This window comes from Lysobacter sp. H21R4, assembly GCF_015277535.1.
Taxonomy (GTDB): Bacteria; Pseudomonadota; Gammaproteobacteria; order Xanthomonadales; family Xanthomonadaceae; genus Novilysobacter; species Novilysobacter ciconiae.
This window is the reverse complement of record NZ_CP063772.1, coordinates 1,965,470-2,023,140: the sequence shown is the minus strand read 5'-3', so window position 1 is coordinate 2,023,140 and position 57,671 is coordinate 1,965,470. Positions and strand designations below refer to the sequence as shown.

The window sequence follows — 57,671 nt, the reverse complement described above, 5'->3', positions numbered from 1 at the left end:
TGAATGGAGTCGCAAGCACGCCGGCAAGTGGAGCGCGGCGATCGAGGGCATCGGCAAAATCGCGATCGCCTGGCCGATCAAGCCGCACGAACTTCCCGGCTGGGTCGAGCAGCGGCTGCGCTCGCGCGGCGTGCGTGCCGACGCCGATGCCGTGCAACGCCTCGTGGAGCGCATCGACGGCAACCTGCTGGCCGCCGCGCAGGAGATCGACAAGCTGGCGCTGCTCGCCGACGGCGGCAGCCTGGACCTGGCGCGGATGGAGTCGCTGGTCGCTGATGCGGCGCGTTACGACGTGTTCCGCCTGATCGACGCGGCGATGAACGGCCAGCCGCTGCAGGTCTCGCGGATGCTCGCCGGCCTGCGCGCCGAAGGCGAGGCGGTCCCCGCTTTGCTGGGAATGGTCGTGATCGAACTGCAGCGGACCGCCGCGCTGTCGCGGATCAAGGCCCGCGGCGGCAACCTCTCGGCGGAGTTCAAGGCGCAGCGTGTCTGGGATTCCAAGCAGCCGATGTACCAGCGCGCCCTGCAGCGCCATCCGCCGGCGCGCTGGGACGCTTTCGTCTCGCGCATCGGGGCGGTCGACCGGATGGCCAAGGGGCGTGAGCCCGGCGACCCGTGGCTGATGCTGGAGCGGGTCCTGCTGGCGGTCGCCGATCCGGCTGCGGTCCGCTTGCTGGTCCACGTGGATGCCTGAGCACGGCGGAACCCGGCGTTGAATCGGGCCGGCCCGGCTTTGCGGGTGTTCTACGGCGGCACCTTCGACCCCGTCCATTGCGGCCACCTGCACATTGCACGCAACGCGCGTGATCACCTGAGCGCTGCGATCCGCCTGATGCCGGCGGCGGATCCGCCGCATCGCGCCGCGCCGGGGGCCAGCGCGGAGCACCGTGCGCGGATGCTGGACCTGGCCGTGGCGGGTGAGCGAGACCTGCTGGTCGATAGACGCGAGTTGCTGCGTGACACGCCGTCCTATTCGGTCGATACGCTGCGCGGCATACGCGCCGAGTACGGCATGGAGGCGCCGGTCGCCCTGCTGATCGGCGCCGACAGCCTGGCCGGGTTGTCGCAGTGGAAAGAGTGGCGAGCGCTGTTCGACCTGACCCATTTTGTCGTCGCCGCCCGTCCCGGGGTCGACCTCGACCGGCATCTTTCCGCACCTTTGCTGGCCATGCTGGACGGTCGCTGGACGGACGCCGTGGCAGACCTGGAGTCGGCACCGGCCGGTCGTGTGCTGTGCCTGCCCAACCGCCTGCACCCCGGATCGGCCACCGGCATCCGCGAGCGCATCGCCGCCGGCGAACCGTGGCGGGAGCTGGTTCCGGCGCCGGTGGCGGAGTACATCGTTCAGCATCGGCTGTATGTGAAGCGGCCCGGCAGCCCGGCTTCGCTATAATCACTGCCGCACCCAACCCCAGAGCCTGCATGTCCACCGAAGCCCAAGTCATCAAGACCCGTCTCCCGAGCCCGCCGCCCAGCGTCGACGAACTGCTGGACACCGTGCGCAGCGCCATCGCGGAACTGAAGGCCAAGGATCCGGTGGAAATCGACGTGCGCGGCAAGAGCAGCGTCACCGACTACATGGTGGTGGCCTCGGGCACGTCCTCGCGCCACGTGAAGTCGATCGCCGACGAGGTGGTCAAGTTCGCCAAGAAGCTGGACATCATGCCGCTGGGCGTGGAGGGCGAGCGCGAGGCCGAGTGGGTCCTGGTCGACCTGGGCGACGTCGTTGTCCACATCATGCTGCCGCGGGTGCGCGAGTTCTATGCACTTGAGCGCCTGTGGACCGTGGGCGACCAGCCGCCGGCGTCGGTGGACGAATACGGCGAGCCCGGGATCGGTTCCGGCGAGCTGGAAACCGACGCCGAGGATGACCTCTAGTCGAGGCGCCTGTCGCGCAGGCGATCAGGGCCCGAGAATGAAGGCTAGGCTCATCGCCGTCGGCGAGCGCGCCCCGCGCTGGGTCGCCGAGGGCTTCGAGGACTACCGCAAGCGTGTTTCCCACTGGTTGCCACTGGAACTGGTGGAGGTCGAGCCCGGCGTGCGCGGCAAGAACCGCGACATCGCTCGTGCGACCGCCGAGGAAGGCGCCCGCGTGCTCGCTGCGCTGCCGCGCTCGCCGCTGGTGGTGACGCTGGACGGTCGTGGCAAACCCTGGAGTTCGGAGCAACTCGCCCAGCGCCTCGAGCATTGGCGCGGCCAGGGGCGTGACCTGGCGCTGTTGATCGGCGGGCCTGAAGGGCATGCCGATGAGGTGCTGGCCCGGGCCGACGAGTCCTGGTCGCTGGGGCCGATGACCCTGCCGCACATGCTGGTGCGTCTGGTCGCTGCCGAGCAGCTGTACCGCGCCGCGGCGATGTTGGCCAACCACCCCTACCATCGGGCCTGACTGCGGTCCGCCGGCGGCGCCGGCAGCGGCCGCGCAAGGTGGCTGGCGCTCAGGCGCCGCGGGTTATGCTTTCCGCCATTCGCAAACGCGACCGGTCGCCCCTGGAGACCCATGCTTTATCTTGCTTCCCGCTCTCCGCGTCGACGCGAACTGCTGACTCGCCTCGGGCTGGAATTTGCCGTGCTCGAGCTGGACGTGCCCGAACAGCGGCAGGCGGACGAAACCGCGCAGGCCTACGTCTCCCGGGTCGCCCGCGACAAGGCGCTGGCGGGCCTGGCCCGCGTGTCCGGCGAGTCGGATGCGCTGGTCCTTAGTTGCGACACCGAGGTGATTCTGGACGAGGACGTGTTCGGCAAGCCGCGCGACACTGCCGAGGCGGCAGCGATGCTGCGACGGCTGTCGGGCGTGCCGCACACCGTGGTCTCGGCGCTCGCGCTGGTCTCGGCGTCGCGCCACGAAGAGGCCGTGTCGGTTTCCACGGTGCGCTTCGCGCGCTTGCCCGATGCCGTCATCGATGCCTACGTCGACAGCGGCGAGCCGTTCGGCAAGGCCGGCGGCTATGCCATCCAGGGACTTGCCGAGGCATTCGTTGAGCGCCTCGACGGCAGCCATTCCGGCGTCATGGGATTGCCGCTGCACCAGAGCGCGCAACTGCTGGCGACATTCGGTCTCGGCCCGTTGGCCGCCGGCCTGCCCACCTGCGCAACGGAGGCGCCATGAGCGAGGAAATCCTGGTCAACGTCACCCCGCGCGAGACGCGGGTGGCCGTGGTCGAGAACGGCATGTTGCAGGAGCTTCATATCGAGCGTGGCTGGGCCCGCGGCGTGGTCGGCAACGTCTACAAGGGCAAGGTGCAACGGGTGATGCCCGGGATGCAGGCGGCCTTCGTGGAGATCGGGCTGGAGCGCGCGGCATTCCTGCACGCGGCCGATATCGTCCGGCCCTCCGCGCCCGCGCTGACCGGCGAGGAGGGCCCGAACGCGCCACCGCCGCCGACCCGGCCGATCAGCGAATTGCTGCGCGACGGCCAGGAGATCATCGTCCAGGTGGTCAAGGACCCGATCGGTGGCAAGGGCGCCCGGTTGACCACGCTGACCAGCATTCCCTCGCGCTACCTGGTGCTGCTGCCGCACACGCGGGTGATCGGGGTCTCGGCCCGGATCGAGGATGAGGCCGAGCGTGCCCGGCTCAAGGGCATCGTCGGTGGACTCACGGCCGCAGGCGACACCCACGGCTACATCGTGCGCACCAACGCCGAAGGCCAGCCCGAGGAGGCCCTGGCCGACGACGTGGCCTACCTGGCGCGGGTGTGGAGCCTGATCGGCGAGCGTTCCGCCAGCGCCCGCGTGGGCGCGTGCATCTATGAGGACCTGAGCCTGCCGCTGCGCGCGGTGCGCGACCTGATCCGCCGCGACGTGGACAAGGTCAAGGTGGATTCGCGCGAGACCTTCGAGCGGCTGCGCACGTTTGCATCGCAGTTCATGAGCGCCGCCGGCGCGGCCGGGACGACGGAGCTGGCGCAGAAGATCGAGCACTACGCCGGCGAGCGGCCGATCTTCGACCTCTACGGGGTCGAGGACGAGATCCAGCGCGCCCTCGACAAGCAGGTGCCGCTGAAATCCGGGGGCTACCTGGTGATCGACCAGACCGAGGCGATGACCACGGTGGACATCAACACCGGCTCCTTCCTGGGCCAGCGCAACCTGGAGGAGACGGTTTACCGCACCAACCTGGAGGCCGCCCAATCGGTGGCCCGCCAGCTGCGCCTGCGCAACCTGGGCGGGATCATCATCATCGACTTCATCGACATGAACGATGCCGAGCACAAGCGCCAGGTCCTGCGCACGCTGGAGAAGGCGCTGGCCAAGGACCACGCCAAGACCACGGTGTATGACTTCTCGCCGCTGGGGCTGGTGGAGATGACGCGCAAGCGCACCACCGAGAGCCTGCAGCGCCAGCTCACCGAGGCGTGCCACGAGTGCAACGGGCGCGGCACGCTGAAGACGCCGGAGACGGTCACCTACGAGATCTTCCGCGAAATCGTCCGCCAGGTACGCCAGTTCGACGCCGACCGCCTGATGGTGATGGCCTCGCCCAAGGTGGTCGCGCGGATTACCGATGAGGAGTCGACCGCGGTCGCCGAGCTGGAGGAATTCCTCGGCAAGTCGATCCGCTTCCAGGCCGATGACCAGTACGCCCAGGAGCAGTTCGATGTCGTCCTGCTCTGACGCCTCCCGCCTGGACTGAGATGCCGACGCCGCTGCGCCGCCGATTGCGACTGGCCCGCCGGGGCGTGGGCTACACCGTGGGGATCGTGCTGGTGCTGCTGGCGCTGGTGATCGCGGTGGCCAGCCAGTTGCTGCCGCTGGTGGAGCGCCACCCCGACCGCGTCGCCGCCTGGCTGGGCGAGCGGGTCGGGCGTCCAGTGGCATTCGACCGTCTGCAAACCGGCTGGACGCGTCGCGGCCCCTTGCTGCAGTTGCACAACCTGCGCCTGGGCGAGGGCGCGGACGTGTTCGATGTCGGCGATGCCGAGATGCTGCTGTCCATCTACGCCGGGCTGTGGCCGGGCGTGCCGCTGTCGGAGCTGCGCCTGCGCGGCCTGGAACTGGTCCTGGAACGGTCGCCCGACGGCCGCTGGCAGGTGCGCGGACTGCCCGGCCAGCGCGAGGCGGACGGCGATCCGTTCCACTCGCTGGAAGGGCTGGGCGAGCTGCAGGTGAGCGACGGCGCACTGACCGTGCTGGCCCCCGATCTGGGACTGGATCTGAACGTGCCGCGCATCGACCTGCGCCTGCGCGTGCAGGGCGATCGCGTCCGTGCCGGCCTGCGCGCCTGGCCGGAGGAGCTGTCCTCCGCGACTCCCAGGGACAACCGCGATGACGGCCGCCCGGCGCCGGTGGTCGCGATGCTGGACTTCCACCGCCACGACGGGGCCGGCCGTGCGTATGTCGGAATCGACCGCGCCGAGCTGCAGCCGCTGGCCTCGGTGCTTGACCTGCACGGCATCACCCTGCAGACGGGCGACGGCCGCGCCAAGGCATGGGCCGATCTGGAGGACAAGCGCCTGGTCGGGGTCAAGCTGGAGACGACGCTGGAGCGCGTGGTGCTGGCCGGTTCGACGATCGCTCCGGTGCCCGGCGCCGCCGGCCAGATTCCGCTGCAGGTGATCGACCTGCTCGAGAGCCGGTTGATCTGGCGACGCACCGATGGTGGCTGGCAGCTGGACGCGCCGCTGCTGCATCTGCAGACGCAGGGCGAGGACCACCGCTTCGGTCCGCTGACCCTCGCCGCCGGTCGCCAGTACGGCCTCGTCGCCGAGAACATCGATCTGCAGCCGCTGGCGTCGCTGGCCGTGCTCAGCAACCAGCTGCCCGGACCGCTGCGGCATTGGCTGTTGCATGCGCGCCCGCACGGATCGCTGTCGGGGGTGGATCTGCAGGGACGCCGCGACGGCGGCATGCAGGGCGGGGTGCGCATCGACGGCCTGGGCTTTGCGCCGCTGGGCAATGCGCCGGGCATCAACGGGCTGGCAGCGGATGTCCGCGGCGATGCGGACGGCTTCAGCGCCCAGTTGGATCCCTCCGCGGCGATGAGCTTTGACTGGCCGCGCGGCTTCGGCGTGCCCCATGTGGTCCACCTGACGGGCAACGTGGCCGGCTGGCGCGGCCCGGACGGCTGGCAGGCGGGTACGTCCGCGCTGCGCATCCAGGGTCCGGATTTCGGCGCCAATGTCCGCGGCGGGCTGGGCTGGAACGGCGATGGCGGGCGTCCGCGGATCGATCTGGCGGCGACGGTGGACGAGACCCGCCTGCCGGTCGCCAAGGGCTTCTGGGTGCGCCACCTGATGCCCGAGGCGCTGTTGCACTGGCTGGACACCGCGCTGGTCGACGGCATCGTCCGCGACGGCCGCGCGATAGTCTCCGGGGACCTGGACGACTGGCCGTTCGATGACCACACCGGCCGCTTCGAGGCCAGCGCGCACATCACCGACGCCACGGTCGCGTTCCAGCCCGACTGGCCGGCCGCTACCGGGCTCGACCTGCAGGCCAGCTTCATCGGCAACGGCCTGGACATCAGCGGTCACGGCACGCTGGCCGGAATCGCGATCCCCAGCGTGAAGGCCAGCGTCGACCATTACGATCACGGCACGCTGGCCATCGAGGCCAAGGGCAGGAGCGACGTGTCGCGCCTGCTCGGGCTGCTGCGCGCCAGCCCGCTGCAGCAACTCAATCCGGAGACGTTCGCCGCGATCAAGGGCTCAGGTCCCGCGGAGGTCGATTTCGCGATGGCGCTGCCGATGGTCGAGCACGGCGCGCTGGCGATCGACGGCAATGTCCGCCTGGCCGGCGCGCGCCTTGCGGACCCGCGCTGGGGGCTGGCGTTCGAGCAGGTGCGCGGTCCCGTGACCTACACCCAGAACGGTTTCCGCGCAGACCGCCTTGACGTGCAGATGGGCGGTCGCCCGGGCAGGTTGTCACTGCGCTCGGGCAAGGATGCGGTGCGCGACGCGGGCAACGTGCTGGAGGCCGACCTGCAGGCCCAGTTCGGCGCCGATGCGCTGCTGGCGCGGGCACCGGAGCTGGGTTGGCTCGCGCCCTACATGCACGGTCGCTCCTCGTGGACGGTGGGCGTGCTCGTGCCCGCAGCAGGCACCGGCAGCGGCGGTGCGGCGCGCCTGAAGCTGCAGTCCGACCTGGTGGGTACGGCGCTGACGCTGCCTGCGCCGCTGGCCAAGCCGGCAGGGCAGCGGCTGGCGGCTACGGTGGAGACCGCCCTGCCGCTGGAGCAGGGCGAGGTGCAGGTCGTCCTGGGCGATGTGCTGGCCCTGCGCGCGCGCAGCAGCGGTCAACGCACCGGCATCCGCGCCGCGCTGGGGACCGCCACGCTGCCGGCGCCGGCGCCGGCCTCCGGGCTGATCGCCAGCGGTCGCGCGCGCAGTCTGGACGCGATCGGCTGGGTCGGCCTGGCCCGGGCCGGCGCGGGTGATGGAAGCGGCGCAGGCGTGCCATTGGGCCAGATCGACATCCGCACCGATCGGCTGCAGCTGTTTGGCGGGGAGTTCGCTGATGCCCGCGTCCGTGTCTCGCCCGGGGCGGGCGGCGCGCTGCTGGTGCAGGCGGAAGGCCCGCGCCTTCAGGGCCGTCTGCAGGTGCCCGAGTCGTCCACCGCACCGGTCTGGGGCCGGTTTGAACGCGTCCACTGGCGTCTGCCCACGAAGGCGGCAGGCGCACCCAAGCCCGCTCCGCATGTTGCCGCCGCCACCGTGGACGAGGACATCGACCCGGCGCGCATCCCGCCGCTGGCACTGGATATCGACGACCTGCGCCTGGACGACGCGATGCTGGGCCGGGCGTCGCTGCGCACGCGCGCGACCGGCACCGGCCTGCAGATCGAGCATTTCAGTGCGCAGAGGCCCGGCCAGCGGATTGACATCCGCGGCAGCTGGACCGGCCGCGGCAGGGCTGCGCGCACCCGTTTTGAAGTCGACCTGGCAAGCACCGATTTCGGCCGCCTGCTCGCGGGCCTGGGCCACGTCGGGCGACTCGACGGTGGCGAGGGCCGCATGTCGCTGGCCGCCGAATGGCCGGGCGGTCCGATGCAGTTCGAGCTGGTCAAGGTGTCCGGCAACCTGAAGGGCGAGGTGCGCGACGGTCGCCTGCTGGACGTGGAGCCGGGAGCCGGACGCGTGCTGGGCCTGCTCAGCATCGCCGAACTGCCGCGCCGGCTGATGCTCGACTTCCGCGATTTCTTCTCCAAGGGCTTCGCCTTCAACGAGGCCAAGGGCGACATCCGCTTTGCAGGCGGTATGGCGAGCAGCGACGACCTGCGCATCGAAGGCCCGGCGGCGCGGATCAACATCCGCGGCGAAGCCGACCTGCGCGCGGAAACCTTCAATCAGACCATCGAAGTCCTGCCGCGGTCCGGCAACCTGCTGACCGTGGCCGGTGCGCTGGCCGGTGGGCCGGTGGGCGCGGCGATCGGCGCAGCGGCCAACGCGGTGCTGCGCAAACCGCTGGGCCAGATCGGCGCGAAGACCTATCGCGTCAGCGGGCCGTGGAAGGATCCGCACGTGGACGTGGTCAGCCGGGAACCCGAGCGCAACGGCCAGGCGCCGCCGGCCGCGTCTGCGGCAGGGCCGGGCACCGCTTCCTCACCCGCGCCGCCGCCGGAGACGGGCACGCGCCAAAACAGCACGGGCACTCCGGCCCAAGCGCCGGCACGACCTGCCGTGGAGCCGCCGCCTGAGTCACCGGCGCGGCCGCCCGCCGGTTGAAGCGCCCGCAGTCGCCCGCATATCGTCCGGGTGGCTTTGCACCTGCGCGCCGCTGCACCCCCGCCGATTTCTCCCGTGCGCCGCCTTCCCGCCAGGGAGGCCGCCCGTTCCGTCATCACCTCCCCAGAAGATCCCATGACCCAAACCCTGCAACTTGCCGAATCCCGCCTCCTGCTGCCCTCAGGGCTTGATGCCGGGGGACTTGAGCGAACCTTCGGCACGCTGCTCGGGCCGGGTATCGACTTTGGCGACCTGTATTTCCAGCATGCCCGCCGCGAGAGTTGGAGCGTGGAGGACGGCATCGTCAAGGACGGCGCGCACTCCATCGAGCAGGGGGTGGGCGTGCGCGCGATCAGCGGCGAGAAGACCGGTTTCGCCTATTCCGATGAGATCAACGCGCAGGCGCTGATCGCCGCGTCCACCTCGGCGCGGGCGATCGCGCGCGACGGCGGCAGCCTGACCACCCGGCCGCTGGTGCGCGCCAACGCGCAGGCCCTGTACGCGCCGGTGGACCCGGTGGATTCGATGGGCAACGAGGACAAGGTCGAGGCGCTGCGCCGCATCGACAGGCTGCTGCGCGCGGCCGATCCGCGGGTCAAGCAGGTGATCGTCAGCCTCGGCGGCGGCGTGGATACGATCCTGGTGGCCCGCAGCGACGGCATCATGGGCGCCGACGTGCGTCCGCTGGTGCGCTTCAACGTGCAGGTGATTGTCGAGCAGAACGGGCGCCGCGAGTCGGGCTACACCGGTGGCGGCGGGCGTTACGGGTATGCCGAACTGTTCGCTGACGGGAAGCCGGAAGCCTGGGCGCGCGAGGCCCTGCGCCAGGCGCTGGTCAACCTGGAAGCCGTCGACGCACCGGCCGGGGTGATGCCGGTGGTGCTCGGCAACGGCTGGCCCGGCGTGCTGCTGCACGAGGCGGTCGGGCACGGCCTGGAGGGAGATTTCAACCGCAAGGGCACCAGCACCTTCGCCGGCCGCATGGGCCAGCGTGTCGCCGCGCCCGGCGTGACGATCGTTGATGACGGCACCCTGCCGGGGCGCCGCGGCTCGCTCAACATCGATGATGAGGGCGAGCAGACCCAATGCACCACGCTGATCGAGGACGGGGTGCTGGTGGGCTACATGCAGGACAGCCTCAACGCGCGCCTGATGGGCATGGCGCCCACCGGCAACGGTCGCCGCGAATCCTTCGCCCACCTGCCGATGCCGCGCATGACCAATACCTACATGCTCGCCGGCAAGCACGATCCGGAGGAGATGATCCGTTCGGTCAAGCGCGGGCTGTACGCGGTCAACTTTGGCGGCGGCCAGGTCGATATCACCAGCGGCAAGTACGTGTTTTCGGCCACCGAGGCCTACATGATCGAAGACGGGAAGATCACCGCGCCGGTCAAGGGCGCCACGCTGATCGGCAACGGCCCGGAGACCATGCAGAAGGTGCGCATGATCGGCCACGACCTGGCGCTGGATGAGGGTGTCGGCGTATGCGGCAAGGACGGCCAGAGCGTGCCGGTCGGCGTCGGCCAGCCGTCGCTGCTGATCGATGGCATCACCGTGGGTGGCACCCAGGCGTGATGCCGCAGTGCGGCTACGGCTGGCGCTGGTCCGCTGCGTCGTTGTCGAGCGCGCGCTCGTCGATGGTTTCGTCGCCCAGCGCTTCGTCGTCATCGAGCACCTCGTCGCCGGCCTCCAAGCCCGCGCCACCGGCGACCGGCATCTCCGGCAGCAGGATCAGTTCGCGCAGCTGCCGGAACAGCTCGCGCGCGGCGCGCGGCGGCTTGTTGCGCTTGCGCTCCTCCAGCGCATTGCGGACCAGCTGGCGCAGGCCCTGGCGGTCGGCGTCGGGGTACAGGTCCAGCAATTCGGTCAGGGCGGCATCGCTCTCGGCCAGCAGGCGGTCACGCCAGGCCTCGACGCGGTGCATGATCGCGGTTTCGCGCCTTGCGGTATCGCCTTTCTCGTCGAGCGCGTCGCGGATCGCCTCCATCACCGCGTCATCCTCGCGCCGCATCTGCTTGGCCAGGAACGCCAGCTGGCGCTTGTGGGCGATGTGCGAGGTGATCCGGCGTGCCTCGCGGATGTGCGGCAGCAGCTCTTCGGGCACCGGCATCCGGGCCAGCTGCGCCTCGCTGAGCGCGACCAGCTGTTCGGCGATGGCGGCCACTTCCAGCGCCTCGCGCCGCTGCTGGCTGCGGCTCTCGCCACGGAATTCGCCGGTTTCCTCGTCTATGCCGCGCATCGTTGGACCCTACATTTTCCGGTCGCCACGGGTCTGGCCCGCCGCGACCGCATCAAGAACAGACTCCGGGGCGATTGCCCGGAACCACAGCCTGCAAGGATAAGACATTGAACGAGCTGCGCCCGACCCATCCATCCCCCCTTTCCCACAGCGAGGAGCAACTGGACATGCTGGCCGGCCTGTCGCGGCGGCTGCTGGACGCCGCGCGCGCCAGCGGCGCGGACCAGGCGGAGGTGTCGTGCTCGGAGGAGTCCGGGCTGAACGTCAGCGTGCGCATGGGCGAGGTGGAGACGGTCGAGTCGACCCGCGACCGCTCGATTGCGGTCACGGTCTACTTCGATGGTCGCAAGGGCAGCGCGTCCACCGCCGACCTGCGCGAGGAAAGCCTGGCCACGACCGTGGACCAGGCCTGCGCGATCGCGCGCCACACCGAGCGCGACCCGGCCGCCGGGCTGGCCGACGCCGGGCTGATGGCGACCGACCTGCGCGAGTTCGACAGTTGGCATCCCTGGGATATCCAGGCCGATGAGGCGATCGACCTGGCGCTCGCCTGTGAACAGGCGGGCCGCGATGCCGATGCGCGTCTGGAAAACTCCGACGGCGCCTCGGCGAGCAGCGGCAGCACGGTGTCGGTGTACGCCAACTCGCACGGCTTCGTCGGCCGCGAGCGCGGCACCCACCACAGCCTGGGCTGCGCGCTGATCGCCGGCCGTGGCGAGCAGATGCAACGCGACGGCTGGTACGACATCGCGCTGGCCGCGGAAGACCTGGAACCGGCCAGCGCGATCGGTCGCAAGGCCGCCGAGCGGGCGATCTCGCGCCTGGCACCGCGGCAGGTCCCCACCGGCGCCTATCCGGTGCTGTTCTCGGCCGAGGTCGCGCGCGGGCTCATCGGGCACCTGCTGGGCGCCGTATCCGGCGGTGCGCTCTATCGCCGCGCCAGCTTCCTGCTCGACAGCGTGGGCACGCAGATCTTCCCGGAGTGGTTTGCCCTGCATGAGCTGCCGTTCCTGCCGCGCGGCTTCCGCTCGGCCTCGTTCGATGCCGAGGGCGTCGCCACCCGCGAGTCCGCGCTGGTGGAAGGCGGCGTGTTGCAGCGCTACGTGCTGGGCAGCTACTCGGCGCGGCGCCTGGGTCTGCAGACCACCGCCAACGCCGGCGGCGTGCACAACCTGCAGGTCGCCAGCAATGCCGGCGATCTGCCGGCAATGCTGGCCGGGATGGGCACCGGCCTGCTGGTGACCCAGCTGATGGGGCAGGGCGTGAACACCATCACCGGCGATTACTCGCGCGGCGCGGGTGGCTTCTGGATCCAGGACGGCCAGATCCAGTACCCGGTCGATGGCATCACCATCGCCGGCAACCTGAAGGACATGTTCGCCGCCATCGAGGCCGTAGGCAGCGACGTCGACCACCGTTCGCACATCCGCACCGGCTCGATCCTGGTCGGGCGGATGACGGTCGCCGGCGAAGGCTGAGCCGGCTCGATTGACCTGCCTGCGGGCAGGGCACATGCTTTCAAGCATCCATTCAGGGGGTTTGGCATGAACGTTCACGAACACGATCCACTTGGTACACCGCCGCAGGACGAGGGCATCCCCGTCCAGCAGCGTCAATGGGCGATGTTTGCCCACCTTTCCGCGCTCACCGGCATCTTCACCGGTGGTCTGGGCTGCGTGCTCGGCCCGCTGATCATCTGGCTGATCCAGAGGGAAACGATGCCGTTCGTAGACGACCAGGCCAAGGAAGCGCTCAACTTCAACATCACCATCGCCATCGTTACGCTGGCGCTGGTGGCCGTCGGCACGGTGCTGCTGGTGATCCTGATCGGCTTCCTGTTCTACCTTGCCGCCTTCGCGGTGGGCATCTACTGGCTGGTGATGACCATCATCGCCACTATCAAGAGCAACGAAGGCATTGCCTACCGCTATCCGATGACGCTGCGTCTGGTCAGCTGATTCCTGCATCGGCCGGTCGTTACGCCATACCTGCAGGCACGGGCCCGGGAGAGTGATTTCCCGGGCCCGCTTGCGTCTGACACTTCGCCGTCAGCGGCTGACGCGCTGGTCGAGCCGGTCCATGCGCGCGGCCAGCGGCGGATGCGTACGGTACAGCTGCGACATGCGCGCCGGACGGGTGCCCAGGGCGGCCATCTTCTGCAGCACCGCGTAGAACGACAGCGGGTCGAACCCGGCGCGCGCCAGGTACACCCCGGCCGCTTCGTCCGCGCGGTATTCGGCGTCGCGGTCCAGGCTGCTTATCATCACCGCCGCGCCGTGGGTATCGACGTAGTCGCGCGCGAAATCCGCTGCAATGCCGTGTGGCCGGACCTGGGCCATCGCGACGTCCTTGCCAACCTTGGCGATCTCCTGCTTGCGGATCACCTCAAAGTGGTCGCGCTGGACGACGTGGCCGAGTTCGTGGGCGATCATCGCCGCCAGTTCGGCGTCGTCGTCAAGCAGGTCGTACATGCCGCGGGTGACCAGGATGTAGCCGCCGGGAGCGGCGTAGGCGTTGATCTCGCCGTCGTCGATGACCCCGAAGGTCCACGGCAGTTGCGGTCGCGAAGTTTGCGATGCCACCCAGCGGCCGATCAGGTTGATGCGCTTCTGCGCGTCCGGATTGGCCCACAGCGGCGCCGCGCCCAGCACCCTTCCGGCGATGGCCGGCCCGAGCTCGAGCTCCTCGGCCGCCAGTTCCTGTTCGGACTTGCCGACCGCACGATCGGCGACCCGCATCGCGCTGTCGGCGATCGCACCGCCGCCAAGCCGCGAAAGCAGTCCGCGCGCCGACGACAGGGTCGCGCGCTTCTCGGCCTGGGTCGCCTGGCCACCGCTGCCACGCGCGGCCGCCGCATCCGGTCCCCAAGCAATGCGTACCGGCTGCCAGCCCTTGCTGCGCGCGTGCGCCCCCGCGGTCTCTGCGCTGACGCTGTAGGCCTGCAACCTCGACAGTCCGGCAGCGTCGTTGCGGGCGGTCCGCAGCGTGGTCTCGTTGATACCGCGCACGCTTGCTGTCTCCGTGCTCCTGCCCTGGCCGGCGTTGCCACCGAACAGCGCCTGGCTGTTGGCGGTGGGGGTCTCGGTGCCGGCGCTCGCCACCCGCACCTCGTTGATGCGCACGTAACCACTGCCGCCATCGGCCAACTGCAGCCGGTACCACAGGCCGTTCTGGTCGACGATCTTCACCGCTGCATTGCGCTGCAGGACGGCGATCTTGCCGGCCTTGAGGTCCGGTGCGCTGCGCACCTCCACCGAGGGTTTGTGCACGACCGCGGGCATCTCCGCGGTCGCGGCAATGGCGCCGGCGGTGAGGAGCAGCGCGGGCAGGATCGCCACGCCGATGCGTTTGCTGATGGTCTTCATGCGGCTTCTCCATCGGGCGCGGAGCCCGTGTGTACGAACGTGTTGGCGGCCTCCAGCGGCCGCTCGGGGAGTTGATTGAAGTCCTGGCCGAGCAGACTGCGCAGTTTCAGTCGGCGCTCGTCGGGACTGGCGCCGCCGGTTTCCGCCATCGCGAGAGTGATCGCCAGCTGCGCGCGCGCCGCTGGTGCGCGGAGATAGCGCACGAGTTCCGCCTGCAGAGCATCCAGATCCTTGCGGACCCGGTCGCGCAGCATCGCCTCGCTGCTGCCGTTCCACAGCAAGGTGACGATGTCATCCAGCATCGCGGTCATCACGTGCTTGCGCTCCACGATGCCGTCGATCATGACGATCCCGTCCCGGGCATAGACGTGGCGGCGCAGCACGCGCCGGTACTCGCGCCGCCGGACCTTGTAGCTGCGCGCCGACAAGGTCGGATCCGGCAGCAGGCGCAGGCGCACCACCGCCGTCCACGGCGCGGCGGCTGGATCGTGTTCGGCGGTGTAGTCGCTGTTGCCGTCGGCGCGTCCGCGCTGCACGCCCGAGTACATCCGGCACGCACCGAAACACAGGCTGACGAAGCCGACGCTGGCGAAGATGTCGAGGAAGAACCCGAACAACGTCAGCCCGGCAAAAGCGAGCAGCAACAGCAGCGTATTGATCGCCACGAACACCGAATCCACGTCCTTGTGTGGCTGCCCGCGCCAAAAGACCAGCGTGGTCAGCAGGGTCGCCAACGCGGCGAGCACGTATTTCACCCATCCCGGCGGCATCCGGATCGCGCTTCCGGCCACCAGCGCCTCGGTCGCCTCGGCGAGGACCTCCACCCCCGGCATCGCGCGGTTGACCGGGGTGGGCTTGACGTCGTTGATGCCCGCGGCCGTGTACCCCACCAGCGCCACGGTGTCGCTCAGGGACGGCATCGGGTGGGCGTCGGAATGGCAGATCGGCCGCTGCTCGATGATGTCGGCCGCACTGGCGTAGGGCAGCTGCGAGCGGGTCCGCCAGTTGACCCGCAGCAAGGGCTTTCGCGGATGGTGAACCGCTGCGATTGGGTGATCCGCCAGGGCGGCCAGGCGCAAGGGCAGCGCGGGGATGTTCCAGTCGCCCGCGTCCAGGTAGAGCAGCACGTCACGCACCACGCCGTCCTCGGCCCGGGCGACATTGACCAGCGCGCTTTGGCGCGCCATGGCCTCGCCATAGGGCAGCATCAATGCGACCGTCGGCCCGGGGATGGCTGCGGCCCGCGTGCGCGGATATGCCGCAGGTGCCAGGTCGGCGGTCAGCGATGCGCGCGCGTCAAAGTCGCGGTGCAGGCGCGAGGCGGCGAACAGGAACCGGCCGTCGCCCGCCTCGGCCATCTCTTCCAGCAGCAGGTCGCCCTGTGGATCCTGCGCGGAGCGATCGGCGAACAGGACGTCGAAACCGACCCCGCGCACGCCGGCGCGGTCGAGCCCGTCGATCAGGTCGGCGTGGCGTGCGCGGCTCCATGGCCAGCCGCCTTCACCGACGCTGCGGAAGTAGTCGATGGAGCAGTCATCGATCTCGACCACCACCACCCGGCCCGACGGCGTGGGCTCAACGGGGCGCCACTGAAGCACCTGGTCGAAGATTGCATCCTCGGCGGCGTCCAGCGAACGTTCGTGGGTCCAGTCCCACGCCAGCCAGCCAATCGCCGCCATCGCCAGCAGCGGAAAGAACGCGAAACGCAGCCGCAGCGTCAGCCACGCCAACGGCCGACGATAGCCGCGCAGGAAGACGGTCCAGGCGTCCATCGCGCGGACGCCCAGCGTTGCCATGCGTGTGTGTAGCCATGCCAGTACGGCATGGCCGGGGCCATTGCCCATCGCGCTACCTGCTTTGCCGGAACCCGTTGTCCCCTCCACCTACGAGGCTTGGGGACAAAACCGGTCAGAAGCGGCGTTCGACCGCCTGGCGTCCGAGCGCGGCGAGCAGGCGCGCGCGCTCACCAAACGGCTCCAGCGCATCGTCCATGCGCGCGGCGAGCGCCTGCAGGCGGGCTTGCGAGGCCTCCATTCCCAGCAGCGCGGGAAAGGTGGCCTTGTCCTGGGCGGCGTCCTTGCCGGCGGTCTTGCCCAGCGTGTCGCTGTCGCCCTCGACGTCGAGGATGTCGTCGCGGACCTGGAACGCCAGGCCAAGGGCGCCGGCGTAGACATCCAGTCGCGCGAGGTCAGCTTCGCTGGCGTTCGCGCACAGGGCGCCCATGCGCACCGCGGCGCGGATCAGCGCCCCGGTCTTCAGGGCGTGCAGGTGCTCCAGCGCCTCGATGCCGATGTCAGCGCCGTTGCCGGTCGCCGCCAGGTCCAGCGCCTGGCCGCCGCACATCCCGGCGCTGCCGGCCGCGTGGGCGAGGGTGCGCATCAGGGCGACGCGGATGGCATCGGCCACCGGCGCGTCGGCGAGCACGCTGAAGGCGTGGGTCTGCAAGGCATCACCGGCGAGGATCGCGGTGGCCTCGTCAAAGGCGATGTGCACGGTTGGCTGGTTGCGGCGCAGGTCGTCATCGTCCATCGCCGGCAGGTCGTCGTGCACCAGCGAGTAGGCGTGGACCAGTTCGATGGCGACCGCCGGGGCGTCCAGCGCGACCGGATCGGCGCCGCACAGGTCGCCGGCGGCGTAGACCAGCAGCGGTCGCATCCGTTTGCCACCCAGCAGCGCGGCGTGGTGCATGGCCGCGTGCAGGCGGGCGGGGCCGCTGTCGGCGCTCGGCAGTGCGGCGGCGAGGGCGAGGTCGATCCGCTCCCGCCACTGCGCCAGACGCGTCTCAGGCATCGGGCGCGGAAGGATCGGGCAGGGGATGGAATTCCTCGCCGCTGTCGGGATCCTGCGGGTCGCTGAGCAGGCGCACGCGCAGCTCGGCCTGTTCCAGCGCGGTCTGGCAACTGCGGTACAGGCCGACGCCGCGCTCGTAGGCGGCCAGTGATTCTTCCAGGCTCAGGTCGCCCTTTTCCATCTTTTCGACCAGCTGCTCGAGGGCGTCCAGCGAGGTTTCGAAATGGGCAACGGGCGAAGCTTCGGTATCGGGTTTGCGGGGCATCCGTGCAGTGTCGGCCAGCGCGCGCGGAGGGTCAATGCAGGGCGAGCTGCGGGCCCATGAGGGTCAATGATCGGTCGGCAGCCACCGCAGGCGGGCACCGTGCAGGTCCAGCCAGGCGGCGAACTCCGCTGCGTAGGCCAGGTCGGCCACGGCCAGCACCGCGCCGTCGGTGTTCTTCAACAAGGGCAGGCCGTCTCGTTGCCACGGTGGAACACCCAGATCCTGGAGCAGGTGCTTCAGCGAGTGGCTGTGGGTGCGGCCCGGCAGGGTGATCCGCTCGCCTCCGCGCCGGGTCGTGACCAGGCCGGGCGATGGCAGGAGCGGTGCGCCTTCCAAGGACAACTCGCCGTGTGCGAGCGTCAAGGGCTCGCCGCCGTCCCAAGGTGCGGTCCAGCCAAGCGGCACTTCGCCCTGCACCCTGCCTGCGTACAACCCATCGCGCCAGGCGCGGATCACCGCGTCGTTCCACTGGAGGTGCGCCGAGGCATCGGGGCGTGCGTGCAGCAGGTCCGCCTCGATGCGTGCAATGCCGTGCGCCGGCAGTGGGGGCAGTCCGAGCCCGGCGGTCCAGCGTCGAAGCACGCGCGCACGGCGGGCGTCGGGCAGGGTGCGCAGCGCAGCGCGTGAGAGCACTCGCGGGCTTTCACCGATGCTCGCCGCCAGCGCCGCCGCGTCCTCTTCTTCCAGCAGCTGCTGTGCTTCCCCGCACAGGGTGGCGGAACGCGCGAACGCCGGTTCGGCATGCGGCCAGCGTGAGCGCAGCAGCGGCAGCACTTGCTGGCGCAGGAAATTGCGATCGAAACTGCAATCGGTGTTGCTGGGGTCCTCGATCCAGTCGAGGCCGTGCGCGGTCGCATAGGCCAGCAGCGTCTCGCGCGAGGCATCCAGCAGCGGTCGCCACAGCCGTCCCGGTCCAAACTCCCGCCAGCGCCGGATCGACGCGAGGCCGTCCACGCCCGATCCACGCAACGCGCGCAGCAGAAAAGTTTCGGCCTGGTCATCGCGATGGTGGCCCAGCACCAGCACCTCCCCGCGCTCCATCAGACGGGCGAATGCCGCGTGGCGGGCATCGCGCGCCGCGGCCTCGGTGCCCGCTCCATCAGCCCGCACCGCGACCCGGATCGTGTCCAGCGCAATGCCGAGCGAGTGGCATGCCGTCTCGCAGTGGGCGCTCCAACGGTCGGCATCGGCCTGCAGGCCGTGGTGGATGTGCACGGCGCGCAGTCCATGCGCACAAACGGCCGCATCGCTGGCCAGCGCGTGCAGGAGCACGGTGGAATCCAGCCCACCGCTGAAGCCGACCAGCAGCGGCGCGTCAGGGTGGTCGTGGAAGGGCTGGCCGGGGAGATCTCCGGCCGGCCGGGAGCTGGGCGTGTGCATGGGGCAGATGGTGCCACGGCGCAATACTTGCGGCCGGGCCCCCGACGCCGGGCCGTCACGCCGCCCCGTGACGCGTGCGTACCGTCGTGCTTGTTAACGTTGACCGCTTGAATCGCGATCGGAGCACGCCTTGAGCCACCTGTTTGAACCCCTGCAGCAACGATCCGTCGACTTCCGCAACCGTCTGGTGGTCTCTCCCATGTGCCAGTACTCGGCCCGCGATGGCATGCCGGATGACTGGCACCTGGTGCATCTGGGCAGCCGCGCGGCCGGCGGTGCGGGCGCGGTGATCGCCGAGGCCACGGCGATCGCGCCCGAGGGGCGGATTTCGCCGGAGGACACCGGCATCTGGAACGACGCCCAGGGCGACGCCTGGAGCCGAATCGCAGGCTTTATAGAGCAGCAGGGCGCAGTGGCCGGCATCCAGTTGGCCCACGCCGGGCGCAAGGCCAGCACCTACGCGCCGTGGCGGGGGCGCGGAGCCGTCACGCCGTCGGACGGGGGCTGGACACCCGTGGCGCCCACGGCGCTGGCCTTCGATGCCCACTACGCGCAGCCTCAGGCGCTCGACCGTTCCGGTATCGCCCGGATCATCGAGGAGTTCGCGATGGCTGCGCGTCGTTCGTTGGCGGCAGGCTTCCGCCTGCTGGAAGTCCACGCCGCCCACGGCTATCTCCTCCACCAGTTCCTGTCCCCGCTGTCGAACCGGCGCGAGGATGACTACGGCGGCAGTTTCCAGAACCGGATCCGCCTGCTGCTCGAAGTGCTGGACGCCGCGCGCAACGAATGGCCGGCCGATCTCCCCCTGTGGGTGCGCATCTCGGCGACCGACTGGGCCGAAGGCGGCTGGGACATCGAGCAGAGCATCGCGCTGAGCCGGCTGCTGGCCGGGCATGGCGTCGATCTGGTCGATGTCTCATCAGGCGGGCTGGTGCCGGACGTGATGATCCCGGTCGAGCCGGGGTATCAGGTGCCTTTCGCCGCACGCATCCGCCGCGAGGCCGGCATTGCGACCGGCGCGGTCGGTCTGATCACCAATGCGGCGCAGGCCGAAGCGCTGGTCGCCAAGGGGGACGCCGACATGGTCCTGCTGGCCCGCGAGCTGTTGCGCGACCCGTATTTTCCGCAGCGCGCGGCGAAGCAGCTGGGCGCGGAGCTGCCGGTGCCGGTGCAGTACCAGCGCGCCTGGTGACGGCGCAGCGGGGACTCAGGCCGCTTCGTACGCGCCGTAGTTGCGCAGCCGCTCATAGCGCTGCTGCAGCAACTCGTCCACCGGCATCGCCTGCAGCGTGTCCAGCTCGTTGAGCAGGACCGCCTTGAGCCGGGTCGCGATCTGGCGCGGGTTGCGATGCGCACCGCCGGTGGGCTCGCGCACCACCTTGTCGATCAGGCCCAGCCCATGCAGGCGCTTGGCGGTCAGGCCCAGCTGCTCGGCGGCGTCCTTGGCCTTGGCCGGGTCCTTCCACAGGATCGAGGCGCAGCCCTCCGGTGAGATCACCGAGTAGGTGCTGTGCTCGAGCATCACCGTGCAGTCGCCCACGCCGATCGCCAGCGCGCCGCCGGAGCCGCCCTCGCCGATGATCGTGCAGATGATCGGGACCTTCAGCTCGGCCATTTCCAGCAGGTTGCGGGCGATGGCTTCCGACTGGCCGCGTTCTTCGGCCCCGATGCCGGGATACGCGCCCGGGGTATCGATGAATGTCAACACCGGCAGCTGGAAACGCTCGGCCAGCTTCATCAGGCGCAGCGCCTTGCGATAGCCCTCGGGCCGTGGCATGCCGAAGTTGCGTCGCACCTTGCTCTTGGTGTCGCGGCCCTTCTCGTGGCCAATGAGGACCACCGGTCGCCCGCCGATGCGGCCCAGGCCGCCCACGATGGCCGGATCGTCGCTGTAGGCCCGGTCGCCGGCCAGCTCCTGGAACTCGTCGCACATCACCCGGATGTAGTCGTTGGTATGCGGGCGCGCGGGATGCCGGGCCAGCTGCGATACCTGCCACGGCGTGAGGTCGCGGAAGATCTGCGCGGTGCGCTTGCGCAACTTGTCCTGCAGGGTGTGGACTTCGCTGTCGGCATCCACCGCGGACCCGCGGCTGGCCTGGCGCAGCTCCTGGATCTTGGCTTCCAGGTCGGCGATGGGTTGTTCGAAATCGAGGTAGTTCGGGTTCATGGGATGCCTGGGCTCGGGCAGCCGTACTGCCGTGAAGGCGACAGTCTAACCGACCCCTCTGCGCGGACGCCGCAAGCCACAGCGCACGCGGAGGTGTGCACTACCCGTTCAGCCCCAGGGCCGGTCCAGCGCGAGCTTCACCGCGCGCACGCCGGGTTCCGCGCGGAGCAGGCCGGCAAGTTCCGCGTCTACCCGCACCGATCCGGCGGCCGGCAGGTCGACCATGCCGGCGGCAGCGGGCAGCAGGAGATCGAGCCGGACCCTGGCGCCGCCGGGACGATGACGGGCCAGCAGCGCATCCACCCGCTGCCAGGTGCCGGGCACCTGCAGGTCCAGCCGCAGCGACAGCCGTTTGGCGTAATCGGCGCAGACCTGGTTGTAGTCCCAGCAGCGCTCGGCCTTGAGCGCAAAACCGCCGCTGAAGGCGTCCTCGCGCAGGCCGCCCTTGATCACCAGCAGGCGATCGCGGGTCAGCAGCGGCGCGAAGTCGGTGTAGGTCTCGGAGAAGAACGCGACTTCGAGGCGGCCGTTGCCGTCCTCGATCTGCACGAACATCTGGCTGTCGCCCTTCTTGCGCAGCGCGACCACCTGGCCGGCGACGACCGTGTCCAGCTCCGGGCGCCAGCCGCTGCGCGCGCTTTCCGGGCGCGATTCCCAGATCCGCTCCAGCGCGCCCAGGTCGTGGCCGATCAGGTCCAGCAGCTCGTCGCGGTACGGATCAAAGGGGTGCCCGCTGAGGTAGTGGCCCAGGGTCTCGCGTTCGCCGGCCAGCAGCTGCCCCAGCGGGAATTCGTCGGTCTCGCGCAGCTCGATGTGCAGCGCCGGACTGGCGTCGCCGCCGCCGAACAGGCTGACCTGTCCGGCCTCGCGCTCGCGGGCCAGCTGGTCGGTCGCGCGGACCACCTCGGGCAGTTGCAGCATCAGGCTGGCGCGATTCTTTCCCAGCTTGTCCAGGGCGCCGGCGCGGGTCAGCGCTTCCAGCGCGCGGCGGTTGAGCTTGCCGCCTTCCACGCGCTTGCAGAAATCCAGCAGGTCGGCGAAGGGGCCGGCGCGGCGCGCCTGCACGATCGCATCGCACGCGCCGTGACCGACGCCCTTCACCGCGCCTAGGCCGTAGCGGATCGTGCCAACCGGCGACTTGGCATCGGCGCCGGCCGGTGCAGCATCGGTGTCCGGCGCCACCGCCTCGAACATGTACGCAGAGGCGTCCACGTCCGGGGGCAACACCTGCAGGTTCATCGCCCGGCACTCGTCCAGGAAGCCGGTGACCTTCTCGGTGTTGTCCATGTCGGACGACAGCACGGCGGCCATGAACTCGGCCGGGTAGTGCACCTTCAGCCAGGCGGTCTGGTACGCGACCAAGGCATAGGCGGCGGAGTGCGACTTGTTGAAGCCGTACTCGGCGAACTTCTCCATCAGGTCGAAGATCGGGCTGGCGACCTTGGCCGGAATGCCGTTGGCCAGGCAGCCGGCCTCGAACTTGGCCCGCTCCTTGGCCATTTCCTCAGGCTTCTTCTTGCCCATCGCGCGACGCAGCAGGTCGGCGCCGCCGAGCGAATAGCCCGCCATAACCTGGGCGATCTGCATCACCTGTTCCTGGTACACGATCACGCCGTAGGTCGGGCCCAGCACCGGCTCCAGTGACGGATGCGGGTAGCTGACCTCGGCCACGCCGTGCTTGCGGTCGACCCAGTCCTTGTCCATCCCCGAGCCCAGCGGGCCGGGCCGGAACAGCGCCGCCAGCGCGATGATGTCCTCGAAGGTGTCCGGGCGCGCGCGCTTGAGCAGCTCGCGCATGCCGCGCGACTCGAACTGGAACACCGCCACGCCTTCGCCGCGGGCAAACAATTCGTACGTCGCCTTGTCGTCCAGTGGCAGGGTGGTGATGTCCAGCGGTTCCTCGCCGGATCTGGCGCGACGCACGTTGATCGCCTTGACCGCCCAGTCGATGATCGTCAGCGTGCGCAGGCCGAGGAAGTCGAACTTCACCAGACCCACGGATTCCACGTCGTCCTTGTCGAACTGGGTTACGGGGGTCTTGCCGCGTCCCTCGCCATCGTGCTCGGCGAACAGCGGGCAGAAGTCGCTCAGTGGCGAGGGCGCGATCACCACGCCGCCGGCATGGCGACCGGCGTTGCGGGTCAGGTTCTCCAGGCTCAGCGCGAGGTCGAGCAGGTCGCGGACATCGTCCTCGGAGTGGTAGCGCGCGATGAGATCGCCCGATGCCAGCTCGGGATTCTTCTTCGCCGCCTCCGACTCGCCCAGCGCATCGCGCAGGCTCACGCCCAGGGTCATCGGGATCAGCTTGGCGATGCCGTCGACGAAACCATAGGGATGGCCCAGCACGCGCCCGCAGTCGCGCACCACCGCCTTGGCGGCCATGGTGCCGTAGGTGATGATCTGGCTGACCCGGTCGCGGCCGTACTTGCGCGCGACGTAGTCGATCACCTCGTCGCGGCGGTCCATGCAGAAGTCGATGTCGAAGTCGGGCATCGACACGCGTTCGGGGTTCAGGAAGCGCTCGAACAACAGGTCGTAGGGCAGCGGATCCAGGTCGGTGATGCCCAACGCCCAGGCCACCAGTGAACCGGCACCCGAACCGCGCCCCGGCCCGACCGGGATGCCCTGTTCCTTGCCCCAGTTGATGAAGTCCGCAACGATCAGGAAGTAGCCGGGGAAACCCATCGACAGGATGACGCCCAGCTCGGTGTCGAGGCGGTCCTCGTAGTCCTGCCGGGTCATGTCGTTTGCGAGCCGGCCCTCGACCTGCAGCACCTTCTGCAGCCGCGCGTCCAGCCCGTCGTGCGCCTGGCTTCGCAGCCAGGACTCGATGGTGTGGTCGTCGGGCACCGGGAACGCGGGCAGGTAGTAGGTGCCCAGCTGCATCTCGACGTTGCAGCGGGTCGCCAGCGCCAGCGCGTTGTCGATCGCATCCGGGACATCGGCGAACAGCTCGGCCATGTCGTCCGAGGACTTCAGGTACTGCTCGGCGCTGTACTCCTTCGGCCGCTTGGGGTCGTCGAGCACGCGGCCGGTGGAGATGCAGACGCGGGCTTCGTGGGCATCGAAGCCGTCGCGGTCAAGGAAGCGCACATCGTTGCTGGCGATCAGCGGCAGGCCGCGCTTGGCGGAGGCGTGGATTGCGAATTCGTTGAACACCGGGTCGTCGGCGCGCCCGGTCCGGGTCAGTTCCAGGTGCAGGCGGTCATCGAAGATGCCCTGCCAGTCCGCCAGCCACGCCTCGGCCAATTCCGGTCGCTGCGAGGTTGCCATGCGCCCGGCGAGGCTCTGTCGACCGGCCAGCGCGAACAGGCCCTCGTTGTCCTCGCGCAGCCATTCCGGCCGCAGCGCGACGCTGTCGGTTCGGTGGCCCTCCATCCACATCCGGCTGAGCAGGCGCGACAGGGTCAGGTAACCGGTGTGGTCGCGGCACAGCAGGGTCAGGCGCGAGCTGGCCTCGTTGCCATCAGCCAGGCCGACGTCCGCGCCCAGGATCGGCTTGACCCCGGCCTGTTCCGCGGCGCGGTAGAACTTCACCGCGGCAAACAGGTTGTTGACGTCGGTCAGGGCGACCGCGGGCTGGCCAAGCATCACGCAGCGTTTGACCAGCTCGTTGACCCGGATGGTGGAGTCGACGAGCGAGAATTCGCTGTGAAGGTGCAGGTGGGTGAAGCGAGCTGGCATTCGTGCCGTGGACCGACCGGCTGGGGCAACGCCCAGAGTATCAGCCACCGTCGGCCCGGCAAGGCCTTGACAAGCGGGCACCGGCAGCGGCGCGCGTCTGCGCGTCGCGGGTTGTCGGTCCGCGACGCGCCTGCGTTCAGTTCACCCGGAACCGCCCGGCCTCGTCCGCGGCCAGGTAACTGCTGCGACCGGTCCTGCGGCAATGCTCGATCCAGAGAAATTCGGCGAGTCGTGCATCGTCGAACTGGTCGCGGGTGAAACCGAAATAGCGTCGGTCCTCACCGCGCAACCGCGCCTCGATGCGGCGCAGGCGGCAGAAGTCGAGGTAGTCGCGCACCTCGTCGGCCAGGGTCGGCCAAGCGGCCTCCACGACCACAGCGCCATCCAGCCAACCCACCACCGGCAGGTTGTGCGGAATCAGCGGCTCCTTGCCGTGCAGGTAATCCAGTACGGCCGCGGCGGCAATCGCCACGGTGGCCTGGGTTTCCCATTCGGGGTCTGAACGCATCAGGTCCATGGCGCCGGCGCGACGGATCCGTTCGCGAATGCATTGCGGAATCCGCCCGTCGGGCGAGTACTCCATCAACTCGCGTGCTGCGGTGGCGAGGTGGTCGGCGTCCACCTGCGGGTGCTTTGCGCTGATCAAAGTCAGCAATTCGTTGAACCGCTGCAGACGGCCGGCGTCGGGTTCGAAACCACCAATCAGGTGGCGCTTGGCATTGGGTCGCTCGGCGGTGCTGAACAGGCTCGTCGGCAACGGCGACACGATCATCAGGGACGATCTCATGTCAGTGCCCTCGGTTCTTGTCCTTGCCTGGACGGAGTGGCTGGCGGATCCAACGGCAGCCACCGCGATCCGCAACAGGCCGGAGCGTGCGTCACCGGTAGGCGGAGGCATCGTGCGACCGGGCATGCTCCAAGCCATCAGCGTGCGCCGCCGGCGCTTCGATGGCGAGTGCCAGAAGTCGTTGCCGCCGTGCGCTGTTCATGCCGGGAAGCCCGCCGCACAAGGCTTTGCGTGTCGAGGTGTCGCGGTCTTCCGAAACGCTTAGTGAACCCGTCACGCCGTGATGCAGGACGAGCCGCGGTTCACCATTGCCCGTCGCGTTCGATCACCGCGCGCACCGGGGCAAAGCTGCGACGGTGGTGCGGGCAGGCGCCGTGCTGCTCCAGTGCGGCCAGGTGCGCCGGGGTGCCATAGCCCTTGTGGGCGCCGAAGCCGTAGTACGGCCACTGCTCGTCTAGCGCCAGCATCAGCCGGTCGCGGGTCACCTTGGCCAGGATGGATGCGGCCATGATCGTGCGGTCGCGCTGGTCGCCACCGATCCACGCCTCGGCCGGGCACGGCAGCGCCTTGGGAACGACGTTGCCGTCGATGCGCGCGGCCACGGCCACGTGGCTGACGCCCTCGACCGCGCGCCGCATCCCGATCATGGTCGCCTGGTAGATATTGACGCGGTCGATCTCCTCGACCTCGACCGCGACCACGTGCCAGGCCAGCGCCCGTTCCACGATCCGCGCGTACAGCTCCTCGCGGCGTCGCGCGCACAGCAGCTTGGAGTCGTCCAGTCCGTTGACCGGAGTGCGCCCCGGCGCAAACACCACCGCAGCGACCACGACAGGACCGGCCAGCGGGCCACGGCCAGCCTCGTCGACACCCGCGAACGGCCCGGCGACGCGGACGGGCTCGAGGGGGAGCGTGAGTTGATCGGTGCAGCGGCCCATCGTCTCAGGATACGAGCTCGACGATCGCCTGTGCAGCCTGCGCCGAGGCGCCGCGGCGCAGCGAGTCGTGCAGCGTCAGGAAGCGCGATTGCAGGGCGCGGGTGTCGCCCCCGCGCAGCCACTTCAGGCACGCATCGGCCAGTGCCTCCGGGCCGCAGTCGTCCTGCATCAGCTCCGGCACAACTTCCTCGCCTGCAAGCACGTTGGGCAGCGCGTAATGGTCGACCTTGAGCATGCCCAGGGTTTTCACCAGCAGGTAGGTGAACGCCGATACCTTGTAGGCCACGACCATCGGCCGTTTTGCCAGCATCGCCTCCAGCGTGGCCGTGCCGGACGCCAGCAGGATGACGTCGCTGGCGACCATCGCGGTGCGCGACTGGCCGTCGACCACGCTCAGCGCTCGCGAAAGTGCGGTCGCGTCAGGATGGCTGGAAAGGATGGCCTGGAATGCGTCGCGCGCCTGCGGTCCGGCCATCGGTGCGATTACCTGCAGCGTCGGTTCGGCGGCAAGCACGCGGGCCGCCGCGCCGATGAAGTCGGCACCCAGGCGCTGGATTTCGCCCACCCGTGAGCCGGGCAGCAGCGCCAGCATGGGTCGCTGCGGGTCCAGTCCCAGCGTCGCCCGCGCCGCATCGCGGTCGGGCACCAAGGGCATCGTGTCGGCCAGTGGATGGCCGACGAATCGCGCGTCCACGTCGTGGCGGGCGTAGATCGGCGGCTCCATCGGGAACAGGCACAGCACCAGATCCGCGCTCTCGCCGATGCGCGCCGCGCGTTTCTCGCGCCAGGCCCACACCGACGGGCTGACGTAGTGCACGGTGCGCACGCCGCGCTGCTTCAGCCACTTCTCCACGCCCAGGTTGAAGTCCGGCGCGTCGATGCCGATGAACACGTCTGGCTGCCACCCCAGCACGCGCTCGCGCAGTTCGCGGCGCAGCCGCAACAGCCGCGGCAGGTGGCGCAGCACTTCCGACAGCCCCATCACCGCGAGCTCGGATGCATCGAACCAGGTCTCCATGCCCGCATCGCGCATCGCCGCACCGCCGACACCGACGAATTCCGCGCCGGGCCAGCGCAGGCGGAGCTGTTCGATCAGGTCGGCGCCCAGCAGGTCGCCGGAGGCTTCTCCGGCCACCAGGGCGATGCGTTTGGGTCGGGTCGGGGGGAGCTCGTTGAAGATCCCCGCCACGGCGCGGTTGTCGCTCACCGCAGCAGGGGCCGATCGCCGCTGTCGATGAAGTCCAGCAGCGCGCGCACGTCGTCGCTGTCGCTTGCCATCTCGCTGAGCCGGGCGTGCGCCTCTTCCAGCGAGTGGCCGGCCACGTACAGCGCGCGGTAGGCACGCTTGATCATCGCGATGCGTGCCGCGTCGAAGCCGCGCCGCTTCAGGCCTTCGTTGTTGATCCCGCGCGGGCGGCTGTAGCCTTCCTGGGCGACCATCACGAACGGCGGCACGTCGCCGTTGACGAAAGCGCCCATGCCGATGAAGGCGTGCGCGCCGATCCGGCAGAACTGGTGGACACCGGCAAACCCGCTGAGGATCACGTGGTCGCCAACCACGACGTGCCCGGCCAGGGTCGCGTTGTTGGAGAAAACGCAGTCGTTGCCGATCAGGCAGTCGTGGGCGATGTGGGTGTAGGCGAGCAGCCAGTTGTCGTCGCCGATCCGGGTCGCACCGCCGCCGCCGCGGGTGCCGCGGTTGATGGTGACGAACTCGCGGACCGTGTTGCGCTCGCCGATGACCAGCTCGACGCGCTCGCCGGCGTACTTCTTGTCCTGCGGCTCGCCACCAATGGCGGCGTGGCCGATGAAGCGGTTGTCGCGGCCGATCCGGGCCGGCCCATGCACGCTGCAGTGCGGCCCGATTTGGGTGTTGGCGCCGATCTCGACGTCCGCACCGATGTAGCTGAAGGCACCCACCGTCACACCATCGGCGAGCCGTGCCCCGGCCTCGACGATCGCGCTGGGGTGGATGACCACCGGGCTCATGGCTTGTTGACGACCTCGGCACACAGGATGTCGGCGCACGCGGCCTGCTCGCCGTCGACCCGGGCGATGCCCTGGTACAGCGCCATGTTGCGGATCGTCCGCTTGAGGACCACCTCCAGGTCGAGGCGGTCGCCGGGGACGACCATGCGCGAGAACCGGGCACCGTCGATCTTGACCAGGTAGAACAGCTTGTTCTCAAACGTACCGCCCAGCGAGAGCTGGGTGAGCAGGCCGCCGGCCTGGGCCAGCGCCTCGATCACCAGCACGCCGGGCATCACCGGCTGGCCGGGAAAGTGGCCGTTGAAAAACGGCTCGTTGTTGGTGACGTTCTTGTAGGCCAGGATGCGCTTGTTCGGCTCCAGCTCCGTCACCCGGTCGACCAGGAGGAACGGGTAGCGGTGCGGCAACATCGCCTGGATCCCCGGAACATCGATCGGGAGCTTGAGTGCATCGGTCATTGCGTGTCGTCCTTAGGTTCCTGGTCGCGCAACTGGCGCGCCATCCTGTCCAGCTGCCGGAATCGCGCGGCGTTCCTGCGCCAGCTGCGATTGTCCATCAGCCCGGTGCCGGACGAGTATTCTCCGGGTTCGCGGATCGAACTGCTCACCAGGCTCATTGCGGTCACCACCACCCGGTCGCAGATTTCCAGGTGCCCGGCGATGCCGGCACCGCCGGCGATCATGCAGTAGCGCCCGATCCGGGCGCTGCCCGCGATGGCAACGCAGCCGGCCATCGCCGTGTGCGCGCCGATGCGGACGTTGTGGCCGACCTGGATCAGGTTGTCCAGGCGGACGTCCTCCTCCAGCACCGTGTCCTCGATCGCGCCGCGGTCGATGCAGGTGTTGGCACCGATCTCGCAGTCATCGCCGATCACCACGCCGCCCAGCTGCGGCACCTTGATCCAGCGTCCCGCGTCCATCGCCAGGCCGAAGCCGTCGGCGCCGATCACCGCGCCCGGGTGGATGCGCACGCGCCGGCCCAGCCGGACCCGGGTGACCAGGGTGACGCGCGCGAGCAGCTCGCTGCCGGAGCCCACGACGCAGTCCTCACCGACGATGCAGCCCGGGCCGACGAAGGCGCCGGCCTCGACGCGGCTGCCGGCACCGATGCTGGTGAAGGCGCCGACGTGCGCGGCAGGGTCGACCACCGCGTCGGCGTGGATGTCGGCCATCGGGTGGACGCCGGGCTCGCGCACGGGCACCACTTCAAACACAGCGGCGATCTTGGCGAACGCGGTGTAGGGGTCCTCGGCGACCAGCGCCGTGCCACCGTAGCCCTCGGCATCGGCGGCGCGCATCACCACGGCGGCCGCTGTCGAGTCGTCCAGCTGGCCGCGGTACCTGGGGTTGGCCAGGAAGGCGAGCTGGTCCTTGCCGGCATTGGCGAGCGTGCCGACGCCACGGATGCGCGCGGTCGCGTCGCCGCGCACGCCGAGCGAGAACCGCTCGGCCAGCTCGGCCACGGTTGGTGCAGAGGAGGGCATGACGGCCGGGTCCGTCGTCAGAACGAGCCGCCGAAGGTGAACTGCAGGCGCTCCAGCTGGTCGCCGTCTTCCTTCTTGACCGGGAACGCGTAGCTGATCGTGATCGGGCCCATCGGCGAGCGCCACATCAGCGCCAGACCGGTGGACGCGCGCAGCTCGCCGGCATCGAAATCGTCGGTGCTGGCGAACACGTTACCGAAGTCGAGGAACGCGGAGACGCGCGCCGCCGTGCTGTCGATCAGGGTCGGAAAGATCATCTCCACCGAGCCGACGGTCTTCACCGCGCCACCGATCGGCTGCAGGTAGCTGCTGTACAGCGCCGCCTCGCGCGGGCCCAGGGTGTTGTCCTTGAAGCCGCGGACCGAGCGCGTACCACCGGCGTAGAAATTCTCGAAGAACGGCAGGCCGTCGGCGGTGACGGTCTTCACGTAATCGGGCGAGCTCGGGTCGCAGTTGGTGGTCTGCACCGGATCCGGATTGTCCTGGGTCGGCGGGGTGTAGCAGATGTTGCGCACCGAGGCGTCGCCGTAGCTGTCGCCGTAGCCCAGCTCGGCGCGCGTGTTGAGCACCAGGTGGCGCGACAGCGGCCAGAAGTGCGACAGGCTGTAGTTGAGCTTGTAGTACTCCACCGTGGAGCCGGGCAGGGTCGCCTCCAGCCACAGGCGCTGCGACAGGCCGCGGGTCGGCGTCAGCGCGCTGTTGAGCGTGTTGCGCGCCCAGCCGATCTCGCCGCGCCAGGCGTGGAAGGTGCGCTGGCCGACCGCATCGATGTAGTCGACGATGGACTCGGGCGTGGATCCGCGGTAGGCGAAGATCTGGTTGCTGTCGATTCCCAGCAGCGTGGTGAAGCTGTCGGTCTCGGTGATCGGCACACCGAGCACCATCTGCGCCATGCCGCTGGTGGAGGAGTAGCGCGCGGTGTTGAAGTTGGAGTTGTTGAACTCGCTCCAGCGCAGGTTGTAGCCCAGCGAGACGCCGTTGTCGGTGAAGTACGGATCGGTGAAGGAGAAGTCGTAGCGCTGCAGGTAGTCGTTGCGCTGCGCCTGCACGGCGATGCGGTTGCCGCTGCCCAGGAAGTTGTTCTGCGACACCTGCACCTGCGTGCTCAGGCCGGTCAGCTGCGAATAGCCCAGGCCGAACACGAAGCTGCCGGCGGCCACCTCGTTGACGTTGTAGACGACATCGACCTGGTCGCTGGTGCCGGGCACCGGGACGGTTTCCACATCGACCTTGTCGAAATAGCCCAGCCCCTGGATGCGGATCTTGGAGCGGTCGATCGCGGCCTGCGAATACCAGGACCCCTCAAACTGGCGCATCTGCCGGCGCAGGACTTCATCGGCGGTGCGCGAGTTGCCCTTGAAGCTGATCCGGCGCACGTTGACGCGCGGCCCGGGAACCACCTGCATCGCGATCGCGACCGTCTTGTCCTCGCGGTTGACGTCGGGAATCGGATTGACCTGGGCGAAGGCGTAGCCGACGTTGCCCAGCGTGGCGGTGATCGCATCGGAGCTGATCTCCAGCAGGCTGCGCGAGAACACCTGGTCGGGCTTGACCAGCACCATCTTCTCGATGTCTTCCTTGGGCAGCACGGTGTCGCCGGTGATCTCGACGCTGGAGATCTTGTACTGCTCGCCCTCGGTCACGCCCGCGGTGATGAACATGTCCTGCAGGTCGGGACTGATGGCGACCTGGGTGGAGTCGATGTTGAAGTCGACGTAGCCACGGTCCAGGTAGAAGTTGTTGAGCTTTTCCAGGTCGCCGGAAAGCTTCTCGCGCGAGTACTGGTCATCGCGGCGGTACCAGCTCAGCCAGTTGTGCACGCCCGACTCCCAGCCGCCGGTGATTTCCTTGTCGTCAAACAGCTCGTTGCCGATCAGGTTGATGTGCTGGATCCGGGCGGCCTTGCCTTCTTCCACCGCGATGGTCACGTCGACGCGATTGCGCGGCAGCGCGGCCACCGACGGGGTCACCTTGACGTTGTACTTGCCGCGGTTGTTGTACTGGCGGGTCAGTTCCTGGGTGACGCGGTCCAGGCTCAGCCGGTCGAAGGTGTTGCCTTCGGTCAGGCCGATGTCGTTGAGGCCCTTCATCAGGTCCTCGGTCTTGATGTCCTTGTTGCCGGTCAGGGTCAGCTTGTTGATCGCCGGACGCTCGACGACGGTGACCACGAGGATGTCGCCCTGGTGACCGATGCGGACGTCCTCGAAGAACCCGGTCTTGTACAGCGCGCGGATCGCATCGCCGGCCGCGGCCTGGTCCATCGTGTCGCCACGCTCGACCGGCAGGTAGGTGAACACCGTACCGGCGGAAATCCGCTGCAGGCCGTCCACGCGGATGTCGCTGACGGTGAAGGGAGCGACCGGTGCGGCGATCGCGGACTGCTGCTGCGCAACCGCGCTCAACGCGGGAACCGTGGAAAGCGCCGAAGCAAGGGCCAGGACCAGCAGGCGGCGGGGGATGGGTCGCGTCATTGTCACGTCCGGTTGGGGAGCTTGCCGCACTCGCCCGGGCAAGTGCCCGAGGCGGCGGCGGAAAAGGGTAAACAGGTGGCAGCGGTGGAACGCAGGGCAGGCGGCATCAGTGCAGCAGGTTGTTCACGATGTCGTTGTAGAACGCCAGGCCCATGAGCGCGGCGATGAGCATCAGGCCGATGTATTGGCCATAGGCCATCGTGCGCTCGCTCACCGGGCTGCCTTTGACCAACTCGATAAGGTAATACAGCAGGTGTCCGCCGTCCAAGAGCGGGATTGGCAGGAGGTTCAGTATGCCAAGGCTCAGCGACAGCAGCGCCAGCAGCGACAGGAACCAGGCGGCGCCCTGGCCGGCATAGGCGTTGGCGGCACGGGCGATCGTGATGGGGCCGGCAACGGTGTTGCGCACCTCGACCCGGCCACTGAAAGCGCGGCCGATCATCGAGAACAACTGGCCGGCCTGATGCGCGGTTTCCGCCAGTGCGGCGGGCACCGCGGCGATGGGCCCGTAACGCAGTTCCGCGTCCATCGGCGGCAGCTGCGGCCGTGCCGGCGAAATCCCGATCGCCCAGTAGGGCTCCCCGTCTTCCGGCGTCATCCGGGTGGGCTCCAACTCGAGCGCGAGGCGCTCGTCGTCGCGGATCACCTCGACCATGCCGCGGCCACCGCGCTCGCCCAGCGCCTGTACCAACGGGCCAAGGTCGGCCCACTCCCGCACCGGTTGCCCGTCGATGGCGCTGATGCGGTCGCCTTCTGCCAGAACGCCCCAGCCGGCCGTATCCGGAGCCACCTGGCCGACCACCGCAGGCAGGGAGTAATGGCGCGGCACCAGGCCGATCGCATCCACCGCGCGGCGCTCGTCAAAGTCTTCCGGCAGGCGCGAAAGCGGCAGGCGCCGGGTGCCTGCGTTGCCATTCGCGTCCAGCACCTGCAGTTGGACGTCGCTGCGATCCAGTGCCGATGGAATCAGCGCCATCTGGACCTCGCTCCAGGTGGGCGTCTGCCGATCGCCGACGGCGGTGATGGTGTCGCCCCGTTGCAGCCCGGCATCTGCGGCAATACCGGTGGCCTGGCCGAGCACGGGCGCGTAGTCGGGGCGGCCGATGACGAACATCGCCCACAGCAGCAGCACGCACAGCAGCAGGTTGGCGATGGGGCCGGCAATGACGATCGCGATCCGCTTCCACACCGACTGGCGGTTGAAGGCGCCGGCGCGCTCGGCTTCGGTCAATGTCGCGCCCGGATCGCCGCCGGCTCCGCCAGCGCCGTCGGCTGCCGGCATGTCCTCGATCAGCGCGCGCTCATCGAGCATCTTGACGTAGCCGCCCAGCGGGATGGCCGCGACCACGTACTCGGTGCCGTCCTTGCCGCGGCGCATGAACAGCGGTTTGCCAAAGCCCACCGAGAAGCGCAGCACCTTGACCCCGCAGCGGCGGGCGACCCAGTAGTGGCCAAATTCGTGAAAGGTCACCAGCAGCCCGAGGCTGACCAGCAACCACCACACGGAACCGATCAGCTCAGCCATGGATCGACACCAACACCGGGATCACGGCGCTCATGCTGGCATCCGGTGGGCGGCCAGCCCCTGAATGGCCTGGCGGCGGGCGTGTTGATCGATGTCCTCAAGCGCTTCCAGCGAGTCGGCCGGACCGGCGGGCAGGGCGGCAAGCGTGTCGGCGACCAGCGCCGCAATGGAGAGGAAGCCGATGCGACGCTCGAGGAACGCGGCCACCGCAACCTCGTTGGCCGCGTTCAGTACCGCAGGCGCGGTGCCGCCGGCAGCGAGGGCATCATAGGCCAGCTGGAGGCACGGGAACGCCTCCAGGTCGGGCTTTTCAAAGTCCAGCCGACCGCCCTGCGCCAGCAGGTCCAGCCCCGACACCCCGGATTCGACCCGGTCGGGCCAACCCAGGCCCACCGCCAGCGCCGTGCGCATATCCGGCAGCCCGAGCTGGGCCAGCGTGGAGCCATCGATGAATTCGACCATCGAGTGGACCAGGCTCTGCGGGTGCACGAGCACATCGATCCGTTTCCCAGACAGGCCGAACAGGTGATACGCCTCGATCACCTCCAGCCCCTTGTTCATCAACGTCGCCGAATCGACCGAGATCTTCGGACCCATCGACCATTTGGGATGCTTGACCGCTTCCTCGACCGACACGTCGGCCAGCGACGCGCGGGAGCGGCCCCGGAACGGGCCACCGGAGGCGGTGAGGATGATCCGTGCGAGACCGGCGCTGGCCTGACCCGCGGCCAGCCGGTCCGGTGCGGGCAGGCACTGGAAAATAGCGTTGTGCTCGCTGTCGATCGGCACGATCGTGGCGCCGCCATCGTGCGCGGCAGCCATCAGCAACTCGCCGGCAAGGACCAGGGATTCCTTGTTCGCCAGCAGCAGGCGCTTGCCGGCGCGCGCCGCCGCCAATGTGGAGGGCAGACCGGCAGCGCCGACGATGGCAGCGACGACGGTGTCGCAATCGTCCCCCGCGGCCAGCGCGCTGACCGCCTCGGCGCCGGCGTGGGCGCGTGTGTGAAGTCCGGCTGACGCCAGCCCGTCGCGCAGCGCGGTAAAGCCGTCCGCGTCGTTGATCACCGCGTGCAGCGGGCGGTGCACGCGGCACAGCTCGATCAGCGCGTCGACGTTGCGTCCGGCGCCGAGCACGGTCGCCCGCAGGCGTTGGGGGTGCCGCGCGATGACGTCCAGCGCCGAGCCGCCGATGGACCCGGTCGCGCCCAGTACCGCGACGTCGTGGCGGATGAAGTCCGCGGAGGAGGCAACCGTGTCCATCAGAATCCCATCAGGCCCTTGCCCAGGGCAAACGCGGGCAGGGCAGCGAGCACCCCGTCGAGACGGTCGAGGACGCCGCCGTGGCCAGGAATCAGCGTGCCCGAGTCCTTCACTCCGGCGTGGCGCTTGAGCAGGCTCTCGAACAGGTCTCCGGCGACTGAAAACAAAGTCGCCACGGCCGCGACCAGCGCGATCGCGGGCAACTGGCTGCGATCGGCGCCGGCCACCAGCGAGACGGCCAGCGCCATCGCCACGCCGGCGACGAGCCCGCCGATCAGGCCTTCGATGGTCTTGTTGGGACTGATGCGCGGCGACAGCTTGTGCCGGCCGAAGCGGCGCCCGACGAAGTACGCGCCGCTGTCCGCTGCCCAGACCATCATCAGCGCCGTCAGCAGCCAGAAATGGCCTTTGGGGATCCAGGCCACCACGCTGGCACTGGCGTCGCTGGCGTGCAGCCAGCCCAGCGCGCACCACGCCGGGATGATCGCTAGCGCGCCGGCGGCGAGCTTGAACACCCGTGCATAGGTGGTGTGGTCACTGGCAAACCCGTACCGGCCCAGCCAGACCAGCGCCAGCAGCCACCAGATCACCCCGACCAGGGTCGCCAGTTCAAACAGTGCAAAACTGAACCCCGAAGCGGACCGCGAGGCCCACACCAGCGCCACCATCAACGCAAGGTGGGCGAGCAGCAGGACCGTCTTGGCCAGCGTCTCGTCGATGTCGGCCAGGTCGAACCATTCCCACAGGCCCAGCAGGAACACGACCGCGGCCAGCGTCACCAGCCAGGCGGTGGGGAGCAACAGGATCGCGGCGATGGCGGCCGGCGCCATCACCAGCGCGGCGATCAGGCGGATACGGGTCATTCGGTGCTCTCTTGGAGGGGGGCGAGCTGCGCCCCGGTAAGCCCGAAGCGACGCTCACGGGATGCATAGTGGTCAAGCGCACCCTGCAGTGTCGCGGCGTCCAGTTCCGGCCACAGCGCCTCGGTGAACCACAGTTCGGTGTAGGCCAGGTGCCAGAGAAGGAAATTGCTGATCCGCATCTCCCCGCCGGTACGGATGAACAGGTCCGGTGCCGGCAGGTCGGCCAGGGTCAGGCGCCGGGTCAGTGCCTCCTCGTCGATGTCCTCCGGTCGCATTCGGCCGGCGGCGACGTCGGCGGCCAGCGCGCGGGCGGCCTGGGTGATGTCCCAGCGTCCGCCGTAGCTCGCCGCGATCGACAGCTGCAGGCCGTCGTTGGCGGCGGTCTGCAGCTCGGCCGCCTGCATCCGCGCGACGATCGCAGGACTGAAGCGCTCGCGCTCACCGATGAAGCGGATGCGCACGTCGCGGCGGTCGAGTTCGTCGACCTCGCGTTCCAGGGCGTTCATGAACAGCTTCATCAGCGCGCCGACCTCGCCCTCCGGCCGTCCCCAGTTCTCGCTGGAAAACGCGAACAGCGTCAGCGCCTGGATACCCTTGAGGATGCAGAAATCGATGCACAGGTTGACCGCGCGGGCGCCGGCCCGGTGGCCGACGATGCGTGGCCGGTGGCGGCGCTCCGCCCAGCGGCCGTTGCCATCCATGATGATGGCCAGATGGCGCGGGATGGCAGGGCTGGATGTTGCGGAGGAGGCCATGGTGGCGGAGGGCCGGGCCGTCAAACCGACATCAGCTCCTGTTCCTTGGCCTTCACCACCTCGTCGACGTCCTTGATCGCGGCGTCGGTGATCTTCTGGATCTCGTCCTCGACCCGGCGCGCGTCGTCCTCGCTGGCCTCCTTTTCCTTCAGCAGCTCCTTGACCTGCTGGTTGGCGTCGCGGCGGATGTTGCGGATCGCCACCTTGGCGTCCTCGCCCTCGCCGTTGACCATCTTGGCCAGGTCGCGGCGGCGTTCCTCGGTCAGCGCCGGCAGGTTGATCCGGATCACCGTGCCGGCGGTGTTGGGGGTCAGGCCTAGGTCGGAGTTGATAATCGCCTTCTCGACCGCGGCCACCATCGGCTTCTCCCACGGCGTGATGGTCAGTGAGCGCGCGTCATTGACGGCGATGCTCGCCACCTGCGACAGCGGCATCTCCGAGCCGTAATAGTTCACCTTCAGGTGGTCGACCAGGGACGTGGAGGCACGGCCGGTGCGCACCTTGGTCATCGCCTGGCGCAGCGACTCGATACTTTTGTGCATGCGCGCTTGGGCGTCTTTCGTGATCTCATTCAACATCGCCGGTTCCGGTCTTTGCGGTAATCGGCGAAGTATAGCGAACCCCGGCGGCGGCCGGCCCTCCTGCGATCGCCCCGCCGCGCGCCGCGCAGGCCGCGCCGCCGGTGGCATTGCCGTCAATGCGAGTGCGGGGCGCGGTCGTGCTCGTCGTGCTGGCAGGAGATGCCGTGTTCGATCTGCAGGGTGGGGTGGTTGATGCCGAAGCGCTCGTCCAGCTTGCGGTGCAGGCGGTCGAGGAACTCGTCGTGGTCCTGCGCGTCGATGGGGCGGACCACGTGCGCGGTCATCGCGATCTCGCCGGTGCCCAGCGACCAGATGTGCAGGTGGTGGACGTCGGTGACGCCGGGCTGGCTGGTGATGAACGCCGCCACCGCCGCCTGGTCGACCGTACGCGGCACCGCATCCATCGCGGCGTTGAAGCTCTCACGCAGCAGCCCGAACGCGGTCAGGGCGACCACCACGCTGACCAGCAGCGAGATCACCGGATCCAGCCAGTTCCAGCCCAGCCACCAGATGCCTGCGCCGGCGGCCACTGCGGCTACCGAAATGGCGGCATCGGCGAGCAGATGCAGGAACGCGCCGCGCCGGTTGAGGTCGTGCTCGTGACCGTCGCGCATCAACCACGCGCCGCCCAGGTTCACCAGGATGCCGACGGCCGCGACGGCCATGATCGACAGGCCGGGGATGGACGGGGGCGCGCCGAAGCGGCGGATCGCCTCCCACGCCAGTGCGCCGGAGAATCCGACCAGAAGGACCGCGTTCGCCAGCGGCGAGAGCAGGGTGGCGCGTCGCCAGCCGAAGGTATGACGCTCCGTCGGCGGTCGCCGCGCCAGCACGGCCGCGCCCCAGGCCAGACCCAGGCCGAACACGTCGCCCAGGTTGTGCAGCGCGTCCGACAGCAGCGCCAGCGAGTTGGTGTGGAAGCCGTAACCGGCCTCGATGATCGTGTAGGCCAGGTTGGCCAGGGTGACGACCGCGAAGGCGCGGGTCGCGTGCGGCGGGGCGTGCTGGTGGGGTGCGCTGTGCATGGCTCAATCGTGCCACGCCATGGCAGGTGCGACTATTCGCTCCGGCCTTGGACCAGCGTGCCGATGTCCTCGCCGTGCAGGATCTTCAGCAGCTCGCCGGGCTGGCTCATGTCAAAGATACGCAGCGGCAGGTCGCTGTCGCGGGCGAGCGCGAACGCGGCGGTGTCCATCACCTGCAGGTTGCGGCGGATCACGTCGTCGTAGGTCAGCCGGTCGTAGCGCACCGCGTCGGAATGCTTGTTGGGGTCCCTGTCGTAAACGCCATCGACCTTGGTCGCTTTCAGCAGGAGGTCCGCGCCGATCTCGATCGCCCGCAAGGCAGCGCCGGAGTCGGTGGTGAAGAACGGCGCACCCACGCCCGCGGCGAAGATCACCAGCCTGCCCTTCTCCAGATGGCGGATTGCGCGGCGGCGGATGTAGTCCTCGCACACGTCGTTGATCTTGATCGCGCTCATCACCCGCGCCTTGGCGCCGAGCTTCTCCAGCGCGTCCTGCATGGCGAGCGCGTTGATCACGGTGGCCAGCATGCCCATCTGGTCGCCGGTGACCCGGTCCATGCCGCCCGCGGCCAGGCCGGCACCCCGGAAGATGTTGCCACCACCGATCACGAGCGCGACCTCGGCCCCGGCCGCCTGGGCTTCCATGACCTCGCGCGCCAGCCGATGGATCACCAGCGGATCGATCCCGTAGTCCTCGTTCCCCATCAACGCCTCGCCGGACAGCTTCAACAGGATGCGGCGATAGGCGAGCTGGGACATGGGTGACCTCGTACGGATGGGCAAGCGCGGGCAATTGTACGGGATGGGGGCGGTGGGAGCCCGCTGCGGCAGCGGCGCGCAGGATTGAATCCGCGGGTTCCACGGGATCGAGCGGAAAACGATAAAAATATGTGACGAGCATCACACTTCATGCCAAGGCGCGCGATTAATGCCTTGTTAAGGGTTCGTTTAGCCATCCATAGTCGGGCTGCCCGCACGGGCCATCCGTTGCCAATGTCTGAGGGAGTAGCCAATTTGTTTAAACCATCCATACAACGCACCTTGCGCCGCAGCGCGTTAACGGTCGCACTCGGCCTGTGCTTCGTTTCAGGTGTCCACGCCCAGTCCAACGTGACCGGCGCGATCTTCGGCGTCGCCCCGGCGGCTCCAGGCGCTACCGTCGTCGTCCGCAATGTCGACACGGGTTTTGAGCGCACCATTCCGGTGGACAGCAGCGGCCGCTACCGCGCCGCTTCGCTGCCGACGGGCCGCTACGAAGTCAAGCTGGTCGACAACGGCGCAACCGTGTCGTCACGCGAAAATGTCGTGGTCAGCATCGCCGGCGGTACGGAAGTCTCCTTCTCCTCGGGCGCCTCGGCGGGCGCAACCACGCTGCAGGGAGTGACCGTCACGGCCACCAATATTGCGGCGGTTGACGTTTCATCCGTGGATACCCGCACGGTGTTCTTCGCCGAAGAGCTTGAAAAACTGCCGGTCCCGCGCAGCGTCGCTGGCGTGGCGTTGCTGGCACCAAGCGTCGTCAACAACACGAGCTACGGGGCGCCCAGCTTTGGCGGAAGCGCATCCTCCGAGAACGCCTATTACATCAACGGTTATGCGGTCACCAATCCGCTGACCAGCATCGGATTCACCACTCTGCCATTTGATGGCATTGACCAGATGCAGGTGCTGACCGGCGGCTATGGGGCGGAATTCGGCCGCTCCACCGGCGGCGTCATCAACCTGACCACCAAGCGCGGCACCAATGAGTGGCGCGCCGGCGGCATCATGACCTGGGCGCCGAAGTCGCTGCGCGCCTCGCCGCGCGACCAGCTGTATCCCAATACGGGCGTTTTCCCCGCCACCGACGGCAAGTTGTATGCCTACCGTGACCAGAACGAGTCATGGACGTCGACGCTGGGTGCTTATGTGGGCGGCCCGATCGTCCAGGACCGGCTTTTCTTCTATGCCTCCGGTGAAGTGAACAAGCAGCAGGGCAACGGCGTCGGTTCCGCCATTACCAACCCCAATTCCGCCAGCGGTTACTCCGACTACAAATATCGGATGCCGCGCTGGATGGGCAAGGTCGACTGGAACATCAACGACGACCATATCCTCGAGTTCACCGCCGTCCACGACCAGGAGGATTACCACAGCAAGCTGACCGGCTTCAGCTATGACGACTTCAGGCACAACGACATCCAGGCTGGCGGTTCCAATCGCTCCGATGAAAGTGATCTCTACATCGGCAAGTACACCGGCTATCTGACGGATGCCTTGACGCTCAGCCTGATGTACGGCACGCAGAAGATCGAGCATTCGGATAATCCGTGGGGCTACGATGCATCCTGCCCACGTCTGTCTGGAAACACCTCGCCGAACAACCAGATGCCCGGCATCGTCTATAACCCCACTTGCCAGTTTGCCGCGAACAACGAGCTGGCCGGGGCGTTTGACGAGACCAAGGGCGGTCGTTTCGGGATCGGGGCGCATTCGCTGCGGGTCGGCTACGACGACAGTACCGCCCACTCAGTTCTCGGCAGCGAGTACGCCGGTGGCTACGTCTGGGTATTCCAGCAGACGGCCAACAAGAACGCGCCGATCGACCCCTCGCATGGCGTTGGGAGCCCGGCTTCAGCCGGAGGCTCGGGCCTGGGCGTTCCCGGCTCCGACAAGGGGTATTTCGCTCGCAAGCAGTACTACACCCAGCTGGCCGACGTGGAGGTCGAGCAGACCGCGCAGTACATCGAAGACCGCTGGCAGGTGAGTGATAACGTGCTGCTCTCGCTGGGGCTGCGCAACGAGCAGTTCACCAACTACAACGGTGACGGCATCGCGTATGTGAGCCAGCGCCATCAGCTCGCCCCTCGTTTCGGCGCAAGCTGGGACGTCAATGGCGACTCGTCACTGAAGCTCTTCGCCAATGCGGGCCGCTACCATCTGGCGCTGCCCAACAACGTATCGGTTCGCGGTGCGGCCGGCTCGCTGTACACCCAGGAATACTTCACCTACACGGGCACCGATCCGCGTACCGGCGCACCAACCGGCCTGGTGAACGTGCCGGTCGATGCCAGCCTGGGTTATACCTGCCCGGGAAGCAGCACGGCCATCTCCTCGAACCTTGAGTGCGGTGAGTCGCCGGATCCGCGTACCGTTGCGGCCAAGAACATGAAGTCCCATTACCAGGACGAATACATCCTTGGCATGCAGCAGGAGTTGAACTCGACCTACAACTGGGGTGTAAAGGGTACCTATCGCGAATTGCGCAGCGCAATTGATGATACCTGTGCCCCCGCGCTCGGCGGTTCCTGCTTCCTGTTCAACCCTGGCGTTGGCAACACCTTCCAGGAAGAGCAGGCGGATGGTTCTTTCAAGGATGTCTACTACTCCAAGGAAGAGCTCGGTTTCCCGGACCTGAAGCGCAAGTACTACGCCATTGACTTCTACGGCGAGCACCGCTTCAGCAATAACTGGTACGGCAAGTTGGAGTACACCTTCTCCAAGAACTGGGGCAACACCGAAGGTCAGCTTGCTTCCGACCTCGACACCGGTGCGGGTGGGCAGGAGGATGTCGGTCAGACGCAGGACTGGGATCTGCCGCAGCTCATGGTCGGCGCCAACGGTTACCTGCCAAACCACCGGGCCCACCAGCTGAAGGGATTCGGTTATTACCAGTTCACGCCGGAATGGCGCATGGGCGTTACCGGCATCGTGAGTTCCGGGCGTCCGCGTAACTGCACCAGTTATTATCCGTCTGCTGATCCGGGCCTCTACAACGGTTCTTATTATTACTACTGCGGTCTTCCTGGCAGCGGTACGGCCCCCGGTACGCCTGGCTACACCCCTCCGTCGGCGGATTACGCCTACTCGCCACGCGGATCACACGGCAACACGCCGTGGACCTACACGTTCAACTTGAATGTGGCCTACAAGCCGGCTTGGGCGAATGACAACCTCACCCTGCAGGCCGACGTGATGAATGTCTTCAACCAGCAGGTTCCGACCTCGTACTATTCGCGGTACGCAAGGGATCGCAACACCCGCGATGAGTTCTACGGCCAGGAGATCAACTTCACCTCGCCGCGGCAGATCCGCTTCACTGCCCGGTATGATTTCTAGGTAGAAACTGGAACTGGGAAGAACGCCGCCCATTGTAGGGCGGCGGTCTTCCTTTCGGAGCCCATTTCGACTGGCGTCACCGTTTTCAATGCAACAAAAAAAAGCCGCGGATCGCTCCGCGGCTTTTTCTATTTACAGCGGGTCGGGCGTTACGCCAGGCCGGCCTGCTTCATCACTTCGGACGCGAAATCATCGGCCTGCTTCTCGATGCCTTCACCGACCGCGAGGCGGGCAAAGCTGACGACTTCAGCGCCGGCGGCCTTGAGCACCTGCTCAACGCTTTGGTTGGTGTCCAGCACGTACGGCTGGCCCGTCAGGCACAGTTCGTTGACGGTCTTGGCCAGCTTGCCGGCGATCATCTTCTCCAGGATCTCGGCCGGCTTGCCGGTGTCCTTGACCTGGGCCAGGGCGATTTCCTTCTCCTTGGCGATGAACTCGGCAGGCACATGCGCCGGCGAGATGTACGGCGGGTTCATGGCGGCAACGTGCATCGCCAGGCCGCGGGCGAGGTCGGCGTCGCCGCCCTTGATCTCGACCAGGACGCCGATCCGGCCACCGTGGACGTACGCGGCGACGGTGTTGGCGCTGTCGATGCGGGCCATACGGCGAACCTGCAGGTTCTCGCCGACCTTGGCGACGATCGCGGCGCGGGCTTCTTCGACGGTATCGCCGGAGGCCAGCTTGGTGCTCTTCAGCGCGTCGATGTCGGCAGCGTGCAGTGCGGCCTGGGCGACGGCGTCGGTGAAGTTGAGGAAGTTGTCGTCTTTGGCGACAAAGTCGGTCTCGGAGTTGATCTCGACCAACACGGCCTTGCCGTCCGCCTGGGCGGCGACAACGCGGCCTTCGGCGGCGACGCGGTCGGCCTTCTTGTCAGCCTTGGCCAGGCCCTGCTTGCGCAGCCACTCGGCTGCCGTCTGCACGTCGCCGTCGTTGGCCACGAGTGCTTTCTTGCACTCCATCATGCCGGCGCCGGTGCGCTCGCGCAGCTCCTTGACCTGGGATGCGGTGATTTCTGCCATGGGGAATACCTCGGATGTTCGGGGGTGCGCGAGCGATACTGCGGGTCGCACTGCAGCCGGTAAGGCGGCAGTGCGTCCGCGCCGTTCGTGCATGAAAAGGACGCGCCGCCACGCCGGGCAGCGGCGCGACTCGTGGCTTACTCGGCCTTGGCTGCTGCCTCGGCGGCCTTCTTGACCTGCTCGGCGGTGACGTCATCGGCGTCGGTGACGGTCTCATCGGCCGTGCCCTTGACCGGAGCGACCACCGGGTTGGACTGGTCGGCCACGACGGGCTCTTCAGTCTTGGCGGCCTTCTTGGCCGGCGCGCGGCGCGGCGCCTTGCCGGCGTCACCCTCGGCGTCGGCGAAGTCTTCCTCGCGAACGCTGGCGGCGGACGGCGCGGCGGCCTTGCCTTCCAGCACCGCGTCGGCGGCGGCGCGGGCGTACAGCTGCACGGCGCGGATCGCGTCGTCGTTGCCCGGGATCGCGTAATCGACCAGGGTCGGGTCGTAGTTGGTGTCGACCACGGCGATGACCGGAATGCCGAGCTTCTTGGCTTCCTTGATCGCGATGTCCTCATGGCCGATGTCGATCACGAAGATCGCGTCGGGCAGGCGGTTCATTTCCTTGATGCCGCCCAGCGAGGCCAGCTTCTTGTCGCGCTCGCGCTGCAGGTTCAGCACTTCGTGCTTGACCAGCTTCTCGAACGTGCCGTCGGTCTCGAAGGACTCCAGCTCCTTGAGGCGACCGACCGACTTCTTCACCGTGGCGAAGTTGGTCAGGGTGCCGCCCAGCCAACGCTGGTTCATGTAAGGCATGCCGCAACGCTCGGCTTCTTCCTTGATCGACTCGCGCGCGCTGCGCTTGGTGCCCAGGAACAGGACGATGCCGCGCTTCTGCGCAATGCTGGAGATGAAGTTCATCGCGTCGTTGAACAACGGGACGGTCTTCTCCAGGTTGATGATGTGGATCTTGCCGCGCGCACCGAAGATGTAGGGACCCATCTTGGGGTTCCAGTAGCGGGTCTGGTGGCCGAAGTGGACGCCGGCTTCCAGCATCTGGCGCATGGTGATCTGTGGCATGGGATGAAACTCCGATAGGGGAATCCAGCCGCCAATAAGGTTGGGGCGGCTGCACCGGCTCGGGGCCGATGCGCGGATTCCGGGGTTGTTCTTCCCCGCTGCTTCCGTGACCGAACTTCGCGGCTTGTGGCCTTGAAGCACCCCGGCACGGGCTTTGGCAGCGGGTGTGTATTCGCCGGTGTCGTCCGGCGTGGACGGAGCGCGGCAAAAGCCACGCAGCCGGAAGAGTGTAGCGCCAGGACGGGGGGCTGGCAATCAGCGGGCGAGATGTCGGTGACCGGGCAGCGCGCCCTGATACGGTTGCGGCTCAGGCAGCCTGCGCTGCTCGAAGCCGGGCCGTCCCGCGGCACCTGGGCTCGTTACGTCAGCGCGCAGCACTTGCAAGGTCGTGTCGGCCGCGCCGGAACAAATCGGCGATAATGGACGGATGACTGTCAACCTCAAAACCGCCGCAGAAATCGAGAAGATGCGCATCGCCGGCCGTCTGGCCGCCGAAGTGCTCCAGGTCGTCGCCCCGCATGTGAAGCCCGGCGTGACCACGGAGGAACTCGACCGCATCTGCCACGACCACATCATCAACGTCCAGGGCGCAATCCCTGCCAACGTGGGCTACAAGGGCTTCCCCAAGACCGTGTGCACTTCGGTCAACAACGTCATCTGCCACGGCATCCCGGCCGAATCGAAGGTCCTCAAGGACGGCGACATCGTCAATATCGACGTCACCGTGATCAAGGATGGCTGGCATGGCGACACGAGCCGCATGTACTACGCCGGCACGCCGTCGGTGTTGGCCAAGCGGCTGGTGGAGGTGACCCGCGAGGCGATGTTCCGCGGCATCCGAGCGGTTCGGCCCGGCGCGACGCTGGGGGACGTGGGCCACGCGATCCAGCAGTACGCGGAGGGCGAGCGTTTCAGCGTGGTGCGCGAGTACTGCGGCCACGGCATCGGCAAGGTCTACCACGACGAGCCGCAGGTGCTGCACTACGGCAATGCCGGCGAGGGCCTGGTCCTGAAGCCGGGGATGACGTTCACCATCGAGCCGATGATCAACGCCGGCAAGCGCCACACCCGCGTCCTGCCGGATGGCTGGACGGTGGTGACCAAGGACCGATCGCTGTCCGCCCAGTGGGAACACACCGTGGTGGTCACCGACGACGGGGTCGAGATCCTCACCCGCTTGCCGGGTGACGACAACGACCTATGAAACCGGCTGGCCCCGGGCGCAACGTCTCGCTCCCGGGGGTGACGGAGGATCCGGACCGCGCCGACGTCCGCCAGGATGCCGACTGGGCGGCGCAGGCGCGCGGACATCTGGCGCGCGCCGATGCCGGATTCGCCAGCCGTTTTGACGCGGATGCCGAGATCGACCGCCTGCTGGCCGAGCGCGCCGCCGAGGTCGACGCCGTGGTCCAGGCCGCCTGGCAGCGCTGCATCCCGCCGGGCGCGGAGCTGGCCCTGTTCGCGGTTGGTGGCTACGGTCGCGGCGAGCTGTATCCACAGTCCGACATCGACCTGCTGGTGCTGGCGGAAGCTGACGAGTCGCAGACCCGCGCCGAGGACCTGGCGCGCCTGTTCGCGCTGTTGTGGGACTGCGGCCTGCCGGTCGGCCACGCGGTGCGCTCGCTGGAGCAATGCACCCAAGCCTCCATCGAGGACATCACCGTCCTGACCGCCTTGCTGGAAGCGCGGCCGCTGATGGCCAACGAGCACGAGCGGCGCGAGTTGCAGGCGGCGGTGTCGCCGCGGCTGGTCTGGCCGCCGCAGCAGTTCTTCGAGGCCAAACGGCTGGAACTGCGCGAGCGCCACGCGCGCTTTGACGATACCGCCGACAACCTCGAGCCCAACCTGAAGGAAGGCCCCGGCGGTTTGCGCGACGTGCAGACCCTCAACTGGATGGCGCTGCGCATCATCGGCACCGCGGACATGGAGTCGCTGGTGGCGTTTGGCCAGATGGGCGCCGACGAGGTCGCGACGCTGGAGCGTGAGCGCCGGGGGCTAGCCCGTCTCCGGTACGGGCTGCACCTGGTCGCCGGCAAGCGCGAAGAGCGCCTGCGCTTCGATTACCAGAAGCTGCTCGCCACCCGGCTGGGCTTCGAGGACGTCGGCGGAACGCTGGCCGTCGAGCAGATGATGCAGGGCTTCTACCGCAACGCCTCGCTAGTGCTGCGCATCGGTGAGCGGTTGCTGCAGCGGTTTGAAGAGCAACTCGAAGGCGAGGCCGAGCCGGAACCGCTGGATGCGCTTTTCGAGTTGCGCCGTGGCTACCTGGCCGCGCGCGATCCGGACTGGCCGCGTGATCCTGGCGAGGTCTTCGCGCTGTTCGCGACCTGGGCGGCGCGCGGCGAGCTCAGCGGATTGCACTCGCACACCGCGCGGGTACTGGCCGAAGCGCTGCCCAGCTTCCCCGACTTCGCCAGCGCCGGTCCCGAATTGCACCAGCGATTCCTGCGCCTGCTGCGCGGCGAGCAGCCGGTCCGCACGCTGACCCGCATGGCCCGCTTGGGCGTCCTGGGACGCTGGATCCCCGCGTTCCTGAAAGTGTCCGGGCGGATGCAGTTCGACCTCTTCCACGTCTATACCGTCGATCAGCACACGCTGGCGGTGCTGAAAAACATCGCGTCCTTCGCCAATCCCGAGTCCAGCGAGCGCTTTGCACTGGCGCACGAGGTCTGGCCGCGCCTGCGCAAGCCCGAGTTGCTGCTGCTCGCCGGGCTGTTCCACGACATCGCCAAGGGCCGCGGCGGCAACCATTCCGAGCTGGGCGCCGACGATGCGCGCGTCTTCTGCAGCACCGTTGGTCTGGGTGAGGCGGACACCGCGCTGGTGGAATGGCTGGTGCGCAAGCACCTGCTGATGTCGATCACCGCGCAGAAGCAGGACATTGCCGATCCGGACGTGATCCACCGCTTCGCCACCGTGGTTGGAGATCGCGAGCGGCTCGACCATCTCTACCTGCTGACCTGCGCGGACATCGCCGGCACCTCGCCCAAGCTGTGGAATGCGTGGAAGAACCGGCTGATGGCCGACCTCTACACCGCGACGCGGCTGGCGCTGCGGCGCGGGCTGGAAAACCCGGTGGCAGTCACCGAGCACATCGCCGAGACGCGCCAGGCGGTGGAAGGTCTGCTGGCCGCCCAGGGCATGGACGAGGCGACGATTGCCGAGCTGTTCGCGCGCATGCCGGAGGCCGGCTTCCAGCGCGGTCGTCCGTATCAACTGGCCTGGCAGGCGGGCGCGCTGCACCGGCTGGAACCGGGAAGGACGAAGGTGCGGGTGCGTCCGGTGGCCGCCGATACCGGCGCACTGGAAGTGTTCGTGCACTCGATGGACCGCGACGGCCTGTTCGCCGCGATCGTTGCGGTGCTCGACCGCTGCGGGCTGGAAATCCAGCAGGCACGGGTGCTGGACGGCCCCAACGGCACCATTTTCGACACGTTTGAAGTCATCCCCGGCGACGCGCGTCGGGCACCGGTCGCCGCTGATGTCGCCGAGCGCCTGTCACTCGCGCTGGACGGCCCGCTGGATGACATCCGCCCGGCCAGGCGCACCCAGCCGCGGCACCTGCGACACTTCCGCATCGCGCCGAAGATCGGTTTCGACGACGCCGGCGACGGGCGGACCACGCTCAGCCTGGTGTGCACCGACCGCCCCGGGCTGCTCGCCGATGTCGCGCAGATCCTGCGCCAGCAGCACATGCGCGTCCACGATGCGCGCATTGCTACCTTCGGCGCGCGCGCCGAGGACGTCTTCCAGATCACCGCTACCGATGCCCACGGCCACAGCCAGCCATTGGACGCGGACCGCCAACAGGCATTGAGCACCGCGCTGCTTGCCTGTCTTGAAGGAGAACCCTTGTGACCCCCAGCAACACCGCCCGCAACCCCGCCAGCACCGACGAGCTTCGGGCCGTGATCGAAGACGCCTTTGAGCGTCGCGAGACCCTTGCCGCGGACGAACTCGCCGGCACCGTCGCCCCGATGGTCGAGCGCGCCATTGCCGGCATCGAGTCGGGCGAACTGCGCGTGGCGGAGCCCGACGGCAGCGATGGCTGGAAGGTCAACGCATGGCTGAAGAAGGCGGTGCTGCTGTATTTCCGCACCCAGGAAATGGGGGTCATCGGCGCCCGGCCGGCGCCGTTCTGGGACAAGATTCCGGCGCGTTTCGGCGATTTTGACGAGGCCGCGTTCCGGGATGTCGGCGCACGCGTTGTGCCCGGCGCGATCGTCCGTCGCGGCGCCCATATCGGCCGCGACGTGGTGCTGATGCCCAGCTTCGTCAACATCGGTGCGTACGTCGGCGAAGGCACGATGGTGGATACCTGGGCGACAGTGGGTTCCTGCGCGCAGATCGGCAAGCACTGTCACCTGTCCGGCGGCGCCGGTATCGGCGGCGTGCTGGAACCGCTGCAGGCGACGCCGACCATCATCGAGGACCACTGCTTCATCGGCGCGCGCTCGGAGGTGGTCGAGGGTTTCGTGGTCGGCCATCACAGCGTGATTGGCATGGGCGTGTTTCTGGGCCAGAGCACCCGCGTCTACAACCGCGCCACCGGCGAGGTCAGCTACGGCAGCGTGCCGCCCTACAGCGTCGTGGTCTCCGGCCAGCTGCCGGCCGCGGATGGATCCCACTCGCTGTACTGCGCGGTGATCGTCAAGCAGGTGGACGAGCGGACGCGGTCCAAGACCAGCATCAACGAGCTGCTTCGCGGACTCGCCGACTGAGGAGGCAGGCATGACCACCACCGTTTACGGACTGGCCAACTGCGACACTTGCCGCAAGGCGCGCAAGTGGCTGGACCGCTTCGGGATTCCGTACGAATTCATCGACTACCGCGAGCAGCGGCAGACGCCGGAGACGCTCGTGGAGTGGCAGGAGAAACTCGGCGGCTGGGAGGCGATGATCAACAAGTCGTCGACGACCTGGCGCCAGCTGCCGGACACGCGCAAAAGTCCCGGCTCGGACGCGGAGTGGAAATTGCTGCTGAGGGAGTACCCGCAGCTGATCCGGCGCCCGGTGGTGGTCACCGACGATGGCCAGGTCTCCCAGCGCTTCAGTGACAACAGTTTCAAGCAGCGCTTCGGCCAATGAGCAGCGAGGTCCTGGCGCTTACGTGTGAGCTGATCGGTCGTCGCTCGGTGACGCCCGACGATGCCGGTTGCCAGACGCTGCTGGCCGGGCGCCTGCAGCGCGCCGGTTTCGCCTGCGAGCACCTGCGCTTCGGCGCGGTCGACAACCTCTGGGCGACCCACGGCGTTGGCGACGGGCCAACGCTGGTGCTCCTGGGTCATACCGATGTGGTACCGCCGGGTCCGGCCGCGGACTGGACCAGCGATCCGTTCGTGCCGGAAATCCGTGACGGCGTGCTGTACGGGCGCGGCGCGGCGGACATGAAGGGCAGCGTCGCCGCATTCGTCATTGCGGCCGAGCGCTTCGTCGCCGCGAATCCCGACCATCCCGGCCGGCTGGCCCTGCTGCTGACCTCCGACGAGGAGGGCGATGCGATCCACGGCGTGCGCCGGGTGACCGAGCTGTTCCGCGAGCGCGGCGAGCGCATCGACTGGTGCGTCACCGGCGAGCCGTCATCGACCGCCAGGCTGGGCGATCTGCTGCGCGTGGGCCGGCGCGGAAGCCTGACCGCAACGCTGGATGTTCACGGTATCCAGGGCCATGTCGCCTACCCGGACAAGGCGCGCAATCCGGTCCACCAGGCGCTGCCGGCCCTGGCAGAGCTGGCTGCGCGACGCTGGGATGAGGGCTTCGAAACCTTCCCGCCGACCAGCCTGCAGATCAGCAATATCAGTGCCGGTACCGGCGCCAGCAACGTGATTCCGGGCGCGCTGAAGGTGGTGTTCAATCTGCGCTACAACCCCAGCTGGGATGCCGCCAAGCTCGAGCAGGAATGCGAGCAGGTACTGCGCGCGCACGGGTTGGACTATGTAATCCACTGGCACCGCAGCGGCGAGCCGTTCTTCACCCCCGAGGGTCCGCTACGGCAGGCCGCGCGCGAGGTGTTGACCGATATCAACGGTGAACCGCCGGAGGAGAGCACCGGCGGTGGCACGTCGGATGCGCGCTTCATCGCGACCCTGGGAACCCAGTGCATTGAGGTCGGCCCGGTGAATGCCAGCATCCACCAGGTGGACGAGAACGTGGCCGTTGCCGATCTGGAAGCGCTGCCCGACCTGTATCAGGCGCTGGTCGAGAAGCTGCTGCTGCCAACGGAGGCGTGAGTCTTCAATTTTGCGCCTGCGGCGCCTCGGCTACGTCAATGCGTTGCCACGCAACCGTCGAATCGCCGCCGTGGATCGGCATCGCCACCGCGTCGCGCTCACGCAGCGCGCCCGCCATCTCGGCCGGGATGCCCGCCGAACGGTCGTAGCCGAACAGCTCGATCTCCCGTCCCGGCGCGATTTCAAACTCGAACACCGCGCCCTCCGGCGGCAGCCGGACGATCGCGATGCGGCGCCAGCGCGTCTGCTCGGCGTGCCAGCGCGACGGCGCCAGCGCCTGCCCCTGGACCCGGATGGAAGCCACGTCGATGTCGCCCGGCACCATCAACCCGCCTTCGGTGGCGGCTCGGGTGGACGACACACGAACGGCGATCTGGCGTCGGCCGTCGCGCAGGCTGTCGGATTCGACCTGCAGCGTGGGCGCCGAAAGTGCAGGCCCGGCCGCGCCAGGATGACCCCATCCCAGCCACGCGGTGACCGGCCGGGAGACGTCCGCAAACCCCGCCTGGCGCATGAAGCCCACCGGCATCGTCGCGCGCGGTTGCAGGTACAGGCGCGCAGAGTCGCTGTCGCCGGCGTACAACAGGTTCGCCGGACGTGGCACGTCTGCGTCGAACGCGGGCCGGGCGAGGGCGAGCATCGCGCAGGCGAATGCCACAGCCAGTCCAGCGAGTGCCAGTGCACCCGCCGCGCGGCCCAGGCTCAGCAGCGCGGGCAACAAGGGCAGCACGATGACACCGCTCAACAGCGTGGTGGCAGTCAAGCCCGGATGCCCGATGGCCGCGTAGGAATCCACGGCGTAGGGAAACCAGAGGCCGGCCGCGACGACGGCGGCGACACCGGACCAGAGCACCGCTCTCCCCGGAACAAGGTGCGCGCAAAGTCCCGCCGCCAACAGCGGCAACAGGCCGAGGTAGCTGGCTCCGGGCATCGCAGCCACCGCCGCCGCGGCGACAATCGCAAACGGCAGCAAGGTCGCCAGCGCCAGAGCCGGTGGGCCGCGCCACCGCTGCACCACGTAGCCGCCCAGCAGCATCGCCGGCAGCGCCAGCGCGACAAAAGCGGTGACCAGCAGCGGCCCTTGCGCGGTCCACATCGCCGGCATTGCGCCCAGCGCCTGCAGCAGCGCGTACAGTCCCCAGCCCAGCCCGGCCAGCACTGCCAGCAGCGCCAGCACCGCAATCGACGCGGAGGCGAGCGCAGCCGGGCGCGAACCGCGCCGAACCAGGCGCACGGCGAGCGCGAGCCAAAGCACCAGCCCAAGGGCGAGCAGGAACGGATTCAGCGCCACCGGCCACGCGGCAAAGGTCGCGCCAAACACGTTGAAGAACACCGCGTCCTGCGCAGCCCCGCCGTCGGCAACCGCCGCAGCGCCAGGTGCGCGTCCCGCCAGTTCGCGCGTCATCGACAATGCGTTGTCACCGTGGTGTTGCAACGAGCCACGGTCCAGATGGGCGAGGTTGTCCAGCGGGGTGTGGTAACGCGCCGCGCCCTCCGCCCACGCGAAGTTCAGGCCTTCGCGTCCCTCGCGGCGGAACACGCTGAAGTCGGTGTCGTTGGGCAGGCTGCGGTAGATCTCGTAGTCCAGCGATGAGCCGCTGGCGCGAGGCAGCGCCCGACGCATGGCCGCGATAATCTGCGCGTTGCCGGGCTGGGTCTCGATCAACAGGCTCGCCCCGCGCGTGCCGCGGGCCTCCAGGTTGATCACGGTCGCGATGCGGGCGAACTCGGGCTCGCGCACGAAGGCTTCCGCACCGATCAGGCCGAGTTCCTCGCCGTCGCTGGCCAGCAGCCACACGTCGCGGGCCAGCGGCGGGCCAGCGAGCAGGGCCCGTGCCGATTCGATCAGCGTGGCAACGCCGGCGCCGTCGTCGGACGCTCCCGGCCCCGCACCGACCGAGTCGTAGTGGGCGGCGAGCAGGACAGCCTGTTCCGCGCTCTCGCCCGGGATCCGGGCGACGATATTCTCCACCGTCGCGCAGGTGCTGCCGCCGCAGGCAAACCGCCGCTGGACCTGGGCCTGCACCCCGATGCGCGCCAACTCGGCGACGATGCGATCACGCACCTGCGCGTTGGCAGCGCTGCCGGTGGGGTGGGGTTGCTCGTCGCCGAGCACCCGTGCCAGCACCGTGGCCGCTCGCGTCGCCGAAAACACGGTGGCCGGCGCGTCCACCCCGGTGGCCGCGGGTGTCTGGTCGCCGCGCATCGACAACGCAGCGGAAAGCACGAACAACACGATCATGGCCAGCGGGGCCCAGCGCGCGGTTCCCGGCTGCATGGCAGCTGCCTGCGGAACCGCAGCAGCGGATCGTCTCTTGTGCGGCATCGTCTTCCCCAGGCCAAGCCGCGACGGCGGCCTGCCGATCATAACGGCGCCGACAGGGGATGCGGCTCAGTGGATTCGATCAATGCCCAGCGGCAGCGTGAACCGTCAGCCAGGCGTTGCGAGGCGCGGCGCGACCGTTCCGGATTCGCCCGTCTTGGCCTCCTGCGGGCGCAAGCTCGCCAGTGCGCCGGTCCATTTGGACAGCTCGTCGAGCATCTGCTGCGCGGAATGATCGATCAGCTCGTTGGAGACAAACGCGCCTTCCCCGTCCAGGGATTGACCGACCATCGGCACGGCAACGCCTTCGACCATCGGCATCATCTTGAGCGTGGTCACCAGCTGCTTGGCCATCTGCACCGCGCGCATGCCACCCGACACGCCGCCGTAGCTGACGAAGCCGGAGGCCTTGTAGTTCCACTCGCGGTAGACGTAGTTCAACGCGTTCACCAGCGCCGGCGGCGGGTTGAAGTTGTACTCGGGGGTCACGAACACGAACGCGTCGGCCGCCGCGACGCTCGCCGACCAAGCCTTGGTGTGGGCGTGCTCGTACTGCTGCATCGCCGGGTGACGGGGCTCGTCGTAGATCGGCAGCCTGAAGTCCGCCAGGTCGACCAGTTTGACCTCGAAGGCGCTGGCGGGCGGCAAAGTCACTGAACCAGCGGGCGACGGCGGGACCGACGCGACCGGGGCGCGTGCTGGCGATGACGACATGGAGTTTGGGTTTCAAGTGGAGCTCCTTTTGATGTTTGGGATGGAAATCAATGCGGCATGCGGCCGAAGCGACCGCCGTCGAAGTCCGCGATGGCCTGGTGGATCTCGGCCTCGCTGTTCATCACGAACGGGCCGTGGCCGACGATGGGTTCTTCGATCGGCTCCCCGCTGAGCAGCAGTACGGTGGCGTCGGAATTGGCTTCCAGCAGCACGTCGCTGCCGGCACGGTCGAGCATCACCAGCTGCCCTTCGCGGGCGATCTGCGTTTCGTTGACCTGCACGGTGCCATGCAGGACGACCAGCGCCGCCGTGTGGCCTTCGGGCAGTTCGAACTGGCTGGAATGGTCCTTGCCGAGGCGCACGTCCCAGACGTTCATGGCGGTATAGGTGCGCGCCGGACCGGCGTGGCCGGCGTACTCACCGGCAATTACCCGGGCCGTTCCGGCATTTCCGGGCAGGGGCACGGAAGGGATGTCAGCATCGACCAGCGTCTGGTACCCGGGCGCGGCCATCTTGTCCTTCGCCGGCAGGTTGACCCACAGCTGCACCATCTCCAGCGTGCCGCCAGTGCGGGTGAACGCGTGCGAGTGGAACTCCTCGTGCAGGATGCCCGAGGCGGCGGTCATCCACTGCACATCGCCCGGGCCGATGGTGCCGCCGGCGCCGGTGGAGTCGCGATGCTCCACCTCGCCCTCGTAGACGATGGTGACGGTCTCGAATCCGCGGTGCGGGTGCTGTCCGACGCCGCGCGGCCGGGCGGCCGGCTCAAACCGCATCGGGCCGGCATAGTCCAGCAACAGGAACGGGCTCAGGTGCTGGCCCAGGCCGTGGTAGGAAAACAGCGAACGGACCGGGAAGCCGTCTCCGACCCAATGCGGTTTGGGCGCGCTGTAGATGCCGAGGACTTTCTTCATGGGGTTCTCTTGATCGCGGGTCCGGTGGGGTCCAGACCTGTGGGCGCCATTTTACTTGCTGACGTTTGTGTTGGTAGTCAGCAATTATCACTCGCATCGTTCCATATAACGGACAATACCGCGCTTGCTTGCGGAACAGGGAGCTTGCGCCTCGCATCCCGATGGTGGAAGCTCGGCCAATGCATCACGCTCCCGCCCGGCTTTTCCACGCGTCTTTCGTCATCGGCTCCACGCCGTGTGCGACGCGCGTAGCTGCGCAGCTCAACTCGAATAACAACGTCCGCCTCCCGCAGGCCGACGACTAGCGCGCACGACAAAACGCACGAATCGAATCCAAGGCCTGCACTGCGAAGTGCGGGCCTTTTTTTCGCCTTCTTTCCACGTTCCATCCATCAGGAGTTCGCCCCATGTGCTCGATCCTCGGCATCTTCCGCCAGCAAACCGGTGACGACCTGCAACCGCTGCGCCCGCTCGCGCTCGAACTGTCGCGGCGCCAGCGCCACCGCGGGCCGGACTGGAGCGGCGTGTACGTCGACGAGGCGGCGATCCTGGTCCATGAGCGCCTGGCCATCGTCGATCCCGCCGGTGGCGCCCAGCCGATGCGCTCCGCCGACGGCGACCTGGTGCTGGCGGTCAACGGCGAGATCTACAACCACCGCGAGCTGAAGGCGTCGCTCCGACAGCCCTACGACTTCCAGACCGAATCGGACTGCGAGGTGATCAGCGCGCTGTTCCGCGAGGACGCCGACTTCGGCGGCTGGCTGAACCGCGTCAACGGCATCTTCGCCTTCGCCCTGTGGGATCGCGCGGCGCAGCGTGTGCTGATCGCGCGTGACCCGATCGGCGTGGTGCCGCTGTATTGGGGCCACGACGCTGCCGGACGGCTGTGCGTGGCCTCGGAGATGAAGGCGTTGGCCGAAACCTGCGACGACGTCGCCCAGTTTCCGCCGGGGCACTTTTACGACAGCGCCGACGGCCAGCTGGTCGCTTACTACCAGCGGCCGTGGCGCGAGCACGCGGCCACCGTCGATGTGCGGGTCGATCCGGCGGAGCTGCGCGAAGCCTTCGAGGCGGCCGTGCACCGGCAACTGATGTGCGACGTTCCGTACGGCGTGTTGTTGTCAGGCGGGCTGGATTCCTCGCTGGTTGCCGCCTGCGCCGCCCGGTTCGCGCGCAAGCGCATCGAGGAGGACGACCAGGCAGAGGCGTGGTGGCCGCGCCTGCATTCCTTCGCCATCGGCCTGGAAGGCTCGCCCGACCTGGCCGCCGCGGAGATCGCCGCCGAGGCGTTGGGAACGGTGCACCACGGTTTCACCTACACCCAGGAAGAGGGCATGGACGCGATTCCCGAGGTGATCCGGCACATTGAGACCTATGACGTCACCACCATCCGTGCGTCCACCCCGATGTTCCTGCTGGCGCGCCGGATCAAGGCGATGGGCGTGAAAATGGTGCTGTCCGGCGAGGGCAGCGACGAGATCTTCGGGGGCTACCTGTACTTCCACAAGGCGCCCAACGCGCGCGAATTCCACGAGGAGCTGGTGCGCAAGATCGACGCCCTGCACAACTACGATTGCCTGCGCGCCAACAAGTCGATGATGGCCTGGGGCGTCGAGCCGCGGGTGCCGTTCCTGGACGTGGCCTTCATGGAGGTCGCGATGAAGATGGACGCCAGCGCCAAGATGGTCGGGATGCGCGCGGACGGCACGGTCCGCATCGAGAAGGCGGTGCTGCGGGAGGCCTTCGAGGGCTATCTGCCCGACTCGATCCTGTGGCGGCAGAAGGAGCAGTTCAGCGATGGCGTCGGCTACGGCTGGATCGACGGCCTCAAGGACCACGCCGAGGCCGCGGTGAGCGACGCCCAGCTGGCCGAGGCCGCCGCGCGGTTCCCGATCAACACCCCGGTCACCAAGGAGGGCTACTGGTATCGCGAACTGTTCGAGCAGCAGTTTCCCGGCGATGCCTGCGCGCGCACGGTGCCGGGCGGCAAGTCCATCGCCTGCTCCACCGAGACGGCGCTGGCCTGGGATGCGGCCTTCGCCAACGCGGCCGACCCGTCGGGGCGGGCGATGCGCGGCGTCCACCAGGCGGCCAATGCGTGAACCGATTTCCTGCCCGGCGCCCGGTCCGGGGCCGGGCCGGGCCGGGCCGGCGCGAAGCTACGGTCGGCGCAGCTGGTACACCACGGTCTGCAAAGTAGTTACGCCTTCGGCACGGAAATTCGGCTGCTGCGCGAGGATCTCGCGACGCTCGAGTACGCCGACCTCCCACTGCGGACCGAACAACGCCCGCACCTCGTCTTCCGCGACGCTGAAGGGCGGACCGGCTTTCTCGGCCTGCGGGTATTCCAGGGTGATCAGCAGGCCGCGGCAACCGCCGGGCAAGCGCCCGTACACCTCGCTTGCGTAGCGCTGGCGCAGGGCGGGCGGCAGCGCGATCAGCGCGGCGCGGTCGTAGACGGCGTCGCACGCGGCCAGCTCGGCGGGATCCTGGGCGAACACGTCGCCATGCACCAGCTCCAGATCGCCGGCGCGGTAATGCCGGCCGGCGGGTGAATCGCGGGTCTCCGCGTGCAGCGCGTGCTCGGCGAGGAACTGCTCGATCGCGGGCAGGGCCAGCTCCACGCCCAACACCCGATAGCCCTGGCTGACAAACCACAGCATGTCCAGGCTCTTGCCCGCCAGCGGCACGAACACCCGGCTTTCGGCCGGCACCTGCAACGACGGCCAATGCTTGAGCATCAGCGGGGTCTCGCGGTCCTGGTGGAAGCCGATGCGGCCTTCCCGCCAGCGCTGTTGCCAGAAGTCGGGTTCCATCGGTGCGGGTTCCTATTCGGCCTGCAGGCCGTCGACCTTCTGCCAACCACGCGGCAGCAGGCCGCCACGGGCGGCGCGGGCGCCGGTGTAGGCGTCAAGATCTTTCCAGGTGAGGGTCATCGTGCGCGCGCCGGAGTTGACCAGCAGCCAGCCGCCTTCGGCGACCACGGCGACGGCGATCACCCGCTCGGTGCCCAGTTTCGCGCGCGGAATGTCGATCAGCTTGTTGCCCTTGCCCTTGTCGAGTTCCGGCAAGTCGGCGAC

Annotated in this window: 44 protein-coding genes and 3 pseudogenes (2 of these 47 running past the window's edge); 18 read left to right on the top strand and 29 right to left on the bottom strand. The window is 68.4% G+C overall.

The annotated features are described in order from the left end of the window. The 8 genes from holA to tldD all read left to right on the top strand — a co-directional run. Positions 1–694: the 3' portion of a DNA polymerase III subunit delta gene (holA, locus tag INQ40_RS09165; protein ID WP_194340201.1), read on the top strand. The gene continues 350 nt to the left of window position 1, outside the view; only the last 694 of its 1,044 coding nucleotides appear in the window; the start codon falls outside the window, past its left edge; its stop codon occupies positions 692–694. Between the two features lie 18 nt (positions 695–712). Beyond that, complete coding sequence (gene nadD / locus INQ40_RS09160) at positions 713–1,393, top strand: nicotinate-nucleotide adenylyltransferase (RefSeq protein ID WP_194340200.1); 681 nt, start codon at positions 713–715, stop codon at positions 1,391–1,393. 29 nt (positions 1,394–1,422) lie between these two features. Continuing rightward, complete coding sequence (gene rsfS / locus INQ40_RS09155; RefSeq protein ID WP_194033973.1) at positions 1,423–1,878, top strand: ribosome silencing factor; 456 nt, start codon at positions 1,423–1,425, stop codon at positions 1,876–1,878. A 37-nt stretch (positions 1,879–1,915) separates the two neighbouring features. Then, positions 1,916–2,386 carry a 23S rRNA (pseudouridine(1915)-N(3))-methyltransferase RlmH gene (gene rlmH / locus INQ40_RS09150; RefSeq protein ID WP_194340199.1) on the top strand — a complete coding sequence of 157 codons (471 nt, stop codon included), beginning with the start codon at positions 1,916–1,918 and terminating at the stop codon, positions 2,384–2,386. A gap of 111 nt (positions 2,387–2,497) precedes the next feature. Next, positions 2,498–3,106, top strand: a complete 609-nt coding sequence (locus INQ40_RS09145) for a Maf family protein (RefSeq protein WP_194340198.1) — start codon at positions 2,498–2,500, stop codon at positions 3,104–3,106. Beyond that, positions 3,103–4,614, top strand: a complete 1,512-nt coding sequence (gene rng, locus INQ40_RS09140; protein ID WP_194340197.1) for a ribonuclease G — start codon at positions 3,103–3,105, stop codon at positions 4,612–4,614. The genes INQ40_RS09145 and rng overlap by 4 nt, the downstream gene beginning before the upstream one ends. Before the next feature lie 20 nt (positions 4,615–4,634). Continuing rightward, a complete protein-coding gene (locus INQ40_RS09135) occupies positions 4,635–8,663 on the top strand; it encodes a YhdP family protein (protein WP_194340196.1) in 4,029 nt (1,342 codons plus the stop codon). Positions 8,664–8,798: 135 nt separating this feature from the next. Beyond that, positions 8,799–10,241: a metalloprotease TldD gene (tldD, locus tag INQ40_RS09130; protein WP_194340195.1), complete on the top strand. Its 1,443-nt coding sequence runs from the start codon at positions 8,799–8,801 to the stop codon at positions 10,239–10,241. 13 nt (positions 10,242–10,254) lie between these two features. Here tldD and yjgA read toward each other — a convergent pair whose 3' ends face one another. After that, positions 10,255–10,905 (bottom strand): ribosome biogenesis factor YjgA, encoded by a 651-nt coding sequence (yjgA, locus tag INQ40_RS09125; protein WP_194340194.1) that lies wholly within the window; start codon positions 10,903–10,905, stop codon positions 10,255–10,257. 167 nt (positions 10,906–11,072) lie between these two features. Here yjgA and pmbA point away from each other — a divergent pair, with 167 nt between their 5' ends. Both pmbA and INQ40_RS09115 read left to right on the top strand, forming a co-directional pair. After that, a complete protein-coding gene (gene pmbA, locus INQ40_RS09120; protein ID WP_194342498.1) occupies positions 11,073–12,383 on the top strand; it encodes a metalloprotease PmbA in 1,311 nt (436 codons plus the stop codon). Positions 12,384–12,527: 144 nt separating this feature from the next. After that, positions 12,528–12,863, top strand: coding sequence for a DUF4870 domain-containing protein (locus INQ40_RS09115; protein ID WP_193987311.1), 336 nt, complete (start codon positions 12,528–12,530; stop codon positions 12,861–12,863). 90 nt (positions 12,864–12,953) lie between these two features. Here INQ40_RS09115 and INQ40_RS09110 read toward each other — a convergent pair whose 3' ends face one another. The 5 genes from INQ40_RS09110 to tilS all read right to left on the bottom strand — a co-directional run bounded on the left by INQ40_RS09110 (position 12,954) and on the right by tilS (position 18,705). Further along, entirely contained in the window at positions 12,954–14,270 is a 1,317-nt protein-coding gene (locus tag INQ40_RS09110) for a M48 family metalloprotease (protein ID WP_194340193.1), read from the bottom strand. Next, positions 14,267–16,066, bottom strand: coding sequence for a CHASE2 domain-containing protein (locus INQ40_RS09105; protein ID WP_194340192.1), 1,800 nt, complete (start codon positions 16,064–16,066; stop codon positions 14,267–14,269). Before INQ40_RS09105 ends, INQ40_RS09110 begins: the two co-directional genes overlap by 4 nt. Before the next feature lie 112 nt (positions 16,067–16,178). After that, positions 16,179–17,060 (bottom strand): farnesyl diphosphate synthase, encoded by an 882-nt coding sequence (locus INQ40_RS09100; RefSeq protein ID WP_194340191.1) that lies wholly within the window; start codon positions 17,058–17,060, stop codon positions 16,179–16,181. Then, on the bottom strand, positions 17,053–17,325 hold the full coding sequence (locus tag INQ40_RS09095; protein ID WP_193983949.1) for an exodeoxyribonuclease VII small subunit: 273 nt from the start codon (positions 17,323–17,325) through the stop codon (positions 17,053–17,055). Before INQ40_RS09095 ends, INQ40_RS09100 begins: the two co-directional genes overlap by 8 nt. A 63-nt stretch (positions 17,326–17,388) precedes the next feature. Beyond that, the gene (gene tilS / locus INQ40_RS09090; RefSeq protein ID WP_194340190.1) at positions 17,389–18,705 is read right to left on the bottom strand and encodes a tRNA lysidine(34) synthetase TilS; all 1,317 of its coding nucleotides are present in this window, start codon (positions 18,703–18,705) and stop codon (positions 17,389–17,391) included. Positions 18,706–18,835: 130 nt separating this feature from the next. Between tilS and INQ40_RS09085 the strand changes: the two genes are divergently transcribed. Beyond that, positions 18,836–19,897, top strand: coding sequence for an NADH:flavin oxidoreductase/NADH oxidase (locus INQ40_RS09085; protein ID WP_194340189.1), 1,062 nt, complete (start codon positions 18,836–18,838; stop codon positions 19,895–19,897). Between the two features lie 15 nt (positions 19,898–19,912). Here INQ40_RS09085 and INQ40_RS09080 read toward each other — a convergent pair whose 3' ends face one another. From INQ40_RS09080 to pyrH, 16 genes and pseudogenes are all read right to left on the bottom strand, one after another. Further along, a complete protein-coding gene (locus INQ40_RS09080; RefSeq protein WP_194340188.1) occupies positions 19,913–20,872 on the bottom strand; it encodes an acetyl-CoA carboxylase carboxyltransferase subunit alpha in 960 nt (319 codons plus the stop codon). 108 nt (positions 20,873–20,980) lie between these two features. Then, positions 20,981–24,556, bottom strand: coding sequence for a DNA polymerase III subunit alpha (dnaE, locus tag INQ40_RS09075; RefSeq protein WP_194340187.1), 3,576 nt, complete (start codon positions 24,554–24,556; stop codon positions 20,981–20,983). Positions 24,557–24,692: 136 nt separating this feature from the next. Continuing rightward, positions 24,693–25,343, bottom strand: a complete 651-nt coding sequence (locus INQ40_RS09070; RefSeq protein ID WP_194340186.1) for a hypothetical protein — start codon at positions 25,341–25,343, stop codon at positions 24,693–24,695. A 302-nt stretch (positions 25,344–25,645) separates the two neighbouring features. Then, positions 25,646–26,218: pseudogene (locus INQ40_RS09065) on the bottom strand (ribonuclease HII); the annotation flags it as partial. A 67-nt stretch (positions 26,219–26,285) separates the two neighbouring features. Next, positions 26,286–27,488 carry a lipid-A-disaccharide synthase gene (gene lpxB / locus INQ40_RS09060; RefSeq protein ID WP_194340184.1) on the bottom strand — a complete coding sequence of 401 codons (1,203 nt, stop codon included), beginning with the start codon at positions 27,486–27,488 and terminating at the stop codon, positions 26,286–26,288. After that, positions 27,485–28,270 carry an acyl-ACP--UDP-N-acetylglucosamine O-acyltransferase gene (gene lpxA, locus INQ40_RS09055; RefSeq protein ID WP_194340183.1) on the bottom strand — a complete coding sequence of 262 codons (786 nt, stop codon included), beginning with the start codon at positions 28,268–28,270 and terminating at the stop codon, positions 27,485–27,487. The genes lpxB and lpxA overlap by 4 nt, the downstream gene beginning before the upstream one ends. Beyond that, positions 28,267–28,728: a 3-hydroxyacyl-ACP dehydratase FabZ gene (fabZ, locus tag INQ40_RS09050; protein WP_194033954.1), complete on the bottom strand. Its 462-nt coding sequence runs from the start codon at positions 28,726–28,728 to the stop codon at positions 28,267–28,269. The genes lpxA and fabZ overlap by 4 nt, the downstream gene beginning before the upstream one ends. Continuing rightward, positions 28,725–29,753 carry a UDP-3-O-(3-hydroxymyristoyl)glucosamine N-acyltransferase gene (lpxD, locus tag INQ40_RS09045; protein WP_194340182.1) on the bottom strand — a complete coding sequence of 343 codons (1,029 nt, stop codon included), beginning with the start codon at positions 29,751–29,753 and terminating at the stop codon, positions 28,725–28,727. Before lpxD ends, fabZ begins: the two co-directional genes overlap by 4 nt. Positions 29,754–29,770: 17 nt before the next feature. Continuing rightward, positions 29,771–32,224 (bottom strand): outer membrane protein assembly factor BamA, encoded by a 2,454-nt coding sequence (gene bamA / locus INQ40_RS09040; RefSeq protein ID WP_194340181.1) that lies wholly within the window; start codon positions 32,222–32,224, stop codon positions 29,771–29,773. A gap of 106 nt (positions 32,225–32,330) precedes the next feature. Continuing rightward, the gene (rseP, locus tag INQ40_RS09035; protein ID WP_194340180.1) at positions 32,331–33,749 is read right to left on the bottom strand and encodes an RIP metalloprotease RseP; all 1,419 of its coding nucleotides are present in this window, start codon (positions 33,747–33,749) and stop codon (positions 32,331–32,333) included. Between the two features lie 30 nt (positions 33,750–33,779). Continuing rightward, complete coding sequence (locus INQ40_RS09030; protein WP_194340179.1) at positions 33,780–35,009, bottom strand: 1-deoxy-D-xylulose-5-phosphate reductoisomerase; 1,230 nt, start codon at positions 35,007–35,009, stop codon at positions 33,780–33,782. Further along, the gene (locus tag INQ40_RS09025; RefSeq protein WP_194340178.1) at positions 35,009–35,872 is read right to left on the bottom strand and encodes a phosphatidate cytidylyltransferase; all 864 of its coding nucleotides are present in this window, start codon (positions 35,870–35,872) and stop codon (positions 35,009–35,011) included. The genes INQ40_RS09030 and INQ40_RS09025 overlap by 1 nt, the downstream gene beginning before the upstream one ends. After that, positions 35,869–36,627, bottom strand: coding sequence for a polyprenyl diphosphate synthase (gene uppS, locus INQ40_RS09020; RefSeq protein ID WP_194340177.1), 759 nt, complete (start codon positions 36,625–36,627; stop codon positions 35,869–35,871). Before uppS ends, INQ40_RS09025 begins: the two co-directional genes overlap by 4 nt. 20 nt (positions 36,628–36,647) lie before the next feature. Then, complete coding sequence (frr, locus tag INQ40_RS09015; protein WP_193983917.1) at positions 36,648–37,205, bottom strand: ribosome recycling factor; 558 nt, start codon at positions 37,203–37,205, stop codon at positions 36,648–36,650. 116 nt (positions 37,206–37,321) lie between these two features. Beyond that, positions 37,322–38,233 (bottom strand): cation diffusion facilitator family transporter, encoded by a 912-nt coding sequence (locus tag INQ40_RS09010; protein ID WP_194340176.1) that lies wholly within the window; start codon positions 38,231–38,233, stop codon positions 37,322–37,324. A 32-nt stretch (positions 38,234–38,265) separates the two neighbouring features. After that, positions 38,266–38,991: a UMP kinase gene (gene pyrH / locus INQ40_RS09005; protein ID WP_194340175.1), complete on the bottom strand. Its 726-nt coding sequence runs from the start codon at positions 38,989–38,991 to the stop codon at positions 38,266–38,268. Between the two features lie 234 nt (positions 38,992–39,225). On the opposite strand from pyrH, the gene INQ40_RS09000 reads away from it, so the two are divergent. Then, complete coding sequence (locus INQ40_RS09000; RefSeq protein WP_194340174.1) at positions 39,226–42,330, top strand: TonB-dependent receptor; 3,105 nt, start codon at positions 39,226–39,228, stop codon at positions 42,328–42,330. Between the two features lie 149 nt (positions 42,331–42,479). Here INQ40_RS09000 and tsf read toward each other — a convergent pair whose 3' ends face one another. Together tsf and rpsB are read right to left on the bottom strand one after the other, a co-directional pair. Next, a complete protein-coding gene (tsf, locus tag INQ40_RS08995) occupies positions 42,480–43,349 on the bottom strand; it encodes a translation elongation factor Ts (protein ID WP_194340173.1) in 870 nt (289 codons plus the stop codon). Between the two features lie 290 nt (positions 43,350–43,639). Then, positions 43,640–44,410, bottom strand: a pseudogene (rpsB, locus tag INQ40_RS08990) (30S ribosomal protein S2); the annotation flags it as partial. Between the two features lie 427 nt (positions 44,411–44,837). Between rpsB and map the strand changes: the two are divergent. From map to dapE, 5 genes and pseudogenes are all read left to right on the top strand, one after another. Continuing rightward, on the top strand, positions 44,838–45,614 hold the full coding sequence (gene map / locus INQ40_RS08985; protein WP_194340171.1) for a type I methionyl aminopeptidase: 777 nt from the start codon (positions 44,838–44,840) through the stop codon (positions 45,612–45,614). A gap of 38 nt (positions 45,615–45,652) precedes the next feature. Continuing rightward, positions 45,653–48,268 carry a [protein-PII] uridylyltransferase gene (glnD, locus tag INQ40_RS08980; RefSeq protein WP_194342497.1) on the top strand — a complete coding sequence of 872 codons (2,616 nt, stop codon included), beginning with the start codon at positions 45,653–45,655 and terminating at the stop codon, positions 48,266–48,268. 32 nt (positions 48,269–48,300) lie between these two features. Beyond that, a pseudogene (gene dapD, locus INQ40_RS08975) lies at positions 48,301–49,131 on the top strand (2,3,4,5-tetrahydropyridine-2,6-dicarboxylate N-succinyltransferase); the annotation flags it as partial. A 10-nt stretch (positions 49,132–49,141) separates the two neighbouring features. Continuing rightward, complete coding sequence (locus INQ40_RS08970; protein ID WP_194340169.1) at positions 49,142–49,498, top strand: Spx/MgsR family RNA polymerase-binding regulatory protein; 357 nt, start codon at positions 49,142–49,144, stop codon at positions 49,496–49,498. Then, on the top strand, positions 49,495–50,640 hold the full coding sequence (dapE, locus tag INQ40_RS08965; RefSeq protein WP_194340168.1) for a succinyl-diaminopimelate desuccinylase: 1,146 nt from the start codon (positions 49,495–49,497) through the stop codon (positions 50,638–50,640). The genes INQ40_RS08970 and dapE overlap by 4 nt, the downstream gene beginning before the upstream one ends. 4 nt (positions 50,641–50,644) lie before the next feature. Here the strand turns inward: dapE and INQ40_RS08960 are convergent, their stop codons facing one another. The 3 genes from INQ40_RS08960 to INQ40_RS08950 all read right to left on the bottom strand — a co-directional run bounded on the left by INQ40_RS08960 (position 50,645) and on the right by INQ40_RS08950 (position 54,591). Next, positions 50,645–52,918, bottom strand: a complete 2,274-nt coding sequence (locus tag INQ40_RS08960; RefSeq protein ID WP_194340167.1) for a M28 family peptidase — start codon at positions 52,916–52,918, stop codon at positions 50,645–50,647. A 153-nt stretch (positions 52,919–53,071) separates the two neighbouring features. After that, a complete protein-coding gene (locus INQ40_RS08955) occupies positions 53,072–53,617 on the bottom strand; it encodes an NAD(P)H-dependent oxidoreductase (protein WP_228481978.1) in 546 nt (181 codons plus the stop codon). A 107-nt stretch (positions 53,618–53,724) separates the two neighbouring features. Next, positions 53,725–54,591 (bottom strand): pirin family protein, encoded by an 867-nt coding sequence (locus INQ40_RS08950; RefSeq protein ID WP_194340166.1) that lies wholly within the window; start codon positions 54,589–54,591, stop codon positions 53,725–53,727. A gap of 407 nt (positions 54,592–54,998) precedes the next feature. Between INQ40_RS08950 and asnB the strand changes: the two genes are divergently transcribed. After that, complete coding sequence (gene asnB, locus INQ40_RS08945) at positions 54,999–56,693, top strand: asparagine synthase B (protein ID WP_194340165.1); 1,695 nt, start codon at positions 54,999–55,001, stop codon at positions 56,691–56,693. Positions 56,694–56,750: 57 nt separating this feature from the next. On the opposite strand, the gene INQ40_RS08940 is transcribed toward asnB, so the two are convergent. Then, a complete protein-coding gene (locus INQ40_RS08940) occupies positions 56,751–57,407 on the bottom strand; it encodes a thiopurine S-methyltransferase (protein WP_194340164.1) in 657 nt (218 codons plus the stop codon). Positions 57,408–57,419: 12 nt separating this feature from the next. Next, positions 57,420–57,671, bottom strand: partial view of a DNA topoisomerase IV subunit A gene (parC, locus tag INQ40_RS08935; protein ID WP_194340163.1) — the 3' portion only. 1,992 nt of this gene lie beyond the right edge of the window; only the last 252 of its 2,244 coding nucleotides appear in the window; the start codon falls outside the window, past its right edge — the gene reads right to left on this strand; the stop codon is at positions 57,420–57,422.

Coding starts and splice junctions, on each gene's coding strand:
- rsfS (WP_194033973.1), top strand. CDS start 1,423: ATGTCCACCGAAGCCCAAGTCATCAAGACCCGTCTCCCGAGCCCGCCG.
- rlmH (WP_194340199.1), top strand. CDS start 1,916: ATGAAGGCTAGGCTCATCGCCGTCGGCGAGCGCGCCCCGCGCTGGGTC.
- INQ40_RS09145 (WP_194340198.1), top strand. CDS start 2,498: ATGCTTTATCTTGCTTCCCGCTCTCCGCGTCGACGCGAACTGCTGACT.
- rng (WP_194340197.1), top strand. CDS start 3,103: ATGAGCGAGGAAATCCTGGTCAACGTCACCCCGCGCGAGACGCGGGTG.
- INQ40_RS09135 (WP_194340196.1), top strand. CDS start 4,635: ATGCCGACGCCGCTGCGCCGCCGATTGCGACTGGCCCGCCGGGGCGTG.
- tldD (WP_194340195.1), top strand. CDS start 8,799: ATGACCCAAACCCTGCAACTTGCCGAATCCCGCCTCCTGCTGCCCTCA.
- yjgA (WP_194340194.1), bottom strand. CDS start 10,905: ATGCGCGGCATAGACGAGGAAACCGGCGAATTCCGTGGCGAGAGCCGC.
- pmbA (WP_194342498.1), top strand. CDS start 11,073: ATGCTGGCCGGCCTGTCGCGGCGGCTGCTGGACGCCGCGCGCGCCAGC.
- INQ40_RS09115 (WP_193987311.1), top strand. CDS start 12,528: ATGTTTGCCCACCTTTCCGCGCTCACCGGCATCTTCACCGGTGGTCTG.
- INQ40_RS09110 (WP_194340193.1), bottom strand. CDS start 14,270: ATGAAGACCATCAGCAAACGCATCGGCGTGGCGATCCTGCCCGCGCTG.
- INQ40_RS09105 (WP_194340192.1), bottom strand. CDS start 16,066: ATGGCAACGCTGGGCGTCCGCGCGATGGACGCCTGGACCGTCTTCCTG.
- INQ40_RS09100 (WP_194340191.1), bottom strand. CDS start 17,060: ATGCCTGAGACGCGTCTGGCGCAGTGGCGGGAGCGGATCGACCTCGCC.
- INQ40_RS09095 (WP_193983949.1), bottom strand. CDS start 17,325: ATGCCCCGCAAACCCGATACCGAAGCTTCGCCCGTTGCCCATTTCGAA.
- tilS (WP_194340190.1), bottom strand. CDS start 18,705: ATGCACACGCCCAGCTCCCGGCCGGCCGGAGATCTCCCCGGCCAGCCC.
- INQ40_RS09080 (WP_194340188.1), bottom strand. CDS start 20,872: ATGAACCCGAACTACCTCGATTTCGAACAACCCATCGCCGACCTGGAA.
- dnaE (WP_194340187.1), bottom strand. CDS start 24,556: ATGCCAGCTCGCTTCACCCACCTGCACCTTCACAGCGAATTCTCGCTC.
- INQ40_RS09070 (WP_194340186.1), bottom strand. CDS start 25,343: ATGAGATCGTCCCTGATGATCGTGTCGCCGTTGCCGACGAGCCTGTTC.
- lpxA (WP_194340183.1), bottom strand. CDS start 28,270: ATGAGCCCGGTGGTCATCCACCCCAGCGCGATCGTCGAGGCCGGGGCA.
- fabZ (WP_194033954.1), bottom strand. CDS start 28,728: ATGACCGATGCACTCAAGCTCCCGATCGATGTTCCGGGGATCCAGGCG.
- lpxD (WP_194340182.1), bottom strand. CDS start 29,753: ATGCCCTCCTCTGCACCAACCGTGGCCGAGCTGGCCGAGCGGTTCTCG.
- bamA (WP_194340181.1), bottom strand. CDS start 32,224: ATGACGCGACCCATCCCCCGCCGCCTGCTGGTCCTGGCCCTTGCTTCG.
- rseP (WP_194340180.1), bottom strand. CDS start 33,749: ATGGCTGAGCTGATCGGTTCCGTGTGGTGGTTGCTGGTCAGCCTCGGG.
- INQ40_RS09030 (WP_194340179.1), bottom strand. CDS start 35,009: ATGGACACGGTTGCCTCCTCCGCGGACTTCATCCGCCACGACGTCGCG.
- INQ40_RS09025 (WP_194340178.1), bottom strand. CDS start 35,872: ATGACCCGTATCCGCCTGATCGCCGCGCTGGTGATGGCGCCGGCCGCC.
- uppS (WP_194340177.1), bottom strand. CDS start 36,627: ATGGCCTCCTCCGCAACATCCAGCCCTGCCATCCCGCGCCATCTGGCC.
- frr (WP_193983917.1), bottom strand. CDS start 37,205: ATGTTGAATGAGATCACGAAAGACGCCCAAGCGCGCATGCACAAAAGT.
- INQ40_RS09010 (WP_194340176.1), bottom strand. CDS start 38,233: ATGCACAGCGCACCCCACCAGCACGCCCCGCCGCACGCGACCCGCGCC.
- pyrH (WP_194340175.1), bottom strand. CDS start 38,991: ATGTCCCAGCTCGCCTATCGCCGCATCCTGTTGAAGCTGTCCGGCGAG.
- INQ40_RS09000 (WP_194340174.1), top strand. CDS start 39,226: ATGTCTGAGGGAGTAGCCAATTTGTTTAAACCATCCATACAACGCACC.
- tsf (WP_194340173.1), bottom strand. CDS start 43,349: ATGGCAGAAATCACCGCATCCCAGGTCAAGGAGCTGCGCGAGCGCACC.
- map (WP_194340171.1), top strand. CDS start 44,838: ATGACTGTCAACCTCAAAACCGCCGCAGAAATCGAGAAGATGCGCATC.
- INQ40_RS08970 (WP_194340169.1), top strand. CDS start 49,142: ATGACCACCACCGTTTACGGACTGGCCAACTGCGACACTTGCCGCAAG.
- dapE (WP_194340168.1), top strand. CDS start 49,495: ATGAGCAGCGAGGTCCTGGCGCTTACGTGTGAGCTGATCGGTCGTCGC.
- INQ40_RS08960 (WP_194340167.1), bottom strand. CDS start 52,918: ATGCAGCCGGGAACCGCGCGCTGGGCCCCGCTGGCCATGATCGTGTTG.
- INQ40_RS08950 (WP_194340166.1), bottom strand. CDS start 54,591: ATGAAGAAAGTCCTCGGCATCTACAGCGCGCCCAAACCGCATTGGGTC.
- asnB (WP_194340165.1), top strand. CDS start 54,999: ATGTGCTCGATCCTCGGCATCTTCCGCCAGCAAACCGGTGACGACCTG.
- INQ40_RS08940 (WP_194340164.1), bottom strand. CDS start 57,407: ATGGAACCCGACTTCTGGCAACAGCGCTGGCGGGAAGGCCGCATCGGC.